The organism is Olsenella sp. KH1P3, assembly GCF_900167315.1.
Taxonomy (GTDB): Bacteria; Actinomycetota; Coriobacteriia; order Coriobacteriales; family Atopobiaceae; genus Olsenella_J; species Olsenella_J umbonata_A.
Genome location: NZ_FUWQ01000004.1, coordinates 1 through 56,637, shown reverse-complemented (window position 1 = coordinate 56,637; position 56,637 = coordinate 1). Strand labels below are relative to the sequence as shown.

Here is a 56,637-nt window from a genome sequence, read left to right as displayed (position 1 = left end):
CTTAGCCGGCACGTCGTCCATCTGGCGCTTGAAGTCGATCCTGCGGTACTGGCGCTTGTTGCCGCCACCCTGGTGACGGGTGGTGATACGGCCGTTGTTGTTACGGCCAGCCTTCTTGGGCAGGGGCTCGAGGAGAGACTTCTCGGGCTTGTCGGTGGTGATCTCAGCGAAGTCGGAGATCGTCTGCCAACGACGGCCTGCGCTCGTAGGCTTGAGGTGTCTAACTGCCATTACTTCATTCCCTTTCTGTTCCGTTGGCCATCTCGCTCAGGGAGTGGCGAGACGACACCGGATTACCACGGTACCGCGCGTATCCATCACGTGCGGCATAACAGCCCGGCCTCCCAAAGGAGGCTCGGGCGGCTTAACTACTCCTCAGCAGCTGCCTGCTGGTTGGAGAAGACCTCGATCTGCTCACCCTCAGCGAGAGTGACGACGGCCTTCTTCCAGGTGCGAGTCTTGCCGGTGACATAGCGCACGCGCTTGTTCTTGGGCTTGACCCACATGGTGTTGACCTTCTTGACGTGCACGTTGAAGAGCTTCTCAACGGCGGAGGCAATCTCCTCCTTGGGGGCCTTAGCGGAAACCTCGAAGGTGTACTTGCCCTCAGCCATAAGGTCGAAGGAACGCTCGGAGACGACCGGGCGGATGATGACTTCGTAGGCGGAGTTCATTATGCGAGCACCTCCTCGAGCTGCTTGGCAACCGCAGCGGACATGACGAGAGCGCTGTTGTCGATGAGGTTGCGGGTGTTGGCCTCGGAAACGCCAATGACGTTGACCTTCGGGAGGTTCCTGAAGGCAAGGTAGGTCTGAACGTCGTCGTCGGCAACGACAACGGTGACACGCTTGTCAGCGACGCCCAGGGCAACGAGGACAGCCTTGGCCTGCTTGGTCTTGCCCTCCTCGAGCTTCAGCTCATCCAGGAGGAAGAGCTGGGAGTCAGCGAGCTTGCCGGAGAGGACGGAGCGCATAGCGAGCTTCTTCTCCTTGTTGTTGCTGCGCTTGGCGTGGCTGTGGGGGTTGGGGCCAAAGACAACGCCGCCGCCAGCCCACTGAGGCGCACGGATGGTGCCCTGACGAGCACGGCCGGTACCCTTCTGGCGGAATGGCTTGACGCCGCCGCCGGAGACCGCAGAGCGGTTCTTGGTGGAGTGCGTGCCCTGGCGCATGCATGCCTCATAGGCAACAACGACCTGGTGCACGACCGGGATGTTCGGCTCGATGCCGAAGACGTCAGAGGAGAGCTCGACCGTACCGGCCGCCTTTCCCTCAACGTTCTTAAGATCGATCTTGGACATTAGTCCTCCTTATAGACCTAAAGGATTGTTTTCCAACGGGCCCTTAGGCCATGCGGATGGAGACGAGGGCGTTCTTGCCGCCGGGGATTGCACCCTTGATGAGCATGAGGTTCTGCTCAGCATCGACGCGAACGAGCTTGAGGTTCTTGACGGTGACGCGCTCATCGCCCATGTGACCTGCCATGTGGAGGCCCTTGCGGACGCGAGCGGGGTACGCGCACTGGCCGATGGAGCCCGGGCGACGCTGGTTGCGAGAGCCGTGGGTCATGGGGCCACGCGAGAAGTTCCAGCGCTTGATGGTGCCCTGGAAGCCCTTGCCCTTGGAGGTGCCGGTGACGTCGACGGTCGTGACGTCAGCGAAGTCGGCAACAGTGACGACGTCGCCAGTGTTGTGCTCCTCGCCCTCAGCAACGCGGACCTCGCGAAGGTAGCGCATGGGCTCGACGCCAGCCTTGGCAAAGTGACCCGCCATGGGCTTGTTGACGTGCTTGGACGTGATGTCTCCGAAGCCAAGCTGAACGGCATCGTAGCCGTCGGTTGCCTTCGTCTTGACCTGCGAGACGGTGCAGGGGCCGGCCTGGACGACGGTGACGGGGACGACGTTGTCGTTCTCATCCCACACCTGCGTCATCCCGATCTTACGGCCGAGAATCATGCTGACCATTCCTGGTCCTTTCCTTAGGTGGTCATGGGACCAAAGGAGCGCGTCCTGCGCTCTCCCCCCAGCGGACCACATCTGACGTGTGCCTCACCCTCATGCTTCTTGCCGGCATCCACGGGCAGGTACCGACTCACAGGTGTCGGTAAGTGGATAGACGCAGCAATCCCCATAAAAGTGCAGCCTGAATAGTGTACACGCACGGCACCGTGGCTTGGCTCACTAGTTTTCATCTCACAATCCCTGCAAATTCGGCAAACGTAAAAAGGACCCCTCCGAGCGGAGGGGTCCAAATATACGCTGCTGAGAAGAGCTTAGAGCTTGATCTCGATGTCAACGCCCGCGGGAAGGTCGAGACGCATGAGCGAGTCGACGGTCGAGGAGCTGGGGTCGAGGATGTCGATCAGACGCTTGTGGGTGCGCATCTCGAACTCCTCACGGCTGTCCTTGTCCTTGTGCGGCGAGCGGATGACCGTGTAGAGGTTGCGCTCGGTAGGCAGGGGAATGGGGCCGGAGACGCGGGCACCGGTCTTCTGAGCGGTGTCGACGATGAGCTTCGCAGACTGGTCGATGACCTCGTGATCGTAGCCCTTGAGGCGGATCCTGATCTTCTGGCTTGACACTTGAAATACCTCCATTGAATGGCAGTTGGCTGCCGATGGCCACTTTACTTACGAGGCGCTGCCGCCGTTCTTGCTGACAATCTCGTCCTTGATGTTCTTGGGGACGGCCTCATAGGAGTCGAACTGCATCGTGTAGGATGCGCGACCCTGAGTCTGGGAGCGAAGATCGGTTGCGTAACCGAACATCTCGCCCAGGGGGACCTTGGCACGGATGACCTTGGTGTTGGCACGATCCTCCATGCCCTCGATCTTGCCACGGCGACCAGAGAGGTTGCCCATGACGTCGCCCATGTACTGCTCGGGCGTCTCGACCTCGACGAGCTCGATCGGCTCGAGAAGGACGGGATCAGACTGCTTCAGGGCCTCCTTGATGGCCATGGAACCTGCGACCTTAAATGCGGCCTCAGAGGAGTCGACCTCGTGGTAGGAGCCGTCGACCAGGGTGACCTTGATGTCCTGGACGGGGTAGCCGGCGATGACGCCGCACTCGAGCGCCTCCTTGATGCCCTTGTCTACAGAGGGGATGTACTCCTTGGGGACGGAGCCACCGACGGTGGCGTCAACGAACTCGTAGCCAAAGCCGGGCTCCATGGGCTCGAGGTCAATGATGGCGTCGCCGTACTGACCACGACCGCCGGACTGGCGGACAAACTTGCCCTGGCAGTGCTTGACCTCGTGACCAGCGGTCTCGCGGTACGCGACCTGGGGCTTGCCGACGTTGCAGTCGACGTGGAACTCACGACGCAGGCGGTCGACGATGATCTCGAGGTGAAGCTCGCCCATGCCGGCGATGATGGTCTGGCCGGTCTCGTGATCGGTGTGGACCTGGAAGGTCGGGTCCTCCTCGGCGAGCTTGGCGAGGCCAACGGACATCTTGTCCTGCTCGGCCTTGGTCTTGGGCTCGACGGCGACGTCGATGACGGGGTCAGCGAAGTCGATGGACTCAAGGATGATCGGGTTCTTCTCGTCGCAGAGGGTGTCGCCGGTCTGGGTGTTCTTGAGGCCGACGCAAGCGACGATGTCACCGGCGGCGCAGTTGTCACGGTCGACACGGTCGTTGGCGTTCATCTCGAGGATGCGGCCGAGGCGCTCACGCGAGTCCTTGACGGAGTTGTAAACGTAGGAACCGGAGTCGGCCATGCCGGAGTAGACGCGGATGTAGGTCAGCTTGCCGACGAAGGGATCGGTCATGATCTTGAAGGCCAGAGCAGAGAAGGGCTCCTTGGGATCCGCGTGACGGATCTCCTCCTCACCCTTGTCGTTCTTGCCGTCGATCTCGGCGACGTCGAGGGGGCTCGGGAGGTAGTCGATGACTGCGTCGAGGAGCTCCTGGATGCCCTTGTTCTTGTAGGCGGAACCAACGAAGACGGGATTGAGCTCACCGGCGAGGACGCCCTTTCGAATGGCGGCCTTGAACATGTCGACGGGAATCTCCTCCTCCATGAGGACGGCCTCCATGAGCTCGTCGGAGAAGTTGGCAGCCGCTTCAAGCAGCTCCTCGCGCTTCTCGGCAGCAAGCTCGGCGAACTCCTCGGGGATGGCATCCATCTTCTCGGGGAAGATCATGCCCTTAGCATCCTCCTTGAAGTCCCAGGCCTCGTTGGTGACGAGGTCGACGAGGCCCCAGAAGTTGGCCTCGGCACCCATCGGGATCTGAGCCGCGACCGCGTTGGCGCCCAGGCGGTCCTTCATGGTCTCGATGGCGTGGAAGAAGTCAGAGCCGACACGGTCGAACTTGTTGATGAAGGCGATGCGAGGAACGCCGTAGTTCGCAGCCTGACGCCAGACGGTCTCGGACTGGGGCTGAACGCCTGCGACAGCGTCGAAGACGGCAACGGCGCCGTCGAGGACGCGAAGGCAGCGCTCGACCTCAGCGGTGAAGTCGACGTGGCCCGGGGTGTCGATGATCTGGATGACGTGATCCTTCCAGAAGCAGGTGGTAGCTGCGGAGGTAATGGTTACGCCGCGCTCCTGCTCCTGAACCATCCAGTCCATCGTGGCTGCGCCGTCGTGGACCTCACCGATCTTGTGGGTCTTGCCGGTGTAGTAAAGAATACGCTCGGTCGTGGTCGTCTTACCGGCGTCGATGTGGGCCATGATGCCGATGTTACGAAGGTCTTCGAGCTTGTACTTAACTTTTGCCATAAGTCTCTACTCCTCGGATTCCCTAACTTAGAAACGGTAGTGAGAGAACGCGCGGTTGGCCTCTGCCATCTTGAAGAGGTCCTCACGCTTCTTGACAGAAGCGCCGACGCCGTTGGCGGCATCGAGAATCTCGTTGGCAAGGCGCTCGGCCATGGTCTTCTCCTTGCGAGCACGGCTGAAGTTAACAATCCAACGGATGGCGAGGGTGGTAGCGCGGCGGGAGTTGACCTCCATAGGAACCTGGTAGGTAGCGCCACCGACACGCTTGGGCTTGACCTCGAGGGTCGGGCGGACGTTGTCCATGGCCTTCTTGAAGGTGGCCAGGGCGTCGCCGTCGGTCTTCTCCTTGACGATGTCAAAGGCACCGTAGACGATGCGCTCGGCGGTGGCCTTCTTGCCATCGAGGAGGACCTTGTTGATGAGCTGGGTCACGAGACGGTTGTTGTAAACGGCGTCCGGCATAACCTCACGACGGACTGCTGCTGCACGACGCGGCATGATATATCTCCTAATAACTCGTAGCTAATTCAGACTAAGGTGCGGAGTCCTACTCCTTGGGGCGCTTAGCGCCGTAGCGGGAGCGACCCTGCTTACGGTCCTGAACTGCTGCGCAGTCATAGGCACCGCGGACGATCTTGTAACGGACACCAGGGAGGTCGCGAACACGGCCGCCACGGATCAGGACGATGGAGTGCTCCTGAAGGTTGTGGCCCTCGCCGGGAATGTAAGCGGTGACCTCGATGCCGTTGACGAGACGGACACGGGCGACCTTACGAAGAGCCGAATTCGGCTTCTTGGGGGTCGTGGTGAAGACGCGCGTGCAGACGCCACGCTTCTGGGGGTTGTGCTGGAGTGCTGCGTTCTTCGACTTGGCCTTGTGAGAGACGCGGCCCTGGCGAACAAGCTGGTTGATGGTAGGCAAAGCTCTTCTCCTTATTCGTTCAAACAGAGTGTGTGGTGCGCGAGCACCTATGTATCAGAAGCACCTCAGCACCGATGCCTCGGATTGTCGGACAGATATGATGCGCACAAATGCGCAAGCGTGTACTTTACGCGCTTGCATGCAGGGTTGTCAAAACACCACGGACCCGGGCGTATCCCTTTTCCACGTTCTGCCCACAAGCGGGGTAAGAAGCGCGTGTCTACTCGCTCGTCTCCACGTCTTCCGACGCGTGCTGGAGACCGACGCGCATGAGCTCGGCCACGTGGGCGTCGGCAAGGCTGTAGATCATGCGCTGGCCGTCGCGTCTGGCGTTCACCAGGCCACGGTCACGCAGGAGCCTGAGCTGATGGGAGATGGCAGACTGCGAGACGTGACAGACTTCCTGAAGGTCGGACACGCTCCTCTCACCCTCGACGAGGACTCCCAGAATCTGGAAGCGCGTGAAGTCGGACAGGGCGTCGAATATCTGCGTAGCGCTATACACAACGTCGTCGTTTGCCAGGAGCTCGCGCAGCTGGTGGCCGTCAACCTCCTTCGCGTCAACGCCCCCAAAGTCCAAACTCGCCTCGTGCTCGCGCTGATCCGACATGCCCGCCCCCTCTATTTCTGCGTTACGTTTCCAGTGTACCCCGCGCCCGGCCAACGTGACGATTGGGGCACGGCTTTTGGGACGCGCCCACATCGCAGGTAGACTGGAGCGGACAAGACACGAGGCCAAACCACCGACGAAGATGCAGGTGAGCAGCATGAGCACAACGGACAGCACCCGTCAGATCGACCCTCTGGACCTTCCCGCCATCACGGTCCTGGTGGGACACGCCGGCGTCGGCAAGACGAACACCGCCCTCGGCCTGGCGCTCGCCCATGCTGCGCGAGGCCTTCGCGTGGCCCTCTGTGACCTGGACGTCGTCAACCCCTACTTCCGCTCGAGCGACTACGCGCGAGAGCTTGAGGAGAAGGGCATCGAGCTCATCGCCCCGGTGTTTGCCGGAACGACGCTCGACACGCCCAGCCTGAGCGGCCGCCTGGACGCGGTGGTCGAGCGTGTCACGCAGGCCCAGGCGCAGGCGGGCCGCGCCCCCTCCCCCGAGAGGCTGATCATAGACGTGGGCGGAGACGACGACGGAGCCACCACGCTGGGACGCTATGCAACGCAACTCAGGCAGGCGGGCGCGTGTGTCCTGTACGTCGCAAGCGCATACCGCAGCCTGACGCAGACGCCAGAGGAGGCCGCGGCGATGCTTCCCGACATCGAGTGGCACGCCCGCCTGAAGGCCGACGCGCTCTTGAACACCAGCAACCTCTCCGACCAAACCACGCCCGAAGACGTTCGCCGCGGGCGCGCCTTCGCCTCCAGGCTCTCGAGCCTGACGGGCCTGCCTTTTGCCGGGAGCGTGGTGCCGCGCGCGACGATAGCGGCCCTTGCCTCGGAAGGTCCGTGCCAAGGGGAGGCGCGGGCACTTCTCGCCAGCGGCGGAGCGTGCGAAATCTGCGGCTCGTCGGCACCTGAAATTGCCGCGTTGTTAACAGACGCCGATTCGCCGTCAGAAAAACTCATCATGGTGTCTAGATTTGTCTCTATGCCCTGGGAGATGTAGAGGGGTCCCCGGGGCAGCATAGCGGCCAGAACGACCGCATGACCAACGCTTATGCCCCCAGAGAGGGAGGGATCGCATGGCTCGCATCATTGTTGACGATGTGCACTGTAAGGGCTGTGGCCTGTGCGTCGCGGCCTGTCCCAAGGGCGTGCTCGCGCTAGACAGCGAGCGCATCACGCCAAAGGGCTACCACCCCGCCAAGCTCGTTGACCCCGATGGATGCATTGGATGCTCTTCGTGCTACATGACCTGCCCCGACGTCGCTATTACGGTGGTGAGATAAATGGCAGATCAGCAGATTTCAGCCGCCTCGGAGGACCGCGTCCTCATGAAGGGCAACGAGGTCCTGGCAGAGGCCGCCATGCGCGCCGGCTGCCGGTTCTTTTTTGGCTACCCCATCACGCCGCAGACCGAGCTCGCCGCCTACATGGCCAAGAAGCTCCCCAAGATCGGCGGCACGTTCCTGCAGGCCGAGTCCGAGATCGCCGCGATCAACATGGTCTACGGCGCGGGTGCCGCTGGCGCGCGCGCAATGACCTCGAGCTCGAGTCCCGGCGTCTCGCTCAAGGGCGAGGGGGTCTCGTACATGGCGGGCGCCGACGTCCCCGGCGTCATCATCAACGTCGAGCGTGGAGGTCCCGGCCTGGGTGGCATTCAGCCCTCGCAGTCCGACTACTTCCAGGCGACGCGCGCCATGGGCCACGGCGACTTCTTCATGCCGGTCCTCGCGCCCAGCACCGTGCAGGAGATGGCTGACCTCATCTACCTGGCCTTCGACCTGGCGGACGAGTACCGCACCCCCGCCATGATCCTGGCGGACGGCATGATCGGCCAGATGATGGAGCCCGTCACGCTGCCTCCCGCACGCGACCCCAAGGACCTCCCCAAGAAGCCCTGGGCAACCACCGGCACACACATGGAGCGAGAGCACAACGTGATCAACTCGCTCTTCCTGACGCCGCAGAAGCTTGAGGACACCAACCGCGAGCGCTTCGAGCGCTACAAGAAGATCGAGGCGACCCAGCAGCGCCAGGAGCTCTTCATGTGCGACGACGCCGACATCGTCCTGGTTGCATTCGGAGCCGCGTCGCGCATTGCCCGCACGGCCGTTCGCGCCGCACGCAACAAGGGCATCAAGGCAGGCCTCCTGAGGCCCATCACCCTGTGGCCCTTCCCGACCAAGGCAATCGACGGCATCGTCGAGGGCGGCGCGAAGGCATTCATGTCCGTCGAGCTCAACATGGGCCAGATGGTCCAGGACGTCGAGCTGGCCACACGCGGCCGCGTGCCCGTGTCTTTCTACGGCCGCACCGGTGGCGTTCTTCCCACGCCCGAGGAGATCCTCGAGCAGATCGAGCTCCGCGCAAGCGAGCTCGGTATCAATCCCGCAAAGGCAGGTGAGTAACCATGGCAACCGCCCCCAAGACCCTTCCCGACTACCAGGAGGAGCGCATCGGCTCGCAGATTGCGGCAGACGAGAAGATCGTCTCTGCCCGACCCCACGCGCTCGCGGACAAGGTGTTCAACTTCTGCCCGGGCTGCACGCACGGCATCGTCCACCGCCTCGTAGCCGAGGCCATCGACGAGCTCGGCATCGAGGGCAAGACTGTGGGCATCTCGCCCGTCGGCTGCTCCGTCATGAACTACGACTTCTTCAACTGTGACATGATCGAGGCGTCGCACGGTCGCGCTCCCGCGGTCGCCACCGCGGTCAAGCGCGTCCACCCCGAGAACGTCGTCTTCGCCTACCAAGGCGACGGCGACCTCGCCTCCATCGGCACCGCCGAGACCGTGCACGCGGCAACGCGCGGCGAGCACATCACGGTGATTTTCATCAACAACGCCATCTACGGCATGACCGGAGGCCAGATGGCCCCGACGTCGCTGCCCAACCAGGTCACTCAGACCAGCCCGTATGGTCGCGACGTCACCAAGGTCGGCTTCCCCATCCGCATGAGCGAGATGCTCGCCACCCTGGACGGCCCGGCTTACATCGAGCGCGTCGCCTGCGATTCGACGGCACACATCCGGCAGGCCAAGAAAGCCATCAAGAAGGCCTTCGAGAACCAGGTCAACGGTGTCGGCTACTCCTTCGTCGAGGTCGTCGCCACGTGCCCGACCAACTGGGGCATGACCCCGCAGGCCGCCTTCGACTGGCTTCGCGAGAACATGCTTCCCTACTATCCGCTCGGCGTCTACAAGGACGTTTCCGCAGAGGGCTACTCGAACGCATACGAGGCTGCCGCGGAGCGCGCCAAGGACTGCCCCATCGCCCAAAAGAAGGAGGGCTAGCATGGCAATGCCAACGGACACCTCCATGAAGACCAACGAGATGCTCTGCGTCCTCTCCGGCTTTGGCGGCCAGGGCGTTCTGTTTGCCGGCAAGGTCATGGCCAACGCAGGCCTACTGGACGGTCGCAACGTCTCGTGGATGCCATCCTACGGCCCCGAGATGCGTGGCGGCACCGCAAACTGCAACGTCTCGCTCTCCGACGAGGCGATCGGCTCCCCGTTTATCACGAAGCCGACCGCCCTCATCGCGCTGAACCAGCCTTCCGTCGAAAAGTTCGGCCCCACCCTGGTCGAGGGCGGCATCGCGATCATCGACACGACACTCGCGATGAACGCTGATGCCGTCGAGCTTCCCGCGGGAGTCAGGCGCTTCTCGTTCAAGGCGACGCAACTCGCCGAGGACAAGGGCCTCAAGGGTCTCGCCAACATCGTCTGCCTCGGCAAGCTGTGGGCCGAGACCCAGTTCGCCGACCTGGACGTGCTCGAGGCCGCCCTCAGGAAGTGCGTGCCCCCCAAGCACGCCAACCTGCTGGAGCCCAACCTCAAGGCCCTTCACATGGGCATCGAGCTTTAGTCAACGGGAGGAGACACACATGGAGTTCAGCGGCGACGAGCTCGCCGAGCGTGAGCAGCGCCAGGAGATCGCGAACCGCATTCGCAGCCTGCGTGAGGACAACGAGCTCTCCATTCAGGAGATGGCCTGGGCGACCGGCCGCTCCCCCGAAGAGTATGAAGCTCGCGAGTCCGGCGAGGCCGACCTTACGTTCACCTTCCTCTTCAAGTGCGCGCGCAAGCTTGGCGTCGACATCACCGAGCTCATGACCGGAGAGAGCCCCCACATCAAGTGGTACTCGATCGTGCGTGCCCACGAGGGCATGCAGATCAAGCGTCACAGCCAGTTCGAGTACCTTCACAAGGCACCCTTCTTCGAGGGACGCATGTGCGAGCCCTTCCTCGTCGACGTGCCGTACGACGAGAAGCTCCAGCACGAGCCCATTCACTTGTCCTACCACGCGGGCCAAGAGCTCGATCTGGTCATCAAGGGACACCTGCGCTTCCAGTTCGAGGACCACGCCGAGGACGTCGGCCCTGGCGACACCCTGCTTTACGATTCGGGCCGCGGACACGGCATCATCGCCATCGACGGTGAGGACGCGCAGATCTTTGCGGTAGTGCTTCCCACCGAAGAGCGGGACATGGATCCCGACAACAAGCCGATTGAGGGCATTAGGTAGGCATCGCCTGCTCACGCGGACGGTGCCCTATGACGGCCAAGCGCAAGCGAGGCTCGGTTTGCCATACCCAACGGCCGGCATTCGCCGGCATGTGCCCAAAAGGATCGAAACAATGAGATACATCAGCGAGAAGTACCTGTCCGAGTCGCGAAATCGCAAGGGCGAGGTGGCGCACCTTTCCCTGCACTACCCAGAGGACTTCAACTGGGCCTACGACGTTGTCGACGACATCGCCGATCATGAGCCCCATCGCCTTGCCATGACCTGGACCAACCCCGAGGGAGAAGAGCATTTCTTCTCGTTCGGAGACATGAAGTACTGGTCCGACAAGACCGCCAACTTCCTGGCCGACCAGGGCATCCGTAAGGGTGACAACGTTCTGGTGATTCTGCGTCGCCACTACCAGTTCTGGTTCACGGCCGTCGCCCTGCACAAGATCGGCGCGGTTCTTGTTCCCGCCACGTTCATGCTGCGCGACCGCGACATGGAGTACCGCCTGCAGGCCGGAAACATCAAGGCCGTCATCTGCACTGACAAGGGCGGCGTTCCCGACGTCGTCGACCACGTCGCCAAGCGTTGCCCCGATCTTGAGCTCAAGATAGTCGTGAACGGCGGCGGCGCCGGCATGAGCAACGGCGTCACCGAAGGTCCCTGCGACCGCGACGCCTACCTGTCTGGCCCTGACCACGTCTGCGAGCTACCCTGCGAGCGCAGAGGCTGGATTGACTTCAACACCGGAGTGCGCGCCGCACGCGAGTTCTGGGTGCGCGTCCCCACCTCCGTGTACGAGCCGTTCATCATGTACTTCTCTTCCGGAACCACTGGTGAGCCCAAGATGGTCCTTCACAACGGGACCTACGCGCTCGCCCACACGGTGACGGCCAAGCTCTGGCACAACGTCACCGGCGATGGCGGCCTGCATCTTACCATCGCAGACACCGGCTGGGCAAAGGCCGTCTGGGGCAAGCTCTACGGCGCCTGGACCATGGAGACCGCAGTCATGGTGTACGACTTCGACCGCTTCCACGCCAACGAGATTCTTGACCTGGTGTCCAAGTACAACGTCACCACGCTGTGCTGCCCGCCGACCATGTATCGACTCATGAAGAACGAGGGTGTCAGGGGCCACGACCTCTCGCCGCTCAAGTACTGCACCACCGCCGGCGAGTCGCTCAACCCTGACCTTCTGGAGTTCTGGCGCGAGCAGACCGGCCTCACCATCTACGAGGGCTTCGGCCAAACCGAGACGCCCCTGACCATCGCGAACCTCAACAACTCGAAGCCCCTCAGCGGCTCCATGGGCAAGGTCGTGCCCCTCTACGACATCCAGATCCTCCACGACGACGGCACCCCCTGCGACTACGGCGAGACGGGCGAGATCTGCATTCGCTACGACCGCGAGAATCCACCCGAGGGCATCCTGATGTGCTACTACCACAACGAGGAGAAGACCAACGAGGCCATCCACGACGGCTGGTACCACACCGGCGACACCGCGTGGAAGGATGAGGACGAGTACCTGCACTACGTTGGTCGCAATGACGACGTCATCAAGTCCTCCGGCTACCGCATTGGGCCGACCGAGATCGAGAGCGTCCTTCTGCAGCGCCCCGAGGTTCGAGAGTGCGCCGTCACCGGCGTACCAGACCCCGTGCGCGGCAAGGCCGTCAAGGCGTCCATCGTGCTCAACAAGGGCTACGAGGGCTCCGACGAGCTTACGCGAGACCTCCAGCGCTACGTCAAGACCGAGACAGCCCCCTACAAGTACCCGCGTATCATCGACTATGTCGACGAGCTTCCCAAGACCGTGAACGGAAAGATTCGCCGCGCGGCCATTCGCGACCACGACGACGAGGCGGCAGGCAAGAAGCCCACGCACTCCGCGAAGATCGACGGACTCGTCTAGCAGCTTCGCCCAGCGGGCAAGTCATAGCCCATAGAGGGGCAAGGGGCCACTGGCCCCTTGCCCCTCTTCCCTTTCTCACGCGCCCAGCAGTTATTGGCAGTCAGACACGCCGACACCGCACAAGCATATGCATGCAAAAAGGGTCCGGCCTCAAGAGGTCGGACCCTTTGCTAGCAACTCAGATGAACCCCCAGGAGCTACTCGGCGTCCTGATCGTCCTCCTCGCTCTTCTCAACCTGGCTCAGCAGGTCGTGGAGAGAGCCGAGGTCCTCGTTGATAATTGCGGAGTCGGTCTCGGGTTCGGCGGAACCGCCGCCGATGAGCTCGTCCTCATCATAGTTGTGCTTTGCGGGAGCCGCAGAGCCAAGCATGATGTCGTTGTCCGCGTCAGGCGAAAAGACCATGTTGAGGAGCTGCGAGAGATCCTCGGAGTCGGCCTCGTCCTCGTCGGGCTCGAGGATGTAGAGCAGGTTGCGGGCCTCAAGGCCGTCACGAAGCTCCTCAATGGCCTTCGCACCGATGCCGTCGATGCGCAGGAGGTCATCCTCGGTCTTGCCAATGAGGTCGCCCACAGTCTCGATGCCGACCTCGCTGAACTTGTTGGTCCAGCGCTGCGACACGCCAAGGTCATCGAAGAGGTAGAGCTTCGCGTCCTCGGAAGACAGCGTACGGCCGTTCTTGGAGTAGACGCCGCCGTAGTTGTAGTCGTCGCCAATCCAATCAAGCTGCTTGGGAAGCTGCTCCTCGACGCCCTTGAGGGTCTCGGGAGCCCACTCGGGAAGCGACTTGGCGTTCGGAGAGGTCGGACCATCGATGGGCACGCCATGGTAGGTCAGCTGGACATCGTCGTACGCCTTGAGACCAGTGCCTGCGGGGATCTTCTTGCCCACAATGACGTTGGACTTGAGGTCAAGCAGGTGGTCGACCTCGCCCTTGATGGCAGACTCGGTGAGGACGCCAGCGGTACGGATGAACGAAGCGCTAGAGAGCCAGGAGTCGATGGAGCTTGCGACCTTGAGCGTACCAAGGATGACGGGCTCGGCCTCGGGAGGCGTGCCTCCCGCGAGGGCGATGTTGTGAACGGTCTCGGCAAAAACATAGCGGTCGACGTACTGGCCAAGAAGGTACGTGGAGTCACCGGGGTTGGTGACCTGGACGCGACGGAGCATCTGACGCGCGATGACCTCAATGTGCTTGTCGTTCAGATCGACGCCCTGAGACGTGTAGACGTCCTTGACGGACTCGACGAAGGTGTGCATCGTCGACTCGATGTCGGTGAGCGTGCGCAGCTTGCGGAAGTTGACGAAGCCACGGGTGATCTGGTCGCCGGCGCGGACCTCGCACTGGTCCTCGATGCCCGGCATGAAGCGGGCAGATGCGGGGACGCGCCACTCGGAGAGGATCCTGGTATGGTCGTCGGCGTCGAGGATGCGAAGCAGGTACTCAGTCTGCTCGGGCGTGATGGAAAGGACGCCGCTGTACATGGCGAGGTCAGCCTCACGGCCGAGGATCTTCTCGTTGACGTTGCCGACGACGTCGAACATACGGGCAACGGTCGGCAGACCCTGCGTAATATCGTCAGCGCCCGCGACGCCGCCGGAGTGAATCGTACGCATCGTAAGCTGGGTACCAGGCTCGCCGATGGACTGTGCAGCGATGATGCCGACGGAGGTTCCGATGTTGACGGGACGACGCGTGGAGAGGTCCCAGCCATAGCACTTCTGGCAGACGCCGTACTTGGACTTGCAGGTAAGCAGAGCACGGAGCTGGACCTTCTTCAGGCCGGCGTCCACCATGGCACGGAGCTGATCGGCGTTCTCGACGTAGCCGTCCTTGGCGACGATGACCTCACCGGTCTGCGGGTTGACGATGTCGTCAAGCGCGCAGCGGCCAACAAGGTCGGTATCGACGTCAGACTCGCCCGGCTTGATGAGGTCGTAGGTGACGGCCTCGTCGGTGCCGCAGTCCTCCTCGCGGACGATGACGTCCTGGGCAACGTCGACGAGACGACGGGTAAGGTAACCGGAGTCAGACGTGTGCGATGCGGTATCGACCAGGCCCTTACGCGCACCGTAGGTGGAGATGAAGTACTCCAGGGGCTGGAGGCCCTCACGGAAGTTCGCCTTAATGGGAAGGTCGATCGTATCGCCGGACATGTCAGCCATAAGGCCACGCATGCCTGCAATCTGACGAAGCTGCGTCTTGGAGCCACGGGCGCCGGAATCGGCCATCATGTAAATGGGGTTATCCTCGGCGAAGCCGGCAAGCATCTCGGAAGAGAGAACGTCGGTGCACTCGGTCCAGGCGTTAACGACCTCGACGTGGCGCTCCTGCTCGGACAGGAAACCGTCCTCGTAGTACTCGTTGATGGAGTCGACCTTCTTCTGGGCCTCCTCGAGAATCATGGGCTTGTCCTCGGGGATGACCGCATCCCAGACGGAAATGGTCAGGCCGGCGCGCGTGGCGTAGTGGAAGCCGTTGTGCTTGATGGCGTCCAGAATCGGCTCGACCTCGGCCAGCTTGTAGCGGTCGCAGCAGTCATTGACGAGCTTGGAGATGTCGCCCTTGACCATCTTGTAGTTCATGTACGGATAGTCAACGGGCAGGCACTGGCGGTTGAATATGACGCGGCCGATAGTCGTCTCGAAGCGCACGGCGCCGTCGGTGACGTCGTAGTCGACGACCTCGCCCCAGCTGGTGCGGGTACGGAAGATCTTCTTGTCGCCCTCGACCAGGTTGGCGTCCTTAGAGGAAACGCGCACGACAATCTTAGCCTGGATATCAAGGTTGTTGCGGCAGTCATAGGCGTTCATTGCGTCCTCGAAGCTGGCAAAGACGCGACCCTCGCCCTGGACGCCGTCCTTCTCCATGGTGAGGAAGTACACGCCGAAGACCATGTCCTGGGAAGGAACGGTGAGAACCTTACCCGACGCAGGAGAGCGCAGGTTGTTGCTCGAGAGCATCAGCACGCGGGCCTCGGTCTGCGCCTGCGTGGACAGGGGCACGTGGACGGACATCTGGTCGCCGTCGAAGTCTGCGTTGAAGGGTGCGCAGACCAGCGGGTGCAGGTGGATTGCCTTGCCCTCGACGAGAACCGGCTCGAATGCCTGGATGGACAGGCGGTGCAGGGTAGGTGCACGGTTGAGAAGAACCAGGCGCCCCTTGATGACCTCATCGAGAACATCCCAGACAACGGCCGCAGAGCGCTCGATGGCACGCTTTGCACCCTTGATGTTCTCAACCTTGCCGAGCTCGACAAGACGACGCATGACGAAGGGCTTGAAGAGCTCGAGCGCCATGGTGGAAGGAAGACCGCACTGGTGGAGCTTGAGCTGAGGGTCGACGACGATGACCGAACGACCGGAGTAGTCGACACGCTTGCCAAGCAGGTTCTGGCGGAAGCGGCCCTGCTTGCCCTTGAGGGCCTCGGCGAGGGACTTCAGGGGGCGGCCACCACGGCCGGTGACGGGGCGGCCACGTCGACCGTTGTCGAAGAGGGCGTCAACGGACTCCTGAAGCATGCGCTTCTCGTTGTTGACGATGATCGCCGGAGCGTCGAGGTCAAGCAGGCGCTTGAGGCGGTTGTTGCGGTTGATGACGCGACGATAGAGGTCGTTAAGGTCAGAAGCCGCGAAACGGCCGCCGTCGAGCTGGACCATAGGACGCAGGTCGGGCGGAATGACGGGGATGACGTCGAGGATCATGTTCGCAGGATCGTTGCCGCCCTTCAGGAAGGCGTCGACGATCTCGAGGCGCTTGACCGCGCGTTCCTTCTTCTGCTTCTGGGCGTCGTCGGAGGCGACGATGGCACGGAGCTCATCGGCCTCGGCACCGAGGTCAACGTGGCGCAGGAGCTCGCGGACGGCCTCGGCACCCATGCCACCCTTGAAGTAGATGGCATAGTAGCGCTTCATCTCGCTGAAGAGAGCCTCGTCGGAGATGAGCTCACGAGCCTCGAGCTGCATGAACTTGTCGTAGGCGTCCTGGCGGAGCTGCTTCTCCTCGTCGTACTCCTCCTTGAGGTCGACAATGCCGCGACGGATCTCGTCGGCAGAGAGGGGCTCGATGTCGCCGAACTCGTCGCCGCCATCGGTCTCGCCCTGAGCCTTGAGGCGCTCGATCTCGTCCTCGCACTCGGCGTCAAGCTCCTCGAGGTCGGCGGCGAGCTCCTCCTTGAGCTCGTCGGCGTCGGCCTCACGGCCTTCGGCGTCAACCTCGGTGATGACGTAGCTTGCGAAGTAGAGAACCTTCTCGAGGTCCTTGCTCTTCATGTCGAGCAGGCGAGCGAGCGGGAAGGTCGCCGGGCTCTTGAAGTACCAGATGTGGGAGACGGGGGCCGCAAGCTCGATGTGACCCATGCGCTCGCGACGAACTTTGGCGCTCGTCACCTCGACGCCGCAGCGCTCGCAGACGATGCCCTTGAAACGGATGCCCTTGTACTTGCCGCAGGCACACTCCCAGTCCTTGACAGGTCCGAAGATCTTCTCGCAGAACAGGCCGTCCTTCTCGGGCTTGAGCGTACGGTAGTTGATGGTCTCGGGCTTCTTGACCTCGCCGTGGGACCAGCTGCGAATCTCATCTGCGGAGGCGAGCGAGATCTTTATCGCGTCGAAATCTGTGGTATCGAAATCTGCCACGTTCGCTACTCCTTATCGTTGGTGGTGTCGCCGACGAGGGCCTCATCGCTCTCGCCGAGATCGGCAGCAAGGCCGCCAATCAGGTCGTCGGCGCTGTCCGCGCCTGCGAAGACGTCGACGGAGTTCTCGTCGACAGTCTCCTGGACCGCCTTGGTGGTGTCCTCGGCCTTCCTGTAGGAGATGGGCTCGATGTTGAGCGCGAGGGAGCGAATCTCCTTGACGAGAACCTTGAAGGACTCGGGGATGCCGGGGTTCGGGACGTTCTCGCCCTTGACGATGGACTCGTAGGTCTTGACGCGGCCGTTGGTATCGTCGGACTTGACCGTCATGAGCTCGTGCAGGACGTTTGCGGCACCATACGCGTACAGTGCCCAAACCTCCATCTCGCCGAAGCGCTGGCCGCCGAACTGAGCCTTGCCGCCCAGCGGCTGCTGGGTAACCAGGGAGTAAGGGCCAGTCGAGCGAGCGTGGATCTTGTCGTCGACCATGTGGCCGAGCTTCAGGATGTAGGACGTACCGACGGTAATGGGGCTCTGGAACTTCTCACCCGTGCGACCGTCGTAGAGCGTGGTCTTGCCGACCTCGTTGAGCTGGGGGACGAACTCCTCGTTCATGTGGTCGCCATAGAGGCGCCTGGCCTTGTTCATGAGGTTGATGTTGGTGCGACGGAGGGCCTCTGCGACCTCCTTGTCGGTGGCGCCGTCAAGGACCGGCGTGGCGACGTACATCGGGCCGTCGACAACCTTGTCGGAGTCAGCGGACTCGGTGTCGTAGCCGTGACTGGCGGCCCATCCAAGGTGGCACTCCATGAGCTGGCCGACGTTCATACGAGAAGGAACACCCAGGGGGTCGAGAAGGACGTCGACGGGCGTACCATCGGCCATGTAGGGCATGTCCTCGACAGGAAGGACGTTGCAGACGACGCCCTTGTTGCCGTGGCGGCCGGCAATCTTGTCGCCCTGCTGGATCTTACGACGTTGGGCGACGAAGACGCGGACGAGCTCGTTGACTCCAGGCGGCAGGTCGTCTCCAGCCTCGCGGCTGAAACGGACGACGTCGACGACGCGGCCGTAGGCGCCGTGCGGCATCTTGAGGGAGGTGTCGCGAACGTCGTGGGCCTTGGCGCCGAAGATGGCGCGAAGCAGGCGCTCCTCGGCGGTCAGAGCGGTCTCGCCCTTGGGCGTGACCTTGCCGACGAGAATGTCGCCAGGGCCGACCTCCGCGCCGATGCGGATGACGCCGTCGTCGTCGAGGTTGGCAAGCATCTCCTCGGACTGGTTGGGAACCTCGCGGGTGATCTCCTCGGGACCAAGCTTGGTGTCACGGGCATCGATCTCGTGACGGGAGATGTTGACGGAGGTCAAGAGGTCATCCTGAACGACGCGCTCAGAAACGATGATGCCGTCCTCGTAGTTGTAGCCCTCCCACGGCATGTAGGCCACGGTCAGGTTGGTGCCAAGCGCGAGCTCACCCTCGTCCACGGAGGTGCCGTCGGTAAGGGGCTCGCCCTTCTCGACCTTCTGGCCGACGTAGACGACAGGACGGTGGTTGATGCATGTGCTCTGGTTGGAGCGCTCGTACTTGGGGAGGTCGTAGCGATCGACGCCCTCGGGAGAGTCAACCACGACGTGGGCGGCGTCGACCTCGACAACGGTACCCGCGTGCTGGGCGACGATGAGCTCGCCGGAATCGTGCGCAGCAGCCTTCTCGAGGCCGGTGCCGACGTAGGGGGCGTGCGGCCTGATCAGAGGCACTGCCTGACGCTGCATGTTTGCGCCCATGAGCGTACGCTTTGCGTCGTCGTGCTCAAGGAACGGAATGAGGTTAGCCGCGACGGAGAGAAGCTGGCGCGGGGAGACGTCCATGTAGTCGATCGTCGACACGGGAACGTCTGCAGGCGCACCGAAAGAGCCGTCAAAGTTGCGCGTGCGGGCGACGACGGTCTCGGGGTTGTAGATGTTGCCATGGGCGTCGACGGCGATGAACTTCTTCGTCTTCGGGTCGTAGGTGGTGTTCGCCGGCGCGATGACGTGGTTCTCCTCCTCGTCGGCCGTCATCCAATCGATGTCGTCGGTGACGACGCCATCGACGACGCGACGGTACGGCGACTCGATGAAGCCGTAGTCGTTCACGTGAGCGTAGAGCGCGAGCGAGCCAATGAGGCCGATGTTCGGGCCCTCGGGGGTCTCGATCGGGCACATACGGGCGTAGTGCGAGTTGTGGACGTCGCGGACCGCCGTCGGGACGTTGGTACGACGGCTGGAGCCGGACTTGTGGCCGGCAAGGCCGCCGGGTCCGAGGGCAGACAGGCGACGCTTGTGCGTGAGACCCGCCAGCGGGTTGGACTGGTCCATGAACTGGGACAGCTGCGAGGAGCCGTAGAACTCCTTGATCGCAGCGACAATCGGCCTGATGTTGATCAGGGACTGCGGCGTGATGTCGTCGACGTCCTGAGAGGCCATACGCTCGCGGATGACGCGCTCCATGCGGCTCATGCCGATGCGGAACTGGTTCTGGACGAGCTCGCCGACGGTGCGCACGCGACGGTTGCCGAAGTGGTCGATGTCGTCGAACTTCTTGGTGGAGTCACCGGCGTGAAGGGCAAGGAGGTAACGCAGGGCGGTGATGATGTCCTCTGCGGTGAGGACCTTCTCCTGCGCGTCCACGTCAAGACCGAGCTTCTTGTTGATCTTGTAGCGACCGACGCGAGCGAGGTCATAGCGCTGGTGGTTGAAGTAAAGGCCCTCAAGCAGCGAGCGAGCGGAATCCACGGTGGGAGGCTCGCCGGGACGCTGACGGCGGTAAATCTCGATGAGGGCGTCCTCACGGGTGGTGGCGACGTCACGCTCGAGCGTCGAGCGCACGATGTCAGAATCGCCGAGGAGGTTCATGATCTCGTCGTCGGACTCAGCGATGCCAAGGGCGCGAAGCAGCAGCGTCGCGCTCTGGCGACGCTTACGGTCGATGGAGACGACCAGGTGGCCGTGCTTGTCGACCTCGAACTCGAGCCATGCGCCACGGGCAGGAATGAACTGCACGCGCTGGACCTCGATGCCGTTGTCGAGCTCGGTGGAGAAGTACACGCCAGGCGAGCGGACGAGCTGGGAGACGACGACGCGCTCGGTGCCGTTGATGATGAAGGTGCCGCGGTCGGTCATGAGCGGGAAGTCGCCCATGAAGACCAGCTGCTCCTTGATTTCACCAGTCTCCTTGTTGACGAAGCGAACGTCAACGAAGAGCGGCGCCTGGTAGGAAATGTCCTTGGCGCGGCACTCGGCAATAGAGTTGGGGGCATCACCAAACTGATGCTCGCCAAAGGAGACCTCCATGGTCCCGGCAGAGTTCTCGATGGGGGAGAACTCACCAAAGGACTCGGCGAGGCCCTCGGTCATGAAGCGTTCGAACGACTCCTTCTGTACAGAGATGAGGTTGGGCAGCTCCATCGCACTTGGAATCTTGCCGAAGCTAACGCGCTTGCGCTGCTTCTGCTGTGCGGTTTGGGAAGACTTTGCGGTAGGCACCAGGCACTTCCTCCTTCGACTTGATAAAAAAGCGGCAGTTGTCGCAATCTAATAACTTAACGAAGTTGCACATCTAGGTCAATAATATAGTCTTGACATCTGGACCACTATTTATTAGCCAGGAACTTTAGGCCATTTACCTGCGATGATAATTCTTCATTTATGGATTCGGTGTGTTCCTTCACAAGTCCGAAATTTGCCATTCAGCCGGCAGGCCGAAGCGAAACGGCTACGGCCCGCATAAAAATGTTGATGGGGGACTTAGGCGTTCCACATCAAGTCACCCCCCCTGCCCTAGAGCTAACAAAAAAGGGCCGAACCTTGCGGTTCGACCCCAGGTGCGACAAGTCGCGGAGTTATCGTTAGCTGAATTTACTTCAGGGTAACGGTAGCGCCGGCCTCCTCGAGCTGAGCCTTGGCAGCCTCGGCGTCCTCCTTCTTGGCACCCTCGATGAGGACCTTGGGAGCGCCCTCGACGGCCTCCTTGGCCTCCTTGAGACCAAGGGAGGTGAGGGAACGGACGACCTTGATGACGGCGATCTTGTTGTCGCCGAAAGCGGTCAGCTCGACGTCGAAGTTGGTCTTCTCCTCGGCAGCAGCAGCGCCAGCAGCAGGAGCAGCAGCGGCAACGGCAACGGGAGCAGCAGCGGAGACGCCGAAGACGTCCTCCAGCTCGTGAACGAGCTCGGAAAGCTCGAGGGCGGGCATCTCCTTGAGGGCCTCGATGATCTCATCCTTGGTGCAAGCCATGTGATTTCTCCTTTTGTAGTGGGCGCATCGTGCGCCCAACAGCTTTTAACTTAGGTGCCGCTCACGCGGCAGGTAAAACAACGTGCGACGAAGTACGCGTCTTACGCGGCCTTCTGGTCTGCGACCGCCTGAAGGGCAGTAGCGAGGCCCCTTGCAGGACCAGCGAGAACCTGAGCGATACCGGACAGCGGGCTGCCGATAACGTACACGAGCTTGGCCATGAGCTCCTCGCGGCTGGGCAGGTCGGCGTAAGCCTTCGCGTCCTCAGCAGTGAGAGCCTTGCCATCAGCGATAGCGCCGATCCACTCGATCTTCTCGAATGCCTCGGCCTTCTCCTTGATGACCTTAGCGGCCTCGACGGGATCGTTCTCGTAGAAGACGTAAGCCACGGTGCCGTTGAGGCCATCAACCTCAGGCATCTCTGCGTTCTTGAGGGCGATCTTCACAATGTTGTTCTTGTAAACCTTCATGTGAGCGCCAGCCTCACGCAGACCGCGACGAAGCTCCTGAGTCTCCTTAACGGAGAGGCCGCGATAGTCGATGAAGAAGACACCCTTGGAGTTCTCCAGGGACTCAGCGACCTTTGCGAGCATGTCGACATTCTTGGAATTGGGCATGTAGTACACCTCCTTGCTTTTTATGACTCGGGCACGAGCCGCCGACGCGGCGGGCCTTCGCATAAAAACGGACCCCGCTTGGCGCAGCCAAAGCAGGGTCCAAGAAAATCAATTCCAAGACCACCTCGGCAGGCGGATTTCTCCTTTAAGCCACATGGGCACCGGCTGTCTTTGGCAGCGGACGTGCGTTTTGCACTTGCTGCATGCGTAAACATGCAGCAAGAATTATTGACCGACCAGGTTTCTGCGTCAAGCGAGAAGGACGCTCTTCTCTCCTTGCACACAAACCCGTGTCGTACAACATCACCTGAGCTGACCGCAGACAAAAATACCGGGCCGGCTGATGCCGACCCGGTAGAACGAACTACAGCGTCCTTGGCTTACGCCAGGAAGTCGCGGGTGATTGCAGAGTCGACCTTGACGCCGGGGCCCATCGTGGAGGACAGGCAGATGGACTTGACGTAGCGACCCTTAGCAGAAGAGGGCTTGACGCGCAGGATCTCAGTGTAAAGAGCCGCGTAGTTCTCGACGAGCTGCTCGGTGCTGAAGGAGACGCGACCCATGGGAACGTGGCAGATGCCATAGCGGTCGGCGCGATACTCGACACGGCCGGCCTTGAGCTCCTTGACCATCTTCTCGACGTCCATGGTGACGGTGCCGAGCTTGGGGTTCGGCATCAGGCCACGGGGGCCGAGAACGCGACCGAGGCGGCCAACCTTGCCCATCATGTTCGGGGTAGCGATGACAGCGTCGAAGTTGATGTTGCCAGCCTGGATGTCAGCCAGAAGGTCGTCGGAGCCAACGATGTCGGCGCCAGCGGCCTCAGCCTCGCGAGCCTTGTCGCCCTCGGCGAAGACGGCGACGCGCACCTCCTTACCGGTGCCGTTGGGCAGCGAGATGGAGCCGCGGACGTTCTGGTCGGCCTTGCGGGTGTCGACACCAAGGCGAATGGAGACCTCAACGGTCTCGTCGAACTTAGCGGAGGAGAGCTCCTTGACGAGAGCCATGGCCTCCTTCGGCGTGTATGCCTTGGTCTTGTCGTACTTGGCAACAGAGTTGTTGTAGTTCTTTCCGTGCTTCGCCATTATGATACCTCCTGTGGTAAGCGGGCGGCGTGGCCCTCCCACGTAGTTGGCGGATCCCTCCGCCGGTTAGCAAACCAGCGCAGCGGTTGCCCGCTGCGCATGAAACTATAGTTACTCGGCGATGGTGACGCCCATGGAGCGAGCGGTGCCCGCAACGATCTTCTTGGCAGCCTCGATGTCGTTGGCGTTGAGGTCCGGCATCTTGATCTCGGCGATCTTGGTGAGCTGCTCGTCGGTAAGCTGTCCGACCTTGTCGCGCTGGGGAACGCCAGAGCCACTCTTGATGCCAAGCTCCTTGAGGATCAGACGAGCCGCGGGAGGGGTCTTGGTGACAAAGTCGAAGGAGCGGTCCTCGTAGACGCTGATCTCGACAGGAATGATGTCGCCAGCCTTGTCCTGCGTGGCAGCATTGAATGCCTGGCAGAACTGCATGATGTTGACCTGAGCGGCACCGAGGGCGGGGCCGACGGGAGGAGCGGGGTTTGCCTGACCGGCAGGAATCTGGAGCTTAATGAAATGAACAACGTTCTTTGCGGCCATGTTGTGCCTCCTGTTGTTAGTTCTCGTAGATGCTATCTAGTACCGAGCTCCGAGAAGCAATCCTCACCGATAACGGATGCCCGGCCGTAGTGTTTAGACGATGACGGTCACCTGGTCGAGAGTGAGCTCGACCGGAGTCTCACGACCGAAGATCGTGAGCATGACCTTGACCTTGCCAGCCTCCGCATTGACCTCGGATACGGTGCCGTCGAAGTCAGCCAAAGGACCAGAGACGACCTTGATGGTCTGGCCGACCTCAAGATCAGTGGTGGTCGTGGTGTGCTTGTGAGCCTCAGCTCCCCTACCGTTCGTGCGACGCATGATCTTGTTGAACTCAGAGCGACGAAGCGGCGACGGGGTGCCGTCGACGCCCACGAAGCCCGTAACGCCGGCGGTGTTGCGGACAACGGTCCAAGTGTCGTCGTTGAGCTCCATGCGAACCAGGACGTAGCCCGGGAAGACCTTGCTCTCCTTGGTCTCGCGCTTGCCGCCATCCTTGATCTCGGTGACCTCCTCGGTCGGAATCTGGATGTCGACGATCTTGTCGGCCATGCCAAATGTCTCGATGCGGTGCTCGAGGTCGGTCTTGACCTTGTTCTCGTAACCCGAGTAGGTGTGTACAACGTACCAACGCTTGGCCATGACTTATCCCCTCAGACCGGTGAAGCCCACGAGAAGGGCGACGAATCCGGTGTCGACAAGCCACACCGCGATGCCGCAGACGATCAGCATGGCGATGACGGCTACCGAATAGTTCTTGAGCTCGGGCTTGCTAGGCCAAACGACGCGGTGCATCTCACCGCGAACATCGCCCAAATACGCACCGAGGCGCCCGAAGAGACCGCCCTTGCCTTCCTTCTTGGCCTTGGAGGCCTTGTTGGCCTTCGCGGCGGGCTGGGCAACGGACTCGCTCTTCTGGGCCTTCTTGGGCTTGGAAGAGTCAGTCGTGGCGTTAGAGGTTGCCTGCTTTGCCTCAAGCTCGGCACGCTCGGCGGCACGCGCCTGGCGCGCGCTCCTCTTCTGTCGCTCCCTCTTTGCCATCTGCTCGTACCTCCTGGACAATGTCCCTCTTCATAGAAACCGGCTAACCCCCGAGGGGATAGCCGGTGGTGTAATCTGGCACGCCAGGTAGGACTTGAACCCACAACAGCCGGTTTTGGAGACCGGTGCTCTACCAATTGAACTACTGGCGTGTAATGACTCCTATTTTAGCGAGTCTCCCTGTGAAGGGTGTGCTTGTGGCACCACGGGCAGTACTTCTTGAGCTCCATGCGGTCGGGCGTGTTGCTCTTGTTCTTATCCGTGGTGTAATTGCGACGCTTGCACTCGGTGCATGCGAGGGTAACCTGTGTACGCATTGATCCTCCTGTTGATAGTCGCCGCCGATAGGATTCTTCGATGGCGACGCGAAGAGATACGCTATCAGTTCGCGCTTATCCCTGTCAACTATAACGCGGCTTTCCCGGCCACCTCGACAAAACCACCAAATGTGACAGACCGAGCAGCGGGAAGCATACTCACAAAAATAGCCCGGTGCCCTCTTTGAAGGCACCGGGCCTAACAAGCAAACCTAGCTAGGAAGCTATTTTACTCGATGATCGTGGAAACACGGCCATCGCCGACGGTGTGGCCACCCTCGCGGATTGCGAACTTGAGGCCCTGCTCCATAGCGATGGGATGGATGAGCTCGCAGGTAACGGTGATGTGGTCACCAGGCATAGCCATCTCGACCTTGCCGCCGTTGGCATCGGTGAGCTCCTGGATGTCGCCAGTCACGTCAGTGGTGCGGAAGTAGAACTGGGGACGGTAGCCAGAGAAGAACGGCGTGTGACGGCCACCCTCCTCCTTGGTGAGGACGTAAATCTCGCCGGTGAACTTCTTGTGCGGCGTGACCGAGCCGGGCTTGCAGAGAACCTGGCCGCGCTGGATGTCCTCGCGCTTGATGCCACGGAGGAGGATACCGACGTTATCGCCAGCCTCGCAGAAGTCCATGGTCTTGCGGAACATCTCGATGCCGGTAGCAACGGTGGACTGGGTGTCCTTGATGCCGACGATCTCGACGGTGTCGTTGAGGTTGAGCTGGCCACGCTCGACACGGCCGGTAGCAACGGTACCACGGCCAGAGATGGTCATGACGTCCTCGATAGCCATCAGGAACGGCTTCTCGTTGTCACGGGCAGGCGTGGGGATGTAGGAATCGACGGTCTTCATGAGCTCGAGGACGGAGTCAACCCACTTCTGCTCGCCGTTGAGGGCGCCGAGAGCGGAACCACGGACGATGGGAAGGTCGTCGCCGGGGAAATCGTACTCGGAGAGGAGGTCACGGGTCTCCATCTCGACGAGGTCGATGAGCTCGTCGTCGTCAACCATGTCGCACTTGTTCAGGAAGACGATGATGTAGGGGACGCCGACCTGACGTGCGAGGAGGATGTGCTCACGAGTCTGAGCCATCGGGCCGTCGGTAGCAGCGATAACGAGGATTGCGCCATCCATCTGAGCAGCGCCAGAAATCATGTTCTTGACGTAGTCAGCGTGGCCGGGGCAGTCGACGTGAGCGTAGTGACGCTCCCAGGTCTCGTACTCGACGTGAGCGACAGAAATGGTAATACCACGCTGACGCTCCTCGGGAGCCTTGTCGATGTTCTCGAATGCGGTGAAGTCTGCCTTGCAGCCCTCAGCCTCAGAGAGAACCTTGGTGATTGCAGCGGTAAGGGTGGTCTTGCCGTGGTCGACGTGACCAATCGTACCGATGTTTACGTGCGGCTTGCTACGATCGAATTTCTCCTTGGCCATGCCGTCCTCCTTTTGAAAACAACCTTTTGGGCCATTGCCTTAACTATGCCAAACGGGGCCGAAGCCCCGTAAGTACTCTGGTACCGGTGACTGGATTCGAACCAGTGACATCGCGGGTATGAGCCGCGTGCTCTAACCAGCTGAGCTACACCGGCATGTATGCCAGCTTGAAATGGAGCCCGCGACCAGATTCGAACTGGTGACCTCTTCGTTACCAACGAAGTGCTCTACCGACTGAGCTACACGGGCATGGTGGGGATGATTGGACTCGAACCAATGAACCCAGAGGGAGCGGATTTACAGTCCGCCGCAGTTGCCGCTGTGCCACATCCCCATGCTGTTTTCAAGCTGCTCGCAGCGGGCTTTGTCCCCTGCAAGCGGAAAGTATATTACGACCCGTTAAACCCTCTGTCAACGTGTTCCACCCACCCGGGCGTATCTATCCCACTTTTCCTACACAAATGCAGGTCAGAGCACGTGCTTTTTGCGCAGTGGCGTTGCCGCGATAAGAAAAAACGCCAAATCCCGCAAAAGAATTTGGCGTAATAATTTCTGGAGCCAGCTACCGGACTCGAACCGATGACAACCTGTTTACAAGACAGGGGCTCTACCAACTGAGCTAAGCTGGCGCGTTACTGCATCATACCCTCTTGCGTCGCAGCTCGCCACAACGAGTTTGGGGTCATGCTCTTTCCCCCGCTCAAAGGTCAGGCGGACGTCACTCGGTCGGACGGATGAGCGGACGAGAAGGGCTAGCGCCGTCCCAGGAGCGCGTCGAGCTTAGCGCGCGTCTTGGGGTCGAGGCGGTCCTCGAGGGTGAAGCGCACGTGGTTGCGCTCGTCATTTGCGCGCTCGACGTCCTGCACGATGTCCCCCACGTCTGACACGAGCACGTCGCTCGAGATGCGCGTCACGGGGATGCCGCCGACGGTCGCGCGAATGGTGTTGTCCGACGTGACTACGGTGACGTCGCGGTTCTCGCGGCGGGCATCGCTCACCAGGCGCTCAATCACGGCGTCGGCGGTCTCGCCGGTCTGCGAGAAGATCGTCTTAACGCCAGCCCGCGTCAAGTTGGGACGATCCGGGGAGACGTTGCCTGCGGCGTCGAACACGACGATCGGGGCGTAGCGTCCCTGCGCGTAGGCCGCGACGTCGCCTATAAGCATCTCTCGCGCACGCATGAAGGGGTCGCGCCCATCCGACTCGTCCATCACGCTCGTGTAGCGCAGGGACTTGTAGATTACGTTGTAGCCGTCGACGACGAGCAGGGGAAGTCGTTGCTTTGCCATGGTCTACGCTCCCCCCTGCGCCTCGGTGGACCTGCGAAGCCACTCGTAGCACATGACGGTCGTCGCCTGTGCCACGTTGAGGGACTCGATGGTGCCTCGCTGGGGCAGCTTGCACTCGAAGTCGCACTTCTCGCGCACGAGGCGCGAAATGCCGTTGCCCTCTGAGCCCATCACGAGGCAGAGGCGCCCGCCCATGGGCGCCTGCCAGACGTCCTGCCGGGCATGCTCGGTCGAGCCTGCCACCCAGAAGCCCGCATCCTTGAGCCGGTCGATGGCCGTGGCAAGGTTGGAGACCTGTGCAATGGGAACGTGCAGGACGGCGCCAGCCGAGGTCTTGTAGGCGGCGGTGCCGACGCTAGCGGAGCGCGCCTTCGCGATGACGACGCCGGCCGCGCCGACGACTTCGGCAGAGCGGACGATCGCCCCGAAGTTGCCCTCGTCGGTCACGTGGTCGAGCAGCACGACGAGCGCGTCGCCCTCGCCGGATCTCCTGATGATGTCGGAGAGGTCGGCGTATGCGAACGGGCGCGACTGCACCATGATTCCCTGATGGGCGCCATGCGAGCTCATTGAGTCCAAGCGCGCTTTCGAGACGAACTCGACGGGCACATCGGCCGCCTCGAGACGTCGGACGATGCTCGCCAGGACCTGGTCCTGGGCCCCCTCGCCCGCGGCGACGAGCGCGCGCCTCAGGGGCACACCCGTCTCGAGGGCCTCGGCGCAGGCACGACGCCCCTCGACCATGTCGGACATGGGCCTCGAGAAGCGCTGTCCATCGGGCCTCGATCCCTTTCGGCCCTGCGGCCCCCTGCCTGCGGCGAACTTGCCCGAGGGCCTAGGCGAGAACTTGCCCTTACCCCCCTTGACCGCACCGCCAGGCCTTCCGGCCGGTTTGGCGCCGCGCCCCTTGCCGCCGCGCACGTCGCGACCGGGGGTCCTGCTCTGGTTCTTGCCCATGAGGTCCCTACGCTTTCTCGTTCACGTGCAGACGGGCGCCGGCAGCGGTGTCCTCAAGTACAAGCCCCAGACCGGTGATGCCGTCGCGAATGGCATCGGCGGTGCCCCAGTCCTTGGCAGCACGGGCCTCCTGGCGCGCGGCCAACAGTGCGTCGGCAGCCGCGTTGACGTCGTCGCCGTCGTAGGAGGCGTAGCGCTTGGCTAGGTCGACGAGCTCGGTGGGAAGCTGCTCGCCCTTGCCGACCTTCGAGAAGTCGATGCCCAGCACGTCGCAGAGCTCGACGATCATGTCTGCGGCTCTCAGCGTCGGAGCGGTTGCGACGTCGCCTGCCGCGTCGGCCAGGTACTTGTTGGCGGAGTTCGCCAGCGAGAAGATCGCGGCAAGGCCACCGGAGGTGTTGAAGTCGTCGTCCATCTGCTTTACGAACTCGGCGTGGGCCGCGTCCACCGCGGCGCCCAGGCTGCGGTCGAGCTCGGTGAGCTCGCCGTCCTGCGGGGCGTTCTTGGCGGCCCAGCGCAGGTTCTTGACGCAGGTGCGCAGGTGGTCAAGGGTGCCCACGGCACTCTGGAGCAGGTCGGTCTGGAAGTCGAGGGCAGAGCGGTAGTGGGTCTGCAGCATCAACAGGCGGACGGCGTCAGCCGGGTACTTGTCGAGCGTCTCCTTGAGCGTGAGGAAGTTGCCCAGGGACTTGGACATCTTTTCGCCGTTGACGCGCAGCATGCCCGTGTGCATCCAGGTGTTGGCAAGCGCCGCATCCCACGCGCACATGGCCTGCGCGGTTTCGTTCTCGTGGTGGGGGAAGATGAGGTCCTGGCCGCCGCCGTGGATATCGATGGGCGTGCCCAGGTAGCGGTGAATCATCGCGCAGCACTCGGTGTGCCAGCCAGGACGACCGTCGCCCCAGGGGCTGGGCCAGCTGGGCTCGCCGGGCTTCGCGGCCTTCCACAGCGCAAAGTCGAACGGGTCGCGCTTGTCCTCGTTCACCTCGACGCGCTCGCCCGCGCGAAGCTGGTCGAGCTCGCGTCCGGAGAGGATGCCGTAGTTGTGGTCGGAGCGGACCGAGAAGTACACGTCACCATTGTCGGCGACGTAGGCGTGGTCCTTCTCGATGAGGAGCTGAATCATCTCCTGCATGGCCTCGATCTCGCGCGTCGCGCGCGGGCGGATGTCGGGATCAAGGATACCGAAACGATGCATCTGCTCGATGAAGGCGGCAGAGTACTCCTCCGCGACCTCCGCAGCGGTGCGGCCCTCGTCGTTAGCGCGGTTGATGATCTTGTCGTCGACGTCGGTCAGGTTCTGCGCGAAGGTGACCTGATAGCCCTTGTACGTAAGGTAGCGGCGGATGACGTCGAACGAGAGGAAGGTGCGGGCGTTGCCGATGTGGATCTGGTCGTAGACGGTAGGGCCGCACACGTACATGCGAATCTTGCCCTCTTCGATTGGCTTGAGCTCTTCTTTCCTGTGGTTCTGGCTGTTATAGACGAGCATTGGTTCTCCTCAGTGTCGCGGGCGTTCGCCGCGCTTGTCGTAGTTCGGCATTGTAAATGGTAACGGGGGGCGGCTGCAGAACGGAGTCTCGGGCCTAGCCTTCGCCGGCCCGCCCGCTACAGTCCGTGTTCAAAAGGACGACGGCCCAGGCGGCGATGCCCTCCTCGCGCCCGACGAAGCCGAGTCGCTCCGTCGTCGTGGCCTTGACCCCCACACTCGAGACGTCGACGCCCATGGCGCGCGCGAGGTTTTCGCGCATCTGCTCGCGATACGGGGCAAGCTTGGGGGCTTGCGCCGCCACGGTGCAGTCACAGTCGAGGAGCTTGGCGCCCCTCCGACGAACAACCTCCATCACGCGCCGCAGGAGCACGAGGGAGTCGGCACCCTCATAGGCGGGATCGTCGTCAGGAAAGAGCTGCCCGATATCGCCCTCCTTCAGCGCGCCCAGGATCGCGTCCATAAGAGCATGGGTCAGCACGTCGGCGTCGGAATGGCCCATGAGGCCGCGATCCGACGGAACGTCAACGCCGCCCAGGATGCACCTTCTTCCCTCCGCAAACGCATGCACGTCAAAGCCGTGCCCAATGTGCATCACAGGGAATCACCTTCGTTCAAGTCGAGAAGGTCGAGGCCGCAGCCATCGACGGCGAGACGGCTCTGAAGAAGAGCGCGCGCAATGAGAAGGTCCTCGGGAAGCGTCACCTTCAGGTTGTCACGCGGCGTCTCGACGCACACGACGCGCGCGCCGGAGCGCTCAATGAGGGAGGCGTCATCCGTCCCTAAGTACCTGTCGCGCGCGGCCGCCTTGTGGGCCGCCACGATCTGGGCCGTGCGGAACACCTGCGGCGTCTGGGCCGACCAGTAGAAGCTGCGGTCGGGCGTCGCGACGATGCTCGCGTCCTCGACGAGCTTGAGGGTGTCGGTCACGCGGGCGGCGCAGATGGCGCCCCCCGCGCCGGCGTCGTCGCGAACGCACGCGATAGCGCGCTCAACCGAAACCGGCTGGATGAGGGGGCGCGCCGCATCGTGAATCGCAACCAGGCCAAAGTCCTCGGGAACGGCCGCGAGCCCCGACCTGACGGAATCCTGTCGCGTGGCGCCGCCCTCGGCTATGGTGACCTCGCACCTCAGGCGCAGGCGCGAGATGACATCCTCACGCATCTCTCGCCTGTGATCGGCCGCGCACACAACGACGATGTGGCCGATAGACGGAGAGCGGTCGAGCGCAATGAGCGACCAGCAGGCTAGCGGGAGACCGCAGAGGTCGACGTACTGCTTCCCGCGCGGGTCACCGAAGCGCTCCCCTGACCCGCCCGCCACCACGACGGCGCAGGTGTCTCGACGAGTGCCCGAGACCCCCACGCGCTCCGGGCAGGCTTCCGCGCAGGGACCAAGACCGCTCATGCGCGCTTGCCCCACATGCGGTACAGGCTGTCCGCAAGGATACTGGGGTTCTCGACGCCCACGCGGTCGAGGCGAGCGGGGTTCTGCTCGATGTCATCGAGGAGCTGCTGGAGCGAGCCGTACTCGTCGACGATCTTGTCGGCCATGCCCTTGCGGACGACCGAGACGTTGGAGAGCGTGCGCAGGCCCAGCGAGTGCATGATCGAGTCCTCGTTGTGCTCGTCGAATCCCAGCAGGGCGCCGACGCGCTTCGAGGAGCGCAGCTTGTCGTTGGCGGTCTCGTGAAGCGTCGCGCGGATGGCGAGCGCGTTCTCCTCGGAGGAGTCGTTGGCATAGTCGCGGATGAGCAGCGTGTACACGTCGGACATGTCGCCGATGAACTCCTCGCGCTGCATGGCGATGGTCTTGCCCTTGGTGCCCAACTCAAGAATGAGGTTGTCCAGCTCGTCCGCCGCGGTCATCAGGACCTCGAAGAGATAGATGGTCTCGGTGATGTCGGAGAGCGTGACGTAGTTGTCGAGCTCGAGCGTCGTGAGCCTCAGCAGCGCGCGGTCTAGCTGAGTGCGCGTGCTCTGGAGAGAGACGAGCAGCTGGTTGACCGAGCTCATGATCTCGGACACGGAGCGCAGCGAGTGACCCCTGCCGTCGATGTAGACCGTAACGACCTGCCTGCGCTCGGAGACCGAGATGACCATGGCGTTGGTCAGGAGGCTCATGCGGGCCGCGGTGCGGTGACGCATGCCCGTCTCGGACGTGGGGAGCGAGGGATCCGGGTTCAGGTGGTAGTTGGCACGAAGAATCTGGGTGAGCCCCTTGTCAACTACGATGGCGCCGTCCATCTTGGAAAGCTCGAACAGTCGGTTTGCAGTGAAGGAGATGTCCAGGCAGAAGCCATCGTCACCCGTCGCAAGGACCGCGTCGGTATCGCCGATGCAGATGAGTGCGCCCAGGTGGCCGGCAATAATCATGTCGAGCGCGTGCCTGAGCGAGGTGCCCGGAGCCGTCTGCCTAATGGCGCTGCGCATGCGCTCCTTAAAGTCCTGCACTGGCTCGGAAGCCTCAAACGCCCTCTCGGTGCCTTCCATTTCTCACCTCCATATGAAAGCCGACCCGCAGCGCGGGCCGGCCGGACTGACACTCTAAGTATATGCGCGATGGCTCAGCTTCACGTCTACTCGGCAGAACTCGCGCTATCACCAGGAACCGCCGCGCGAGGTGCAGGGCCCGCCGTCCAGTGGTCGCGGGCGCGCGGGAGCTCCATGTGCACGCGCTCCTCGATGGTCGGGATCTCTCCCTCACCCGGCTTGAACACGATCTTCTCGCCCTCGACGTCCACGGACACGATGTCTCCTGCCTTCCAGTTGCCCATGAGCAGCTCCTCCGAAAGGGGATCCTCGATGAGCGTCTGGATGGCGCGGCGCAGCGGGCGCGCACCGTAGATGGGATCGGTGCCCTCGCGCGCGATGAGGTCACGCGCGGCGTCGGTGAGCTCGATGGACATGCCATTGGCGACCAAGCGGTTGCGCAGGTCGCGGACCATAAGGTCGACGATGCCGCGCAGCTGCTCGGACGTGAGCGACTTGAAGACCACGATCTCGTCCACGCGGTTGAGGAACTCGGGCCGGAACAGGCGCTTGAGCTCGCTCTCGACGCGACTGCGAATCTCCTTGTCGGACAGCCCGCCGTTGCCCTGCGAGCTGAAGCCCATGGGTGCGGTCTGGGCGATATCGCGGGCGCCGATATTGGACGTCATGATGATCACGGTGTTCGAGAAGTCCACGGACCTGCCCTGGCCATCGGTCAGGCGACCCTCGTCCAGAATCTGGAGAAGGACGTTGAACACGTCGGGATGGGCCTTCTCGATCTCGTCGAACAGGACGACGGAGTAGGGACGCCTGCGGACGGCCTTGGTCAGCTCACCGCCCTCGTCGTAGCCCACGTATCCGGGAGGGGCACCAATCAGCTTGGATACCGTGTGCTTCTCCATGAACTCGGACATGTCGAACGAGATGAGCGCGTCCTCGCTGCCGAAGAGGAACTCGGCGAGCGACTTGGCGAGCTCAGTCTTGCCCACGCCAGAGGGCCCCAGGAAGATGAACGAGCCGCCGGGTCGGCGCGGGTCCTTCAGGGGCGAGCGGCTGCGACGGATCGCCTTCGCGACCTTCGTGACGGCCTCGTCCTGGCCCACAACGCGCTGGTGGAGGGCATCCTCGCAGCGCAGGAGCTTGGACGCCTCGGCCTCGGTGAGGTTTGAGACAGGCACGCCCGTGATCTCGCTCACGACGTCGGCGATGTCCCGCTCGTCCACGACGACGACGTTCTTGCCCTGCTCCTCGCGCCAGGCCTTCTCGAGCTCGTCACGCCTGGCACTGAGCTCCTTTTCCTTGTCGCGCAGGCGCGCCGCCTCCTCGAACTCCTGGGCGTCGGCGGCCTTGGCCTTCTCGTCGCTCACGTGCGAGAGTTCCTCGTCCACCTGGGCGAGCTCGGGAGGGAGGCTCATCTTGCGGACGCGCGTGCGTGCGCCGGCCTCGTCGATGATGTCGATGGCCTTGTCGGGCAGGAAGCGATCCTGCACGTAGCGGTTGGACAGGCTGACGGCCGAGGCGAGGGCCTCCTCCGTGTAGCGCACGTGGTGGTGCTCCTCGTATGCCTTCTGCAGGCCATGGAGAATCTCGAGCGTGTCCTCGGGCGAGGGCTCGCCGATGAAGACGGGCTGGAAACGCCGCTCGAGGGCCGAGTCCTTCTCGATGTGCTTGCGATACTCATCTGCCGTGGTCGCGCCGATGACCTGGATGTCACCGCGGGACAGGGGCGGCTTCAGGATGGACGCCGCGTCAATCGAGCCCTCCGCGGAGCCGGCGCCGACGATGGTGTGGATCTCGTCGATGAAGAGGATGTCCTCGTCGCTGTCGGTCACCTCTGCGATGACCTTCTTCATGCGCTCCTCGAACTCACCGCGGTACTTGGAGCCGGCAACGAGCGAGGCGATGTCGAGCGTCCAGATCTTCTTGCCGCGCAGGATGTCGGGCACTTCTCCAGAGGAGATCAGCTGAGCGAGCCCCTCGGCGATGGCAGTCTTGCCGACGCCCGGGTCACCCAGGATGAGAGGGTTGTTCTTCTGGCGGCGAGCCAGAACCTGCATCACACGCTCGACCTCGCGGTCGCGGCCGATGACGGGATCGAGCTTGCCATCCGCGGCGAGCTTGGTGAGGTTGCGGCCATACTGCTCGAGCATCGAACCGTCGTCGCTCGAGCTTGCGTGCTGCGAAGCCCCCACGCCCATGAACTGCGGGCCGAAGCCCATGTCAGATGCAGCGTGCGAGGACTCTGTCTGGTCGTTCTCCTCGATGAGGGCATTCACGGCGTTGCGAACGGCGTCGCCCGTTACGCCCATGCGAGACAGCGTCGTCATGGCACGTCCGTCGCCCTCCGCCACGATGCCCAGAAGCAGGTGCTCGGTGGCGATGTAGGTCTGGCCGTGCGTCATGGTCTCGCGATACGCATCCTCGAGCACGCGCTTGGCGCGCGGCGTGAAGGGGATGTGCCCGCCCGCCGGCGACTCCGCCTCCTCAGTGGAGATCTCTCGGATGGTGGTAACCGTCTCTTCGTACGTGACGTCGAGCTTCTTGAGGGCCTGTGCGGCGATGCCGTCGCCCTCCTTGATGAGGGCGAGAAGCAGATGCTCCGTGCCCACGTACATCTTGCCCAGGCCTCGGGCCTCGTCTTGCGCGAGGCTCATGACCTTACGAGCCTTGTCGGTGAACTTCTCGAACATAAGGGCCTGACGCCTCCATTCCTGATCGTGGTGCCCAACACGGGGGCGGGGCGCACCAATGGTTTGCTCTTGCATGTATACCCAAGCGGCGCATGGGATTTCCTAGGATACTGAGGAAATCTAACTGAACCCCACTCACATATTTACTGCACATGCCGACGCACAAAAAAGCGCCCCGGATTGCTCCGGGGCGCGTCAGGCCTGGCATTAACGCACGCAGCACAATGCGGCGTCGTTACTTTGCGACCCTCTCGTAAAGGTCGATGAACTCGTTCGCGAGAATTCGGAAGCTCTCCGCCTGCATGAGCTGGTCTTCCGAATGGACAAGCAAGAGCGACACGTTCGTGCTTCCCACGCCAGCTGCGTCCTGCTGGAGAAGCCCGAGGTGCACGCCATGGCCCTCGACGAAGATGTCGTTGCCCTCGTCCACCTTTTTGCGGGCCTCGTCGAACTTGCCCTCCTTGGCAAGGCCGATGGCCTCGATGAACATCGACTTCGCCGCGCCAACAGACGCGATGATCTGGAAGCAGGCCTCCTCCATCGGACCCATGTCGTCACCAGAGTTCTGAATGCCGTTCTCTGCCATGAAACTAATCCTCCTACCGGGTTTTACTTGTTGGCGAGCGCCTTGGTGGCCTCTGCGATGATTCCCTTTGCGTTCATGCGGCCGTAGTCTGCCATGGGAATGACGATGACGGGCTTGTCGCCGGCGAAGCTCTCGGCATCCTTCTTGGCATACGAAATCTGGGGTCCAAGCATGAGAATATCGAAGTCGCCAATGGCCTCGAGCGCTTTGTTGAGCGGCTTGGCCTCGATGGTCGCCTCGACGCCCTGGGACGCTGCCTCCTTGCGCATCTTCTGGACGAGGAGGCTGGTAGACATACCGGCGTTGCAGGCGAGCAGGATGTTCATGGTAGGAAATCCTTTCACGAGAGAATACGTAGTTCTTATCGTAGCGGGAAGCTACGGGGAGCGGGTGGCCTTTTGGCCGGCCACCCGCCAAGGGGGCATGTGTTCTTGCCTACATGGGGGCTCGAATGCCTAGGCAGCGTTTGCCTCGAGCTCCAGCTGCTTCTGGACGGCACGCTCAGAGACCTTCATGAAGGGCAGGTAGATTGCCATGGCGCCGGCGATCTCGATGACCTGCCAGACGGCCGCACGCCAGTCGCCACCAGTGGCGAGAAGGGCGCTGATGACGGGAGGGGTGGTCCAGGGAGCCTGGACGACGCAGGGGGCAATGACGCCAGCGCAGGTGAGACCATAGGTCGCTGCAATGAGCAGGTCGGGGATGAGAACGAAGGGAATCATGAGGGGCAGGTTGAAGACGATGGGGTAGCCATAGATGACCGGCTCGTTGATGTTGAAGAGGCCGGGCAGGATGGAAAGCTTCGCAACCTCCTTGGAGCCCTTGTTCCTGGAGAACAGGAAGGTGTCGAGCAAAAGCGCAAAGGTGCAGCCAGAACCGCCGATCAGTGCGAAGGAGTTGACGATCTGCATGTTCATGTAGTGGTCCGCGGGGATGGGCTGACCAGCAGCGAAGGTGGCCATGTTGTCGATGATGAGCATCGTAAGAATGGGCTCAGCAAGGACGCCGGAGATCGTGGACTGGTGGATGCCAAGGCAGAACAGAAGGTTGGCGAGCGTGTAAATGACGATGACGGCCCAGGGGCCAGCGTTCATGATGCCCTTGAGAGGAGCAGCGATGCCGGTCGCGATCAGGGTCAGCAGGTCGGTGCCAAAGCCGGCGAGCACGGCAGCAACGAGAGCAAACAGCGAAAGGGTCAGGAGCATCGGGATCATGACGTTGAAGGAGTCGGCAACCGCGGGAGGCACGCCCTCGCCCAGGTTGACCTTCAGCTTCTCGAGGCCCGAAAGCTTGATAAAGACCGTGGCGGCAAGAAGGCCGATGATGATGGCACCGAAGAGGCCGTTGGCGCCAGTGTTGCTCGTGGCGAAGGCGCCGGTGACATCGACGCCGGAAAGGGCGTAGCCGTCGGCCATGCCAAGGGCGCCGGAGAAGCTGTCGACCGCATAGCTCAGCGTAGCCGCAGTCTTGTCAGCGGCGTTCGTCGCATAGACCGCGCTACCCAGCGTGGCGACGATGGTCTGGGGCATCATGATAACGAATGCAGAGATGCCGACGACAACACAGGAGATGGCGTTCTCGAAGTGCTTGTTCACGGCGAAGCAGTAGCCCAACACGCCAGCAAGGATAACTGCCGCGAAGTTGAGCGTGCCCAGGGTCACTGCGCTGCCCCAGACCTGCGCCGCGCTCAGCGAGTCACCGGAGAGGAACAGGGGGAAGAGGACCTGGCTGACGAACACAGCAATACCCGCAAGGATGTAGAGGGGCATCACCGTTGCGAACGCGTCACGGAGCGTCCTTAGGTGAATCTGGTTGCCAATCCTGGCCGAGACTTCGGCGAACTTATCAAGAAACGCCTGTCCCTTACTTTCTTCTGCCATACATAACTCCTTTCCCGAGCGTCTAAGGCAGATTTCAACCGAAACGTCGCAGTCTCTTATGCGACCTCGTGAGTAGTGGCGACCTGACGGAGCCATTCGGCGGACTTCTTGAGGTGGCGGCTGTAGCCATCCATGAGGTCAACCTCAACGAAGCCATACCTGTTCTTAAAGGCGTTGTTCCAGGACCAGTTGTCGATGACGGCCCAGTAGTGGTACCCGCGGCACTTTGCGCCATCCTCGATGGCCTTTGCGATCCACTTCAGGTGCTGGCCCACGAAGTCAATGCGATAGTCGTCCTGAATGGTGCCGTTCTCGTCCTTGGAGGCATCCTCGCCCTCGATGCCAATGCCATTCTCGGAGACATACCACTCGAGGTCGGGGTAGTCGTGCTTCATGGTCATCGCGAAATCGTAGATGCCCTTGGGATAGATCTCCCAGCCGCGAGACTCGTTCATGACGGCGTCGGGCCACACGTACTCCTGCGCAAAGACCGGGTTGCCGAACTCGTCCTCAGACTTCTCGGGTGCCTGGACGCGAGCCGGGTGATAGTAGTTGAATCCCAGCCAGTCGACGACACCCTGCGCGAGAATCTGCTCGTCGCCCGGACGGACGGGAAGGTCAATGCCACGCGCAGAGAGGGTGTCGATAACGTCCTGGGGCAGAGAGCCCTTGGTCACGAGGTCGAGCCACCAGCGATTGTCCACGCCATCGGTCATGCGCACGGCCTCGAGGTCGGCCTCGCTCGGATTCTCCTTGGTGTAAGGCGGGGTAAAGCAGTTGATGAGGCCAATCTTGGCATCGGAGCGAATCGTTCCGTCGGCCTTGAGCTCGCGGAAGGCCTCGACGCCCAGGGAGTGGGCAAGCGAGATGCCGTACTGGATGCGGCAGGCCTGGGCAAAGTCGCGGTGGAAGGGGTACCAGCCACCGTTGGTGTAGCGGTTCTGGGGCTCGACGACAGGCTCGTTGAAAGTGAACCAATATTTGATCTCCTGGCCGAACTCACCAAAGGCCGTACGCGCGAAGTTGGCATACGCCTCGATGACCTCGCGGCTCTCCCAGCCGCCACGGCGGAAGAGGTACGTAGGCATGTCAAAGTGGTAGAGATTCACGAAGGTCTCGAGACCGGCCTCATGGGCATCGGCGAAGAGATCGTGATAGTACTTGGCGCCCTCGGGGTTCAGGAGACCGTCTTCGTCCATCAGACGGGACCACTGGATAGACGTGCGCCACGTGGTAAGGCCCAGACTCTTGAGAAGGGCGAAGTCCTCGTTGTGCCGGTTGGTGAAATCGTTACCCGCATAGGAGCCCACACGGTTAAAGAAGTCCTCGATCTTCTCGTTGGACCAGGTGTCCCAAAGGCTGTCAATCTTTCCAAAGCGACGCCACGCACCCTCGGTCTGGGGACCAGACATGGCGGCGCCAAAGAAGAAGTCCTTGGGAAGCTTGCTCGTCTGCAACACGTTCTCCTCTCGCTGCCTTTTTACACGTCCATATAATTGAGAACTATTTGACATGTCTTTTCTTTTGTGTCTCTATGTTGTTTGGTACTTTTACGCATTAGCTATGGGAAGTCAAGGGCTATTTATTTTTAATCGCCAAGCGATATTGATAATGTTCCCTAACGGGGTTATTGGTAAGATACGGATGATAGAAAGTGAGGCGATATGCTCAAGTACGAGTCAGTTGCAAGCGACATCCGAGACAAGATTGCCTCTGGTGCCTACGCGCCCAACGACCAGCTGCCAACGACTCCGGAACTCTGTGACCAGTACCGGGTCAGCAAGATAACCATCAAGAAGGCCATGGACGAGCTGTCCCAGCAGGGCCTCGTGGCACGTCGCCGCGGTTCGGGCACGTACGTCAAGCGCGTCACGACCCCCGAGGCCAAGTCGCCCACCGGATGGGACATGTCTTCTCAGATGACCGGCTTCTGCGCCGACCACAAGGGACACAAGGTCACCTCTGAGGTGCATGACTTTTCGGTCGTGCGCCCGACGGTCGAAATAGCATCTCTTCTGGGAGTCGAGAGTGACGAGTTTGCCTATCACGTATGCCGCACACGCCTGGTTGACGGCATCCCGCACGTAATCGAGTACACCTACATGCCGATCAAGCTCATTCCCGACCTGCGCGAGCGCAACGTCGAAAGCACCATCTACGGCTACCTCGAGGATGAGCTGGGCCTGAAGATCGGAAGCGCCCACCGCATCATCAAGGCAGTCCTCCCCACCCCCGACGAGGTCGAGTGGCTCGACATCGAACCGACGCAGCCGCTGCTCGAGGTCAAGCAGGTGGGATTCCTGGATGACGGCGTTCCCTTCGAGTACTCGATCGCGCGCCACTGCCGCGGCTACGAGTTCTACTCCATTTCGACCCACTAGCCAATGCGGGAGACGACGATCCGGACGCCAGGCAACGGCAAGCAAAGCCCACAATACGCAAAAAGCAGGCGAGAAGGACGTGTTCCCTTCTCGCCTGCTTCTGTTTGTGAGTGCGCCTCTTGGAGCGAGGCCCCTTACTCGGCGCTCTGCCCGGACTGATCCTTGACGTAGATGTCGCCAACCGGCGCGATTGCCTTCATGGCCTCGAGCACACTGGCCATCATGTCGTCGAGCTCCATCTCGTTGAGCTCGGCACCGTGGCGGATGACGTCACGGTCGCAGCCGGCAGCAAAGCGCTTGTCCTTGAACTTCTTCTTGAGGGACTTGAGCGGCATGTCGGTGACGGAGCCGGAAGGACGCATGCGGGCGGCTGCCTGGATCAGGCCGGAGAGCTCGTCGCAGGCGTAGAGGACCTTCTCCATCTTGTGCTCGGGAGCGGGAAGCTCCTCATTGAGGTCGTAGTTGTGCGTCTGGATGGAGTGGGCCAGGCGAGGGTCGGCCCCAGCCCCCTCAAGCAGCTCAGCCGTCTTGACGGTATGAGTCTGATCATCCTGCCACTTCTCCCAATCGAGGTCGTGGAGCAGGCCGACCTGACCCCAGAACTCGACGTTCTCGGGATCGTATTGCTCGGCGAAGTGACGCATGAGGCCCTCGAGGGTCTCGCCGTGGCTCACATGGAAGGGATCCTCGTTGTACTTCTTGAGCAGCTCGAACGCCTGGTCGCGCGTGAGGCCGGTCTCAAGCTTGGGAGCTTCCTGCTTGCCCATCTTGGCAACCTCTGCGGAAGCGCCGGTCTCGGAGTCGGAGTAGAGCGTGTCGACATCTGCCGAGGCGTTGTCGGTCTTCGCGCCAGCCACCTGAGCCTGGATGTCAGCCTTGGTGACGACCTCGGGCTTCATCTGGGGGAACAGGAGGACATCGCGGATGGACGCGGAGTCGGTGAACAGCATGGCCATGCGGTCGATGCCGTAGCCGATGCCACCCGCAGGCGGCATGCCGTACTCGAGTGCGCGGACGTAGTCGTAGTCGTAGCCCATGGCCTCGTCGTCACCGAAGCCCTTGGCAGCAACCTGCTCGGCAAAGCGCCCGGCCTGGTCGACAGGATCGTTGAGCTCAGAGAACGCATTAGCGTACTCGTGGCCGGCGATAACGAGCTCGAAGCGGTCGGTAATGCGGGGGTCATCGTCCTTGCGCTTGGCAAGCGGGCTGACCTCCTCGGGGTAGTCACACACGAAGGTCGGATTGATGAGGGTTTCCTCGCCCAGCTCGTCGTAGAGCTCGAACAGGAGCTTGCCGGCACCCCAGTTCTCCTGCCACTCGATGCCGTGGGCGGCGTTGACCTCGCGAAGGTGCTCGATCGGAGTGTCGATGGAAAGCTCTTCTCCGCAGACCTCGGAGGCAATCTCGGCGACGGTCGCAGAGCGCCAGGTTCCGGAGAGGTCGATCTGCTGGCCCTGGTACGTGATGACCTCGTGGCCCTCCTCGCAGCCGCAGACCTCACGGGCGATGATCTTGAAAAGGCCCATGGTCAGGTCCTTCATGCCCTGCAGATCAGAGTAGGCACAGTAGGCCTCCATCGAGGTGAACTCGGGATTGTGCGTGAGGTCCATGCCCTCGTTGCGGAAGATGCGGCCGATCTCGAAGACGCGCTCCATGCCGCCGACGATGAGGCGCTTGAGCGGGAGCTCGGTTGCGATGCGCATGAAGTAGTCGCGATCGAGCGCGTTGAAGTGCGTGACGAAGGGCTTGGCGTTGGCGCCGCCGAGAATCGCGTGCATCATGGGGGTCTCGACCTCGATGTAGCCGTCGCCCTCCATGTAGCGACGGATCAGCGAGACCATGCGGCTGCGCTTGCGCATGGTGTCACGAACGTCGGGGTTCATGATGAGGTCGACGTAGCGCTGACGGTAGCGGACCTCACGGTCGGTCAGGCCGTGGAACTTCTCGGGCAGGGGACGCACGGACTTGGAGAGCAGCACGATCTGCGTGGGCGAGATGGAGAGCTCGCCACGCTTGGTGCGAATGACGGTGCCCTTGGCCTGGATGATGTCGCCCAGGTCGAGCTGGCCCAGAAGCTCCCAGGCACCCTCGCCCAGGGTGTTCGCACGGCAGAAGAGCTGAATCTCGCCAGAGACGTCCTCCAGGACGATGAAGCGAATCTTGCCCTGCTTGCGGTAGGCTCGGATACGACCCGCGAGGGAGTACTCATCCTCGGTCACGCCGCCGTCCTCAAGGTCAGCGTACTTCTCTGCGAGCTCAGCGGCATGAGCGGTAATCTCGCTCTTGATGGGGTACGGGTTAATACCAGCGTCGATCAGGGCCTGGCGCTTGGCGCGGCGGACTGCCCTCTCGTCATTAATGTTGGTCTCGGGGGCTGTGCTCTGGTCGGCCATTCCAACTCCTGTTCTCGCGGCTGGGCGCCTGTCGGTCCAGACGTTTGGTCCAATGATGCTCTTGGCTAGTTTTATTCAATAGTACTGTAGCCGTTCGCGACGGGATTCCGCGCGTTACCACGGAATGTGCGCACCCGTGACCCCAAGCGGAAACGACTAGTCGCCACGCACGGCCGAAACAAAAACGGGCCCCGCCTGAACGGGACCCGCCGCGTGCGAATGGTTGCGAGACTAGCGCGTGATGTTCCTGATGGTGAACTCGCGCGTCTTGCCGGTCGGCGTCTCGTAGGAGACGGTGTCGCCGGCGACGTGGCCGATGAGCGCAGCACCCAGGGGCGACTCGTTGGAGATGCGGTGGTTAATCGAGTCAGTCTCGGTGGTGCCGACGATGGTCACCTTGGAGACGCCCTTGGCATCCTCGATCTCGACGGTGGTGCCGATGGAGACGGAGATCTGGGCATCGTCGTCGTGCTCGATGACCTTGGCGGTCGCGAGGATATGACGGATCTCGTTCACGCGAGACTCGTTCTGGGACTGCTCCTCCTTCGCGGCGTCGTACTCGGCGTTCTCGGAGAGGTCGCCGAAGCCGCGAGCCTCCTTGATGCGCTCGACGATCTCGTCGTGCTTCTCGCCCTCGCGATAGGCGAGCTCGTCAACGAGCTTCTGACGTCCCTCGGGGGTAAGGATGATTTCCTTGGCTGCCATATGCGTACTTTCTACTTGGTGACTTCTGGTGACTGGCGACTACTCGCCGAGCTTCGCGCCGCAAGCGGAGCAGAAGGCGGCACCCTTGGCGTTCTTGGCGCCGCACTTGGTGCAGAAGACCGCGTCAGACTCGACGGCCTCGACGTCCTCGGCCTCGTCAGTGTCCTCGGCATCCTCACTGGCCTCGACCTTGGGCTCCTCGCCCTCGTCCATACCCTCGCGAACGTTCTTGACCGTCTGGCCAAGGGACTTGCCGAGCTTCGGGAGGTTCTTGGGCCCGAAGATAACCAGAACGATGACGAGGATGATAAGAATCTCGGGAACGCCAAGACCAAGAATCATGCGATGCCTCCAAACAAGCGGTGCTAAACAAGAGTTCTGTTGAGATGGTAACGCCCTATGATGAGCGATAACGCAACGGTTAGTATAGCCGAGACGTGCAAGAACTCACAATCTCTACTCGCGCCATGCACCATTTGGCCCGCAAAAGGAAACACTATGCCACTCCCCCTGATTGTTCTGGCTAGCGTCATCTGCGCGCTGGACGTGTTCATCCTGCTACTGCCACGGATTCTCAGGAGCCGAGGGGTCTTCCTGTACCCGAGGACCAAGTTTGGCCCCGCCCTGGTATTCGACTCGAACGACGACGAGGGGACCGAAGTTCGCCTGCTAAACGTTGGTGGCAAGTTCCAGTCCATCTGCTACGTGGCACACGAGCTGCGCTACCGCCTGGTCTGCGTCTACCACCTCTACTTCTCGCAAGTCGTGCAAATGCAGGGAGAAGTGCATGCCGCCTCGGCCGAAGGCCGTGACACCCGACGCAAGGCGCTCGTCATCGGTGGCGGCGGATACTCGTTTCCCAAGTGGCTCGTAAGCGACAATGACGACGTAGACGTGACCGTGGTCGAGATTGACGAGGTCGTCACCAAGATCGCGCGCGAGCACTTCTACCTAGACGAGCTCATTCGCGACTTCGATGCCGAGCGCGGCGGCCGCCTGCGCCTGGTGTGCGACGACGGCTGGGCGTTCCTGGGCAATGCCGACGAGCGCTTCGACATCATCGTGAACGACGCCTTCGGTGGACGCAAGCCGCTGGGCCCCTTGGCCACGCAGGAGGGTGCGCAGGCGGTGCTCGAGCACCTCTCCCCCACTGGCGTGTACCTGGCAAACGTCATCAGCCCCCTGGAGGGCTCCGCCAAGAAGACGAAGATTTTGCGCGACTCGCTCGATGCGTGCAAGGATGCCTTCGAGCACGTGTACCTGATTCCCGAGGACGGGGACGACCCCACGATCGTCGGCGACAACGTCCTGGTCGCCTCGAACGCAAGGCTGCCCTTGGCCAAGGCGTACGTGATCAAGTAGCGAGCGCCGCGCGTCCGGCGGCCCACGTCACGGCCGTCGTGCCCTTTTATTCCCACCGCCGAGGTGGGTTTTGTTTCCGATTGTTTATTCCCACTTGCTAGCTAGGTTTTATCGTGCCATCCTTGTGCCTATGACGAGTTAGGAAGGCCCGCCGGACGGCGCCCCCGATGGCGCCAGGCCCGCCAACGTACCTCGTCTCCAGAAAAATGCCCCGCTTGGGGCAGTCATAAGGAGGACGTATGTTCGTAGCAGGCAAGACCGAGGCCCTCATTGGCTCCACCCCCCTGGTGGACCTTTCCGACCTCGCCAGCGGCAAAGCAACCATCCTTGGAAAGTACGAGGCGACCAACCCCGGCGGCTCCATCAAGGACCGCGTGGCCCGAGCCATGCTCGACGCCGCCGAGGCCGACGGCAGCCTCAAGCCGGGCGGCACGGTAATCGAGCCCACCAGCGGCAACACCGGCGTTGGCCTGGCCATGCTGGCAGCCGAGCGTGGCTACCGCATGATCTTGGTCATGCCAGAGACCATGTCCATCGAGCGCCGCAAGCTCGCGGCTTCGTACGGCGCAGAGATCGTCCTGACCCCCGGCACCGAGGGCATGAGGGGCGCCGTCGCCAAGGCCGACGAGCTTCGCGCCAACACCCCCGGATCCATCGTCGCCGGCCAGTTCGTCAATCCCGCCAACCCGCGCGCCCACTACGAGACCACCGGCCCCGAGATCTGGCGTGACACCGAGGGCACCGTCGACATCATCGTCGCAGGCGTGGGCACCGGCGGAACGATCTCTGGCTCCGGCAAGTTCCTCAAGGAGAAGAACCCCGCCATCGAGGCAGTGGCGGTTGAGCCCGCCGAGTCCCAGGTGCTCGCCGGCAAGCCCTCCGGCGCCCACAAGATCCAAGGCATTGGCGCAGGCTTCGTGCCCAAGACCTTTGACGCCAGCGTTGTCGACGAGATTCTCCCCATCGCCTCGGCAGACGCCATCGCGACCAAGAAGGAGCTCGCCTCCAAGTCCGGCTTGCTTGTGGGCATTAGCTCCGGAGCTGCCGTGGCGGCGGCCATCGAGCTGGCCAACCGTCCCGAGAACGCTGGGAAGACCATTGTCGCCGTGCTCCCCGACACCGGAGAGCGCTACCTCTCGATGGAGCTCTAATGTCTAAGGCACTCGTTGACACCACCGCGCGCGACCAGGGCGGGGCAGAGGCCGCGGCCGACCTCCGCGTAAAGGAGCCCTCGCTCTTCCAACTGATGCGCGAGGACACCCAAGCGGCATTCGAGCGCGACCCCGCGGCGGAGAGCAAGAGCGATATCGTTCTCTTCTCCACGGGCACCCGCATCGTCTGGGCGTATCGCCGTCACCACTGGCTCTGGACCCACGGCATGCGCAAGCTCGCCCTGTGGCTGGCCAAGCGCATGCGCCGCAAGCTGGGCGCAGACATTCATCCCGGCGCGCAGATCGGGCGCCGCTTCACGATCGATCACGGCATCGGCGTCGTCATCGGTGGCACGGCCATCATCGGAGACGATTGTCTGATCTACCAGAACGTGACACTGGGCATGACCGGCAAGCACGGCGGCAAGCGCCACCCCACGCTGGGCAACAACGTGATGGTGGGCGCAGGCGCAACGCTCTTGGGCAACATCAACGTGGGAGATGACGTCAAGGTCGCAGCGGGCTCGGTCGTCGTGCACGACGTCCCCAGCTGCACCACCGTGGCAGGCGTACCCGCGAAGGTCGTGCGAGAGGGGCACAACAAGCTCCTTCGCCTGGTCTCAAGTGGCTTCAACCCCGCACAGCTCGACAACGAGAACGTGCGCTGGTCCTGCGCGCTGTAAGACGCTCCAGCCGCCCGCAGCGGCAAGCCCCCCGCACCTACCCGAACGCACAGACGGTCCCGCCGGCAGCGACTCGCCGGCGGGACCGTCTCTAATGCAGAAGCTGCCTCGGCCGCGAAGGCGGTCACTTCTTGGCCACAGAGGTGCCCGAAGGCTACTCCAGGGGTGCGCCGTAGATCTCGCTTGCCGCTATGTTGACTGCCTCCTCGGGGTCGTCTGTCATCACAAACGACAGGTCGTCGATGTTGCCCGATGCCAGCACGGTGTCGCGGAGCCAGTCCTGGAGGCCAGACCAGTACTCCGAGCCATACAGGACCACTGGCGTCCGGTCGACCTTGTGCGTCTGGTGCAGCGTCAGCAGCTCGAAGAGCTCGTCCAGAGTCCCCATGCCACCCGGGCAGACGATGGCGCCCTGTGAGTACTTGACAAACATGGTCTTGCGCACGAAGAAGTACCTGAAGTTCATGGCAAGGTTCACCCACTCGTTCAGCCCCTGCTCATGGGGAAGCTCGATGCCCAGGCCCACGGAGACGCCGTTGTTCAGCGTGGCGCCACGGTTGGCCGCCTCCATGATGCCGGGGCCACCTCCCGTGATGGTCGCGATGCCGTTCTGCGCAAGCAGGGCACCCATGCGCTCGGCTGCCTTGTAGTAGGGGTCCTCGGGCTTCGTGCGCGCCGAGCCGAACACCGCCACGGCCGGGCCAAGCTCCGCAAGGGCGTCGAAGCCCTCGACGAACTCCGACTGGATGCGCAGGACGCGCCAGGGATCCATGTGCAGCCAGTCGGTAGGTCCATCCTCTTCCAGAAGGTGCTCGGTCGACGTGCCGCGCGGAATCATGCGGTCGCGATAGATGACGGCGCCCTTGCGGTACGTGCGCGTCTTCCTGTCCATGAGAGCCTCCTTTGCTGCGTTTTGCGTACGTGTACAGACAGCGTACCCAAGCAACCCGCCCCGCAAGCACATGCCACGAGATGGGTCGGACGTATGGATACGCTTTGATATGCACCGGCGCAGGCAAGAAGTGCGCGGCACCCGGCCTCGCTAGGCAAACTGGCTCTGGTAGAGCTCCGCGTAGCGCCCGCCCTTGGCCAGAAGCTCGAGATGCGTGCCCTGCTCGATGATGTCACCGTGGTCCATCACCAGAATCAGGTCAGCGTCGACCACCGTCGAGAGGCGATGAGCGATCACGAAGCTGGTGCGATCCTCCATGATCGCCTCCATGGCGCGCGTGATGTACTGCTCGGTGCGCGTGTCGACGCTCGACGTCGCCTCGTCCAGGATGAGCATGGCCGGATCGGCGAGCATGGCGCGCGCTATGGTCAGCAGCTGGCGCTGGCCCTGGCTCACGCTCTCGGTGTCGTTGGTGAGCACGGTGTCATAGCCCTGGGGCAGCGTGCGCACGAAGAAGTCGACGTGCGCGGCACGCGCGGCGGCCTCGACCTCGTCGCGCGTGGCGTCCAGCTTGCCATAGGCTATGTTCTGGGCAATCGTGCCCTCGAACAGCCAGGAGTCCTGCAGGACCATGCCGAAGCTCCTACGCAGCTCCGAGCGAGAGATCGAGCGCGTGTCGACGCCGTCTATCGTGATGTGTCCGCCATCCACCTCATAGAAGCGCATCAGCAGGTTGATGAGAGTCGTCTTGCCCGCACCGGTCGCGCCCACGATGGCCACCTTCTGGCCGGGCTCGGCCACCAAGTTGACATCCTTCATGAGGGGGCAACCAGGCCTGTAACCAAAGCGCACGTGCTCGAAGGCCACGCGTCCGCGAAGCGGCTCGGGAAGCGCCAGGGGCTCCTTGGGGTCGGGCTCGACCTCGTTCTGGTCCAGCAGGGAGAACACGCGCTCGGCACCGGCGAGGGCGCCCTGTAGCAGGTTGATGGTCCCCGACACTTCCGTCAGCGGCTCGGAGCCCTCGGTGATGTACTGGAAGACCGCCTGGAACCGGCCGACGCTGAGCGTCCCGTTGAGCAGGAGCCGTCCCGCAAGCAGCGCGATGACGACCTGGACCAGCCTCATTAGGAAGCGAATGACGGGTGCGACGGCGCTTGCCAGGAAGTCTGCAAACGCGCCGGCCCGTGCCAGCTCCTCGGCGTCGTCGCAAATGGATTGGAAGCTCTTCTCCTCGTCGCCGAAGGCCTTAATGACGGCGCGTCCGGTGTACGCCTCCTCCACCTTGCCGGAAAGCCTGCCCATGACCGCCTGACGCCTGTCGAAGGCCCCGTAGGTCTTGGCGGCGACCACCTTGGTCAGCAGGAACGACAGAGCCGCCGCAAGAGCGAACAGCCCCGTCAGCGCCAGGTCGTAGGTCGTCATCATGATGACGGCACCAACGAGCGTGAAGGTGCTGATGAGCAGCTGGAGAAGACCACGCTGCATGACCTCCGAGACCTTGTCCAGGTCATTGGTTACGCGGCTGATGGTCTCGCCAGGCTGGCGCGCGTCGAAGTACGCAAGCGGAAGGCGATTGATCTTCCGGCTGACCTGCTTGCGAAGGTTCAGGTTAAGGCGCTCGGCGAAGCCCGACATGACCAGCGCCTGTCCACTGTAGAAGAGCCATGCAAGGGTCCACACGCCAAGGAGGCCCAACACCTGGGCGCCGCCGCTCTCCCAGCTCACCGCAAACGTGCGTCCCTGCTCGAACGAAGCTTGGATGAGCGCCCAAAGGCAGTCGATCAGATACGCGCTATATATGGGTGTCGCCAGAGTAGCCACGACATACAGGACGGCGAAGATCGTCGCGACGACCAGTCGCCAGCGCTCGCCGGCAGCTGCCTTCCACAGTCGCAGGACGACGGCGCGGGCGTCGTGCGGCATCCCGTACTCCTCTTCGCTATCCACGCAGATCGCCTCCCCGTTGCTGCGACTCGACAATCGCCTGGTACGTTGGACAGGTTTCGACCAGCTGGTCATGGGCGCCCAGCCCCACCTGCCTGCCATCTTTCAGGACAAGAATCTGGTCCGCATCACGAATGGTGCTGACGCGTTGCGCGATTATCAGGCGCGCCGAAGCGCCAAGCTCAGACGAGAGCGCATGGCGCAACGCGGCGTCGGTCTTGTAGTCAAGCGCCGAGAACGAGTCGTCGAACACGTACAGGTCGGCCTTTCGCGCAAGCGCGCGAGCGATGGCCAAACGCTGTCGCTGGCCGCCGCTGAAGTTCGTTCCCCCCTGCGTCACGCGGGCCTCGAGCCCCTGCGGCAGCTCGCGCACAAACGACGCCTGGGCAGTGTCGAGTGCGTGCCACAGCTCGTCGTCGGTGGCATCAGGCGCGGCCATCCGCAGGTTCGAGGCGATGGTCCCCGAGAAGAGCCAGGCCCTCTGGGGCACATACGCCATGCGGGACCGCAGGTCCGCCAGACTGCGGTCGCGCACGTCGCGCCCAGCGACCCTTAGCTCGCCACCTGTTACGTCGTGAAAGCGCAGAAGCATCTTCGCGATCGTCGACTTGCCCGAGCCTGTGTTGCCGATGATGGCGCAGATCTCGCCCCTTCGAACCGCAAAGCTCAGGTCGTGAAGGGTGTCCTCGCTCGCATCGTCAAAGCGGAAGTCGACGTGATCGAACTCCGCGACAGGAGACTCTCTTTCATTGGCGAGTAGCTCTTCCGCCGGAGGAGTAGGCGCTTCTCGCACGGAATCCTTGATGCTCGGCTCGAGCTCCAAGAGTTCCGTCGCACGGGTCAGGCACGCCAGGGCACGCGGGACCTGGAGCATGGCGAACTGGGCCATCATCATGAAGAACAGCAGGATGATGGCAAACTGGACCAACGCCGAGATCGAGCCTATCTGCATGGCATGTACGCCGACGCGATCGGCGCCCAGCCAAACGAAGAGCACTTCCACGACGTTCATCAGGAAGAACGTCGTGCAGTCCGCCACCGAGAAGATCAGGTTCACGCGCACCGCGTTTTCGGCGTACGCTTCGAAGGTCTCGTCCAGATGTCTTCGCTCCCGCCTCTCGCGACCGAACGCGCGGATGACGCGAACTCCCGTGATGGTCTCGCGCAGCCGCACGTTCATGCGGTCAACAAACTCCTGCAGGTGCAGGAAGATGGGAGCCGACCGCCTGATGGCCACGAGGGAGACCACCGTCATGGCGACCGCGATCGCGACGAGCACTTGCCCCATGGCGGGATCGATGCCCCACGCCAGCACGACCGAGGTCACGGCGATCACCGGCACCGGAAGAATCATCACGAAGCACATGACGATGGTCTGCTGCACGACGTTCGCATCACCCATCGTGCGGGTAATCATCGAGCCGGTGCCGAAGCGCTCAAAATCCGACGCGGAAAGCTCCAGCGACTTGCGATACACCGAGACGCGAAGGTCACGGCCGACGTCTGCCGCTAGGCGCGCAGCGAGGAAGTACGAGGCAACGCAGCTCCCGGAGCCGACCACCGCAGCCACGAGCATGCGCAGGGCATGGTCCCACAGCGGGCCCATGCCCTGCGCGCCAATGGCAGAGTTGAGCAGGGCGGAGAGCTCCGTCGGAACGTAGAGAGTGCCGATGGTATCGAGCAGAAGCGTCACGAGGGCCGCTACCGCGAGCGGCCTGTAGGGAGCCATAAGCCTGCCAAGAAGCGCAAAGGCCCCTCGCCCGACAGCCCCCTCCGCAGGCGAGCACTCACCCGAGACCACGTCCGTGTCGCAGGTCGTACCTGCCTTAGATTGCCTGGAGTCGTCTTTTGTCGTCACGAGGCGTCGCCACCCTTCTGATCGTCCAGGCCAAGCGCAGAAAGCTCCGCGTCGATGGCGTCGGCGTACGTGCGGGCAATGCGAGCAAAGGCGATGCGGTCCTCAACCGAAAGCGAGTCGAAGGCGCGCATCTCCGCCTCGATGGCCGGAGTCACAAACCTCTTGCAGAACGTGGCACCCTCGTCCGTTAGGCACACTAGCTTGCTGCGACGGTCGTCCTCCTCTGGCACAAGGGTGACGTAGCCCTTGCCCACAAGAGACTTGACGGCAGAGTTGACGGTCTGGCGCGAAAACGAGTACTCGTCAGCAATGTCACTTTGTCGCGCGCGCCCATCCCTCAGGGCGATAGATACCAGCGACCAAAACGCGCCATCCGACAACTTGCAGCCATGTGCGACCCGATTGTACAGGCGCTCTGTCTCCTTAAAAATGACGTCGATTCCACGCGCGGTGGGCAGTGCGTCTTCTTGAACGGATGACATGATCTTCTCCTCCGGTCCCACTCGCCCTTGGTCTGAATTTGGTCTGATTTCGGACAATTAGAATGGCAGAAGCATAATCCAATTTCGGACAAAGTCGAGCGGTGCCGTTGCCTCCATTCAATATGCATATTGCAAAAAAAGAGGGTCATCGGAGCTATCCGACAACCCTCTGGAGTCACTATTGCCAGCTGGAAAACAGCTTCGCGCGAGCTATCCGACGAGCACCTGCGCAACCAGCAGCAGCGCGTTAAGCGCGATGGTCGCAACAAGGAGCGGGTTGATGAACTTGATCCAGCGGCTGAACGGCACGTCGACCATTGCGAGCGAGGCAAGAATCAGACCCGTGGGCGTGACGTACGAAATCAGACCCTGGCCATAGTTGTAGGCCGCAATGACGGAGGCGCGAGAAACGCCGACCGCGTCGCCGAGGGGAGCCATGATGGGCACCGAGAGGACGGCGAGGCCCGAGGAGGAGTTGATGAAGAAGCCCAGAATGACGTAGACCAGCAGCATGACGATGATGAACAGGATGGGGCTCATACCGGTGACCGCACCCGAGAAGAAGTTCAGGATCGAGTCGGAGATGAAGCCGTTCTCGAGCAGGATGTTCACCGCACGGGCGACGCCGACGACCAGAGCGACGCTCATGAGGTCACCGCAGCCGCCGATGTACTTGTCGAAGAAGACCTCTTCCTCGAGCCCGGAGGTGAAGGCAAGAATGATGGAGCATGCCAGGAAGACGGCGGTCATGTAGTCAAACCACCACTGCTGCGCGACGATGCCCCAGACGAGCACGACGAAGGACAGGCCGAACACCGCAAGGGAGACCTTCATCTGCGTGGTGAACTCGATGCTGTTGCCCTGCTGACCCCAGCGCTCCTCGATCTTATCCTTCATGTCATAGCAAACGGACTTGGAGGGATCCAGGCGAACCTTGTGCGCGTAGACCATGATGTAGGCGACGGCCATCACGGCACCCACAATCAGAGCAATGAAGCGCCAGCTCATCTGCTCGGACATGGCGATGCCCGCCGCCTTGGTCGCGACGCCGATGGCAAACGGGTTGACGGTGGAGTACATCGTGCCGACAGACGCGCCCACGAAGATGACCGCGATGCAGGTCATGGCGTCATAACCAGCAGCGATGAAGACCGGCATCAGGATCGGGTAGAGGGCGATCGTCTCCTCGCCCAGGCCAAAGGTTGTGCCACCGATGACCATCAGGAGCGACAGGATGATGATGAGCAGGTACTCCCTGCCCTTGGTGAGCCTAGAGAGCGCCGCAACGGCCGAGTTGAGCGCACCCATGTAGTTCAGGACGCCGATGCAGCCACCCAGTAGGAAGACGAACAGAATGATGTCGATGGTGTCATACACGCCCTGGATCGGGGCAAGCAGGAACTCGACTATTCCCTGCGGGGCCTGATCGACGCGCTCGTACGTTCCGGGGATGGCGATGGGCTTGGAGATCGAGCCATCCAGGAAGCTGTCCAGGCTGCCCGAGACGCCCAGCGAGTCAAGGGTCTGCTGGGTCGGAGGCATCAGCTCCGTGGAGTCATCGGGCTTGGTGATGACGAACGAGTCCTGATCGGCGTCATATGTCAGCTTGGAATACTTGCCTGCGGGGACGATATACGTCAGCGCCGCGGCAAACAGCATGACGATGAACAGAACGGTGATAGCGGTCGGAAAGTGAAGCCTGTGCTTCTTCGGCTCTTCCGCGGCTGCCTGCTCGACTGCGATGTCTTCTGTCACGATGCAATCCTTTCGAATGATGACTTTCAACTAGACGAGAAGTACTTCTCCCTAGGCCTCTGCGTAGACCTTGACCAGCTCAATGAGAGCCTTGGTCGCAATATCGATTCCCTCGACCGTCGCGTGCTCGAGGGGGCCGTGGTAGCCATCTCCGCCGGTACCCAGGTTTGGGCAAGGCAGACCGCGGAATGAGAGCTGGCAGCCATCGGTACCTCCGCGGATGGGCGTCACCTTGGGGGCAATACCTGCACGCTCGCACGCCTTCTTGGCGTTGTCGATCGTGAACATGTGGTCCTCAATGACGTTTTCCATGTTCTGGTACTCGTCCTTGATAACAAGTGACACGGTGCCCTCGCCCCACTTCTCGTTCAGGACCTTTGCGATGTGGCGGAGCGTCTGCTTGCGGCATTCGAATGAGGCGGCATCGAAGTCGCGAACGATGTAGGACATGCCGCCGGCACACTCGTCGCCATGAATCTCAAGAAGGTGGTAGAAGCCCTCGTACCCCTCGGTGTAGCGCGGAGCCTCGAGGGTCGGGAGCATGTTGTTGATGTCGCAGCACACCTGCATGGCGTTGACCATGATGTCCTTTGCGGAGCCGGGGTGGACGCTGACGCCCTTCACCTCGAAGTCAGCCTCGCAGGCGTTGAAGTTTTGGTACTGAATCTCGCCCTCGGCATCACCGTCCATGGTGTAGGCGACGTCGGCATCAAAGAACTCGACGTCAAAGTTGCCAGCTCCAGTTCCGATCTCCTCGTCAGGAGTGAACGCGATGCGAAGCGCGCCGTGGGAAACGTTGCCAGAGAGGATGCGCTCGAGAGCGGTCATAATCTCGGCAATGCCCGCCTTGTCGTCGACGCCCAGAATAGTGGTTCCGTCCGAGGTCAGCAGGGTACGACCCTTCAGCTCAGCAAGGCGCGGGAAGTCCTTCACGGTCAAGGTCCGTCCGCTGTCGCCCAGGAGAAGATCGCAACCATCAAAGTTCTCGTGGAGCACCGGCGTGATGGGTCCGTCGCAGAACTGAGAGACGGTATCCATGTGCGCGATCAGCCCGAGCCTCTTCTTTCCCTCGTAGCCAGGTGTTGCAGGAATCTTTGCGTAGACGAAGCACCTCTCGTTCACCGTAACGTCCTCGATACCGAGACCCTTCAGCTCTTCGGCAAGCAGGTTGGCGAAATCGAACTGCTCACTTGAGCTGGGACAGGCGGAATCGTTGTACTCGTTGCTCGGCGTCTTAACCACTACATACTTAAGCAGGCGGTCGATAGCCTCCATACAAACGTCCTCCACTTCTTAAGACAAACAAGGACCGCACCCCATCGGGCACGGTCCCCAAAACGCTGCTCGAAACAATTCAGAAATATAGACGTTCCACATAGCGCGTCAGGCCCAAATTATGCGAACGGTTAAAATTGGCACATATTGTGCCATCAAAAATGCATTTGCGGTATTAACGACTTGTTCGATTTATGAGCATAGTCATGAGTACATTTGGCATGATTTAGCGAACAGCATGATAGAACAACAGTTAGCTTATGTGTTCTCAGCTCAGCTATAACTATAATCTGAATTCTGTGCCGAAGAATCCGTTCGTTCAGCTTAGGTTGAAATGCGCAATTTTGCAAATAGCATACATCCATACTTAAAGGCCAGAGCATCAATATTCTAATTAATACGACCGATGCGGTCTCTCAAAAGCGTTAGACGCTGGTTCTAGCGGTTAGGCTTTCGGTGAGTCAGGTGCCAGCCACCGCAATAACCACAGTGGTACACAAAGAGCTGCGGGGCATCTTTCCTCCGCGCGCCGCGTTTCGCCGCCTTCTTGGCTTCTACGGCGCTCGCGTAGCGCTTTTTGCAGTCGCACGATCTGAACTCGGCATGGCTTTCGCCCACGAGCGGTTTTCTGGCCCCGTTGCGTCTCGCGCCACGACTTGGCATTCGCTTTCTTCCCCCAACAGTGCGCGCCAACAAAAAGGACGGACGCGATGCGTCCGTCCCCATTATGCTTCCGTAGCTGCCGTCTTACTAAGAAAGCGCACCAGCAAGCTGAGCAACTCCGTCAAAATCAACCTTTGTGTTGCCGTTAACATGGTCGATTCTCGTAACCGTCCCCTTCCACTTGGGCTCCCTGTCCTCGGAGTCGCCTCCGCCAGGCGCGCCATTCTCGTCGAAATCCTCAGATCGGACGACGAAATCTGGCTCAAACACATCCTCGCCGGGCCAGTCTTCCTTATGGAAACCGTACTCAAGCCCATCAAGAAGCTGCTCCATCTCGTCCAGACGAACGGTGGGGTCACTTACGGAGATGAGGCCACGCTCCACGTTGAATATGGCGTCAGACCCAACGTAAATAGTCCTAATCTCCTCACGACGCTTCTTTTCAGCACGCGAGATAACGACAAAGGATACGACGATAACGACCCACCAGATAATGCTCAAAACGAGATCGAGCGGATTATCCACCCGGTTGAAGCCAAGGTAGTACCAAAGCCAGAGAAGGAAAATGGAAGCGATTAGAAAGACCGTAAGAAGAATCCAATTACTCTTCTTCATTGCTACTCACCCTCTCCCTGAAGCACGGCAGAAGAGGAGTCAACCTCATTGCCATCAGATTCACCTGTAACCTTGCGCTCACGCCGGCGCAGCTCGTCCGTGTACTTTTTGCGACGGATCACCACGCAGATGGCGTAGATTGTGTTGACAATTATTCCGAGGATAATCCACCAGTGGACCCAGCAGTCCACATGCATACCGGCAAGAGGAGTTTCGTCATCCGAAATCTCCTCAGGCTGAGCCGTAGGCGTATCGTCGTCAGGAATAGCCGCAGTAGGAATCACTGGCGTCGGCGCAGGAACGCCTGCAGTAGTCGCAGGAACCGCGGCGTCAGTAGGAACGGGCGTGGGCGTCTGAGGCGACACGGGAGTAACGTCGGCGGGGGCAACAGGCTCGGCAACGTAGTAGACCTTCACCACGTGCGTGGACGGGTCGGTCGCCTCGCCGGCGGC

Annotated in this window: 53 protein-coding genes and 5 tRNA genes (1 of these 58 only partly in view); 12 read left to right on the top strand and 46 right to left on the bottom strand. The window is 61.9% G+C overall.

Annotation, left to right across the window (positions count from 1 at the left end; genetic code table 11):
- From rplB to B5D13_RS06160, 9 genes are all read right to left on the bottom strand, one after another.
- Positions 1-231, bottom strand: the start of a protein-coding gene (gene rplB / locus B5D13_RS06200) for a 50S ribosomal protein L2 (RefSeq protein ID WP_078687455.1). 606 nt of this gene lie to the left of the window's left edge; 231 of the gene's 837 nt are visible here — the first part of the coding sequence; the start codon lies at positions 229-231; its stop codon lies beyond the left edge, outside the window.
- A gap of 137 nt (positions 232-368) precedes the next feature.
- Positions 369-674, bottom strand: coding sequence for a 50S ribosomal protein L23 (rplW, locus tag B5D13_RS06195; RefSeq protein WP_078687454.1), 306 nt, complete (start codon positions 672-674; stop codon positions 369-371).
- Entirely contained in the window at positions 674-1,300 is a 627-nt protein-coding gene (rplD, locus tag B5D13_RS06190; protein ID WP_078687453.1) for a 50S ribosomal protein L4, read from the bottom strand. Before rplD ends, rplW begins: the two co-directional genes overlap by 1 nt.
- A gap of 43 nt (positions 1,301-1,343) precedes the next feature.
- Positions 1,344-1,964 (bottom strand): 50S ribosomal protein L3, encoded by a 621-nt coding sequence (gene rplC / locus B5D13_RS06185; RefSeq protein ID WP_078687452.1) that lies wholly within the window; start codon positions 1,962-1,964, stop codon positions 1,344-1,346.
- A gap of 308 nt (positions 1,965-2,272) precedes the next feature.
- The gene (gene rpsJ / locus B5D13_RS06180) at positions 2,273-2,581 is read right to left on the bottom strand and encodes a 30S ribosomal protein S10 (RefSeq protein WP_078687451.1); all 309 of its coding nucleotides are present in this window, start codon (positions 2,579-2,581) and stop codon (positions 2,273-2,275) included.
- A gap of 48 nt (positions 2,582-2,629) precedes the next feature.
- Complete coding sequence (gene fusA, locus B5D13_RS06175) at positions 2,630-4,726, bottom strand: elongation factor G (protein WP_078687450.1); 2,097 nt, start codon at positions 4,724-4,726, stop codon at positions 2,630-2,632.
- A 27-nt stretch (positions 4,727-4,753) separates the two neighbouring features.
- Positions 4,754-5,224 carry a 30S ribosomal protein S7 gene (gene rpsG, locus B5D13_RS06170; RefSeq protein WP_078687449.1) on the bottom strand — a complete coding sequence of 157 codons (471 nt, stop codon included), beginning with the start codon at positions 5,222-5,224 and terminating at the stop codon, positions 4,754-4,756.
- 49 nt (positions 5,225-5,273) lie between these two features.
- A complete protein-coding gene (gene rpsL / locus B5D13_RS06165) occupies positions 5,274-5,648 on the bottom strand; it encodes a 30S ribosomal protein S12 (protein WP_013252466.1) in 375 nt (124 codons plus the stop codon).
- A 220-nt stretch (positions 5,649-5,868) separates the two neighbouring features.
- Positions 5,869-6,258: an ArsR/SmtB family transcription factor gene (locus tag B5D13_RS06160; RefSeq protein ID WP_078687448.1), complete on the bottom strand. Its 390-nt coding sequence runs from the start codon at positions 6,256-6,258 to the stop codon at positions 5,869-5,871.
- A gap of 157 nt (positions 6,259-6,415) precedes the next feature.
- On the opposite strand from B5D13_RS06160, the gene B5D13_RS06155 reads away from it, so the two are divergent.
- From B5D13_RS06155 to B5D13_RS06125, 7 genes are all read left to right on the top strand, one after another.
- Positions 6,416-7,267 carry a nucleotide-binding protein gene (locus tag B5D13_RS06155; RefSeq protein WP_159443997.1) on the top strand — a complete coding sequence of 284 codons (852 nt, stop codon included), beginning with the start codon at positions 6,416-6,418 and terminating at the stop codon, positions 7,265-7,267.
- Between the two features lie 76 nt (positions 7,268-7,343).
- The gene (locus B5D13_RS06150; protein ID WP_078687446.1) at positions 7,344-7,550 is read left to right on the top strand and encodes a 4Fe-4S binding protein; all 207 of its coding nucleotides are present in this window, start codon (positions 7,344-7,346) and stop codon (positions 7,548-7,550) included.
- Entirely contained in the window at positions 7,551-8,672 is a 1,122-nt protein-coding gene (locus B5D13_RS06145) for a 3-methyl-2-oxobutanoate dehydrogenase subunit VorB (RefSeq protein WP_200802620.1), read from the top strand.
- Positions 8,673-8,674: 2 nt separating this feature from the next.
- A complete protein-coding gene (locus B5D13_RS06140; RefSeq protein WP_078687445.1) occupies positions 8,675-9,559 on the top strand; it encodes a thiamine pyrophosphate-dependent enzyme in 885 nt (294 codons plus the stop codon).
- Position 9,560: 1 nt separating this feature from the next.
- On the top strand, positions 9,561-10,133 hold the full coding sequence (locus B5D13_RS06135) for a 2-oxoacid:acceptor oxidoreductase family protein (RefSeq protein WP_200802619.1): 573 nt from the start codon (positions 9,561-9,563) through the stop codon (positions 10,131-10,133).
- Positions 10,134-10,152: 19 nt separating this feature from the next.
- A complete protein-coding gene (locus tag B5D13_RS06130) occupies positions 10,153-10,794 on the top strand; it encodes a helix-turn-helix domain-containing protein (protein ID WP_078687444.1) in 642 nt (213 codons plus the stop codon).
- 112 nt (positions 10,795-10,906) lie between these two features.
- Entirely contained in the window at positions 10,907-12,700 is a 1,794-nt protein-coding gene (locus tag B5D13_RS06125; RefSeq protein WP_078687443.1) for an AMP-binding protein, read from the top strand.
- A 197-nt stretch (positions 12,701-12,897) separates the two neighbouring features.
- Here B5D13_RS06125 and B5D13_RS06120 read toward each other — a convergent pair whose 3' ends face one another.
- The 26 genes from B5D13_RS06120 to B5D13_RS05995 all read right to left on the bottom strand — a co-directional run bounded on the left by B5D13_RS06120 (position 12,898) and on the right by B5D13_RS05995 (position 39,486).
- Positions 12,898-17,337 (bottom strand): DNA-directed RNA polymerase subunit beta', encoded by a 4,440-nt coding sequence (locus B5D13_RS06120; RefSeq protein WP_078687442.1) that lies wholly within the window; start codon positions 17,335-17,337, stop codon positions 12,898-12,900.
- 5 nt (positions 17,338-17,342) lie between these two features.
- Positions 17,343-20,858 (bottom strand): DNA-directed RNA polymerase subunit beta, encoded by a 3,516-nt coding sequence (locus tag B5D13_RS06115; protein WP_078687441.1) that lies wholly within the window; start codon positions 20,856-20,858, stop codon positions 17,343-17,345.
- 372 nt (positions 20,859-21,230) lie between these two features.
- On the bottom strand, positions 21,231-21,608 hold the full coding sequence (rplL, locus tag B5D13_RS06110; RefSeq protein ID WP_078687440.1) for a 50S ribosomal protein L7/L12: 378 nt from the start codon (positions 21,606-21,608) through the stop codon (positions 21,231-21,233).
- 101 nt (positions 21,609-21,709) lie between these two features.
- Positions 21,710-22,225 (bottom strand): 50S ribosomal protein L10, encoded by a 516-nt coding sequence (gene rplJ, locus B5D13_RS06105; protein WP_078687439.1) that lies wholly within the window; start codon positions 22,223-22,225, stop codon positions 21,710-21,712.
- A gap of 380 nt (positions 22,226-22,605) precedes the next feature.
- The gene (gene rplA / locus B5D13_RS06100) at positions 22,606-23,310 is read right to left on the bottom strand and encodes a 50S ribosomal protein L1 (RefSeq protein WP_078687438.1); all 705 of its coding nucleotides are present in this window, start codon (positions 23,308-23,310) and stop codon (positions 22,606-22,608) included.
- Positions 23,311-23,421: 111 nt separating this feature from the next.
- Positions 23,422-23,850, bottom strand: coding sequence for a 50S ribosomal protein L11 (gene rplK, locus B5D13_RS06095; protein WP_078687437.1), 429 nt, complete (start codon positions 23,848-23,850; stop codon positions 23,422-23,424).
- Between the two features lie 93 nt (positions 23,851-23,943).
- Positions 23,944-24,492 (bottom strand): transcription termination/antitermination protein NusG, encoded by a 549-nt coding sequence (gene nusG / locus B5D13_RS06090; protein WP_078687436.1) that lies wholly within the window; start codon positions 24,490-24,492, stop codon positions 23,944-23,946.
- A 3-nt stretch (positions 24,493-24,495) separates the two neighbouring features.
- Entirely contained in the window at positions 24,496-24,891 is a 396-nt protein-coding gene (gene secE / locus B5D13_RS06085; RefSeq protein ID WP_078687435.1) for a preprotein translocase subunit SecE, read from the bottom strand.
- A gap of 76 nt (positions 24,892-24,967) precedes the next feature.
- A tRNA-Trp gene (locus B5D13_RS06080) sits at positions 24,968-25,043 on the bottom strand.
- Between the two features lie 15 nt (positions 25,044-25,058).
- Positions 25,059-25,208 (bottom strand): 50S ribosomal protein L33, encoded by a 150-nt coding sequence (rpmG, locus tag B5D13_RS06075; protein WP_078687434.1) that lies wholly within the window; start codon positions 25,206-25,208, stop codon positions 25,059-25,061.
- A 229-nt stretch (positions 25,209-25,437) separates the two neighbouring features.
- Positions 25,438-26,643 carry an elongation factor Tu gene (tuf, locus tag B5D13_RS06070; protein WP_078687433.1) on the bottom strand — a complete coding sequence of 402 codons (1,206 nt, stop codon included), beginning with the start codon at positions 26,641-26,643 and terminating at the stop codon, positions 25,438-25,440.
- 78 nt (positions 26,644-26,721) lie between these two features.
- Positions 26,722-26,798: transfer RNA gene (locus B5D13_RS06065), tRNA-Met, on the bottom strand.
- Positions 26,799-26,816: 18 nt separating this feature from the next.
- Positions 26,817-26,892, bottom strand: a tRNA-Thr gene (locus B5D13_RS06060).
- Position 26,893: 1 nt separating this feature from the next.
- A tRNA-Tyr gene (locus B5D13_RS06055) sits at positions 26,894-26,977 on the bottom strand.
- Positions 26,978-27,196: 219 nt separating this feature from the next.
- Positions 27,197-27,272: transfer RNA gene (locus B5D13_RS06050), tRNA-Thr, on the bottom strand.
- A gap of 123 nt (positions 27,273-27,395) precedes the next feature.
- Positions 27,396-27,932, bottom strand: a complete 537-nt coding sequence (locus B5D13_RS06045) for an NYN domain-containing protein (RefSeq protein ID WP_078687432.1) — start codon at positions 27,930-27,932, stop codon at positions 27,396-27,398.
- A 3-nt stretch (positions 27,933-27,935) separates the two neighbouring features.
- Positions 27,936-28,889, bottom strand: a complete 954-nt coding sequence (rlmB, locus tag B5D13_RS06040; RefSeq protein WP_078687431.1) for a 23S rRNA (guanosine(2251)-2'-O)-methyltransferase RlmB — start codon at positions 28,887-28,889, stop codon at positions 27,936-27,938.
- Between the two features lie 7 nt (positions 28,890-28,896).
- Positions 28,897-30,381, bottom strand: coding sequence for a cysteine--tRNA ligase (gene cysS, locus B5D13_RS06035; RefSeq protein WP_078687430.1), 1,485 nt, complete (start codon positions 30,379-30,381; stop codon positions 28,897-28,899).
- A gap of 94 nt (positions 30,382-30,475) precedes the next feature.
- Positions 30,476-30,976: a 2-C-methyl-D-erythritol 2,4-cyclodiphosphate synthase gene (gene ispF, locus B5D13_RS06030; RefSeq protein WP_078687429.1), complete on the bottom strand. Its 501-nt coding sequence runs from the start codon at positions 30,974-30,976 to the stop codon at positions 30,476-30,478.
- Entirely contained in the window at positions 30,973-31,785 is an 813-nt protein-coding gene (gene ispD, locus B5D13_RS06025; RefSeq protein WP_078687428.1) for a 2-C-methyl-D-erythritol 4-phosphate cytidylyltransferase, read from the bottom strand. Before ispD ends, ispF begins: the two co-directional genes overlap by 4 nt.
- Positions 31,782-32,870 (bottom strand): DNA integrity scanning diadenylate cyclase DisA, encoded by a 1,089-nt coding sequence (gene disA / locus B5D13_RS06020; RefSeq protein ID WP_078687427.1) that lies wholly within the window; start codon positions 32,868-32,870, stop codon positions 31,782-31,784. Before disA ends, ispD begins: the two co-directional genes overlap by 4 nt.
- A gap of 86 nt (positions 32,871-32,956) precedes the next feature.
- Entirely contained in the window at positions 32,957-35,560 is a 2,604-nt protein-coding gene (locus B5D13_RS06015; protein ID WP_078687426.1) for an ATP-dependent Clp protease ATP-binding subunit, read from the bottom strand.
- Between the two features lie 235 nt (positions 35,561-35,795).
- Entirely contained in the window at positions 35,796-36,146 is a 351-nt protein-coding gene (locus tag B5D13_RS06010) for a PTS lactose/cellobiose transporter subunit IIA (protein WP_200802618.1), read from the bottom strand.
- 23 nt (positions 36,147-36,169) lie between these two features.
- Positions 36,170-36,472, bottom strand: coding sequence for a PTS sugar transporter subunit IIB (locus B5D13_RS06005; protein ID WP_078687425.1), 303 nt, complete (start codon positions 36,470-36,472; stop codon positions 36,170-36,172).
- A 129-nt stretch (positions 36,473-36,601) separates the two neighbouring features.
- Positions 36,602-38,026 carry a PTS sugar transporter subunit IIC gene (locus B5D13_RS06000; protein WP_078687424.1) on the bottom strand — a complete coding sequence of 475 codons (1,425 nt, stop codon included), beginning with the start codon at positions 38,024-38,026 and terminating at the stop codon, positions 36,602-36,604.
- Between the two features lie 56 nt (positions 38,027-38,082).
- Positions 38,083-39,486 carry a glycoside hydrolase family 1 protein gene (locus B5D13_RS05995; protein ID WP_234970741.1) on the bottom strand — a complete coding sequence of 468 codons (1,404 nt, stop codon included), beginning with the start codon at positions 39,484-39,486 and terminating at the stop codon, positions 38,083-38,085.
- A gap of 204 nt (positions 39,487-39,690) precedes the next feature.
- Between B5D13_RS05995 and B5D13_RS05990 the strand changes: the two genes are divergently transcribed.
- Positions 39,691-40,407, top strand: a complete 717-nt coding sequence (locus B5D13_RS05990) for a GntR family transcriptional regulator (RefSeq protein ID WP_078687422.1) — start codon at positions 39,691-39,693, stop codon at positions 40,405-40,407.
- A 134-nt stretch (positions 40,408-40,541) separates the two neighbouring features.
- On the opposite strand, the gene lysS is transcribed toward B5D13_RS05990, so the two are convergent.
- From lysS to tatA, 3 genes are all read right to left on the bottom strand, one after another.
- Complete coding sequence (gene lysS / locus B5D13_RS05985; protein WP_078687421.1) at positions 40,542-42,800, bottom strand: lysine--tRNA ligase; 2,259 nt, start codon at positions 42,798-42,800, stop codon at positions 40,542-40,544.
- A 231-nt stretch (positions 42,801-43,031) separates the two neighbouring features.
- Positions 43,032-43,505, bottom strand: a complete 474-nt coding sequence (greA, locus tag B5D13_RS05980) for a transcription elongation factor GreA (RefSeq protein ID WP_078687420.1) — start codon at positions 43,503-43,505, stop codon at positions 43,032-43,034.
- Between the two features lie 39 nt (positions 43,506-43,544).
- Entirely contained in the window at positions 43,545-43,847 is a 303-nt protein-coding gene (gene tatA, locus B5D13_RS05975) for a twin-arginine translocase TatA/TatE family subunit (RefSeq protein ID WP_078687419.1), read from the bottom strand.
- A gap of 172 nt (positions 43,848-44,019) precedes the next feature.
- Between tatA and B5D13_RS08900 the strand changes: the two genes are divergently transcribed.
- The 4 genes from B5D13_RS08900 (at position 44,020) to cysE (ending at position 46,701) form a co-directional block, all read left to right on the top strand.
- Positions 44,020-44,178: a CxxxxCH/CxxCH domain-containing protein gene (locus tag B5D13_RS08900; protein ID WP_143327756.1), complete on the top strand. Its 159-nt coding sequence runs from the start codon at positions 44,020-44,022 to the stop codon at positions 44,176-44,178.
- 32 nt (positions 44,179-44,210) lie between these two features.
- Positions 44,211-44,867, top strand: coding sequence for a spermidine synthase (locus tag B5D13_RS05970; RefSeq protein WP_143327755.1), 657 nt, complete (start codon positions 44,211-44,213; stop codon positions 44,865-44,867).
- Between the two features lie 239 nt (positions 44,868-45,106).
- Positions 45,107-46,018 (top strand): cysteine synthase A, encoded by a 912-nt coding sequence (gene cysK / locus B5D13_RS05965; protein ID WP_078687417.1) that lies wholly within the window; start codon positions 45,107-45,109, stop codon positions 46,016-46,018.
- Positions 46,018-46,701, top strand: coding sequence for a serine O-acetyltransferase (gene cysE, locus B5D13_RS05960; RefSeq protein WP_078687416.1), 684 nt, complete (start codon positions 46,018-46,020; stop codon positions 46,699-46,701). The genes cysK and cysE overlap by 1 nt, the downstream gene beginning before the upstream one ends.
- Positions 46,702-46,855: 154 nt before the next feature.
- Here the strand turns inward: cysE and B5D13_RS05955 are convergent, their stop codons facing one another.
- From B5D13_RS05955 to B5D13_RS08715, 8 genes are all read right to left on the bottom strand, one after another.
- Positions 46,856-47,593 (bottom strand): LOG family protein, encoded by a 738-nt coding sequence (locus tag B5D13_RS05955; protein ID WP_200802617.1) that lies wholly within the window; start codon positions 47,591-47,593, stop codon positions 46,856-46,858.
- A 150-nt stretch (positions 47,594-47,743) separates the two neighbouring features.
- Positions 47,744-49,540: an ABC transporter ATP-binding protein gene (locus B5D13_RS05950; RefSeq protein ID WP_234970736.1), complete on the bottom strand. Its 1,797-nt coding sequence runs from the start codon at positions 49,538-49,540 to the stop codon at positions 47,744-47,746.
- Positions 49,533-51,395, bottom strand: a complete 1,863-nt coding sequence (locus B5D13_RS05945; RefSeq protein ID WP_306806901.1) for an ABC transporter ATP-binding protein — start codon at positions 51,393-51,395, stop codon at positions 49,533-49,535. Before B5D13_RS05945 ends, B5D13_RS05950 begins: the two co-directional genes overlap by 8 nt.
- Complete coding sequence (locus B5D13_RS05940; RefSeq protein ID WP_078687413.1) at positions 51,392-51,877, bottom strand: MarR family winged helix-turn-helix transcriptional regulator; 486 nt, start codon at positions 51,875-51,877, stop codon at positions 51,392-51,394. The genes B5D13_RS05945 and B5D13_RS05940 overlap by 4 nt, the downstream gene beginning before the upstream one ends.
- Before the next feature lie 210 nt (positions 51,878-52,087).
- On the bottom strand, positions 52,088-53,632 hold the full coding sequence (locus B5D13_RS05935) for a YfcC family protein (RefSeq protein ID WP_234970734.1): 1,545 nt from the start codon (positions 53,630-53,632) through the stop codon (positions 52,088-52,090).
- Between the two features lie 51 nt (positions 53,633-53,683).
- Positions 53,684-54,907, bottom strand: a complete 1,224-nt coding sequence (gene pepT, locus B5D13_RS05930) for a peptidase T (RefSeq protein WP_078687412.1) — start codon at positions 54,905-54,907, stop codon at positions 53,684-53,686.
- Positions 54,908-55,657: 750 nt separating this feature from the next.
- The gene (locus B5D13_RS05925; RefSeq protein WP_078687411.1) at positions 55,658-56,185 is read right to left on the bottom strand and encodes a hypothetical protein; all 528 of its coding nucleotides are present in this window, start codon (positions 56,183-56,185) and stop codon (positions 55,658-55,660) included.
- Positions 56,186-56,187: 2 nt separating this feature from the next.
- The coding region (locus B5D13_RS08715) for a hypothetical protein (RefSeq protein WP_200802616.1) at positions 56,188-56,637 on the bottom strand (450 nt) is incomplete at its 5' end.

What these genes read in the sequence shown, in the direction of transcription:
- rplL (WP_078687440.1), bottom strand. Translation starts at nt 21,608, where the DNA reads ATGGCTTGCACCAAGGATGAGATCATCGAGGCCCTCAAGGAGATGCCC.
- B5D13_RS05940 (WP_078687413.1), bottom strand. Translation starts at nt 51,877, where the DNA reads ATGTCATCCGTTCAAGAAGACGCACTGCCCACCGCGCGTGGAATCGAC.
- B5D13_RS05925 (WP_078687411.1), bottom strand. Translation starts at nt 56,185, where the DNA reads ATGAAGAAGAGTAATTGGATTCTTCTTACGGTCTTTCTAATCGCTTCC.
- rplC (WP_078687452.1), bottom strand. Translation starts at nt 1,964, where the DNA reads ATGGTCAGCATGATTCTCGGCCGTAAGATCGGGATGACGCAGGTGTGG.
- rpmG (WP_078687434.1), bottom strand. Translation starts at nt 25,208, where the DNA reads ATGCGTACACAGGTTACCCTCGCATGCACCGAGTGCAAGCGTCGCAAT.
- cysE (WP_078687416.1), top strand. Translation starts at nt 46,018, where the DNA reads ATGTCTAAGGCACTCGTTGACACCACCGCGCGCGACCAGGGCGGGGCA.
- B5D13_RS06015 (WP_078687426.1), bottom strand. Translation starts at nt 35,560, where the DNA reads ATGTTCGAGAAGTTCACCGACAAGGCTCGTAAGGTCATGAGCCTCGCG.
- pepT (WP_078687412.1), bottom strand. Translation starts at nt 54,907, where the DNA reads ATGGAGGCTATCGACCGCCTGCTTAAGTATGTAGTGGTTAAGACGCCG.
- cysS (WP_078687430.1), bottom strand. Translation starts at nt 30,381, where the DNA reads ATGCTCGTCTATAACAGCCAGAACCACAGGAAAGAAGAGCTCAAGCCA.
- B5D13_RS06125 (WP_078687443.1), top strand. Translation starts at nt 10,907, where the DNA reads ATGAGATACATCAGCGAGAAGTACCTGTCCGAGTCGCGAAATCGCAAG.
- greA (WP_078687420.1), bottom strand. Translation starts at nt 43,505, where the DNA reads ATGGCAGCCAAGGAAATCATCCTTACCCCCGAGGGACGTCAGAAGCTC.
- tatA (WP_078687419.1), bottom strand. Translation starts at nt 43,847, where the DNA reads ATGATTCTTGGTCTTGGCGTTCCCGAGATTCTTATCATCCTCGTCATC.
- B5D13_RS06045 (WP_078687432.1), bottom strand. Translation starts at nt 27,932, where the DNA reads ATGGCAAAGCAACGACTTCCCCTGCTCGTCGTCGACGGCTACAACGTA.
- secE (WP_078687435.1), bottom strand. Translation starts at nt 24,891, where the DNA reads ATGGCAAAGAGGGAGCGACAGAAGAGGAGCGCGCGCCAGGCGCGTGCC.
- cysK (WP_078687417.1), top strand. Translation starts at nt 45,107, where the DNA reads ATGTTCGTAGCAGGCAAGACCGAGGCCCTCATTGGCTCCACCCCCCTG.
- B5D13_RS06140 (WP_078687445.1), top strand. Translation starts at nt 8,675, where the DNA reads ATGGCAACCGCCCCCAAGACCCTTCCCGACTACCAGGAGGAGCGCATC.
- rpsG (WP_078687449.1), bottom strand. Translation starts at nt 5,224, where the DNA reads ATGCCGCGTCGTGCAGCAGCAGTCCGTCGTGAGGTTATGCCGGACGCC.
- tuf (WP_078687433.1), bottom strand. Translation starts at nt 26,643, where the DNA reads ATGGCCAAGGAGAAATTCGATCGTAGCAAGCCGCACGTAAACATCGGT.
- ispD (WP_078687428.1), bottom strand. Translation starts at nt 31,785, where the DNA reads ATGAGCGGTCTTGGTCCCTGCGCGGAAGCCTGCCCGGAGCGCGTGGGG.
- lysS (WP_078687421.1), bottom strand. Translation starts at nt 42,800, where the DNA reads ATGGCCGACCAGAGCACAGCCCCCGAGACCAACATTAATGACGAGAGG.
- rplA (WP_078687438.1), bottom strand. Translation starts at nt 23,310, where the DNA reads ATGGCGAAGCACGGAAAGAACTACAACAACTCTGTTGCCAAGTACGAC.
- B5D13_RS06155 (WP_159443997.1), top strand. Translation starts at nt 6,416, where the DNA reads ATGAGCACAACGGACAGCACCCGTCAGATCGACCCTCTGGACCTTCCC.
- B5D13_RS06005 (WP_078687425.1), bottom strand. Translation starts at nt 36,472, where the DNA reads ATGAACATCCTGCTCGCCTGCAACGCCGGTATGTCTACCAGCCTCCTC.
- nusG (WP_078687436.1), bottom strand. Translation starts at nt 24,492, where the DNA reads ATGGCCAAGCGTTGGTACGTTGTACACACCTACTCGGGTTACGAGAAC.
- B5D13_RS06135 (WP_200802619.1), top strand. Translation starts at nt 9,561, where the DNA reads ATGGCAATGCCAACGGACACCTCCATGAAGACCAACGAGATGCTCTGC.
- B5D13_RS06145 (WP_200802620.1), top strand. Translation starts at nt 7,551, where the DNA reads ATGGCAGATCAGCAGATTTCAGCCGCCTCGGAGGACCGCGTCCTCATG.
- B5D13_RS06130 (WP_078687444.1), top strand. Translation starts at nt 10,153, where the DNA reads ATGGAGTTCAGCGGCGACGAGCTCGCCGAGCGTGAGCAGCGCCAGGAG.
- disA (WP_078687427.1), bottom strand. Translation starts at nt 32,870, where the DNA reads ATGGAAGGCACCGAGAGGGCGTTTGAGGCTTCCGAGCCAGTGCAGGAC.
- fusA (WP_078687450.1), bottom strand. Translation starts at nt 4,726, where the DNA reads ATGGCAAAAGTTAAGTACAAGCTCGAAGACCTTCGTAACATCGGCATC.
- B5D13_RS06150 (WP_078687446.1), top strand. Translation starts at nt 7,344, where the DNA reads ATGGCTCGCATCATTGTTGACGATGTGCACTGTAAGGGCTGTGGCCTG.
- rplD (WP_078687453.1), bottom strand. Translation starts at nt 1,300, where the DNA reads ATGTCCAAGATCGATCTTAAGAACGTTGAGGGAAAGGCGGCCGGTACG.
- rplK (WP_078687437.1), bottom strand. Translation starts at nt 23,850, where the DNA reads ATGGCCGCAAAGAACGTTGTTCATTTCATTAAGCTCCAGATTCCTGCC.
- B5D13_RS06160 (WP_078687448.1), bottom strand. Translation starts at nt 6,258, where the DNA reads ATGTCGGATCAGCGCGAGCACGAGGCGAGTTTGGACTTTGGGGGCGTT.
- B5D13_RS05955 (WP_200802617.1), bottom strand. Translation starts at nt 47,593, where the DNA reads ATGGACAGGAAGACGCGCACGTACCGCAAGGGCGCCGTCATCTATCGC.
- B5D13_RS06010 (WP_200802618.1), bottom strand. Translation starts at nt 36,146, where the DNA reads ATGGCAGAGAACGGCATTCAGAACTCTGGTGACGACATGGGTCCGATG.
- B5D13_RS06000 (WP_078687424.1), bottom strand. Translation starts at nt 38,026, where the DNA reads ATGGCAGAAGAAAGTAAGGGACAGGCGTTTCTTGATAAGTTCGCCGAA.
- B5D13_RS05990 (WP_078687422.1), top strand. Translation starts at nt 39,691, where the DNA reads ATGCTCAAGTACGAGTCAGTTGCAAGCGACATCCGAGACAAGATTGCC.
- rlmB (WP_078687431.1), bottom strand. Translation starts at nt 28,889, where the DNA reads ATGGGCAAGAACCAGAGCAGGACCCCCGGTCGCGACGTGCGCGGCGGC.
- rplJ (WP_078687439.1), bottom strand. Translation starts at nt 22,225, where the DNA reads ATGCCCAATTCCAAGAATGTCGACATGCTCGCAAAGGTCGCTGAGTCC.
- rplW (WP_078687454.1), bottom strand. Translation starts at nt 674, where the DNA reads ATGAACTCCGCCTACGAAGTCATCATCCGCCCGGTCGTCTCCGAGCGT.